Here is a 57,671-nt window from a genome sequence, read left to right as displayed (position 1 = left end):
GGAGAAAATAATGAAGAACCAACAGTTGAAGATGTTGCAAAATATTTAGATGTTGATGTTCAAGATGTCGTAGAAGCCATTGATTCTTCTTATTATCCAACATCGTTAAATGAACCAATATATGAAAAAGATGGTTCAACAATCAGTGTTGAAGATCGTTTAATTGATAAAAGTGATCATATGTGGTTTGAAAAAATTGCCTTGGAAATGGAAATGGAAAAACTTGATGAAAAAGAGAAGATGATAATTTATATGCGTTATCAGCTCGATTATAATCAGGAAGCTATTGCAAAAAGACTGGGCATATCACAAGTACAAGTATCACGTCTAGAGAAAAAAATTGTAACAAAGTTAAGAACACGCTTAAAAGATTGTGAATAATATGCTATAATAGCGTGGGGCGATGAAAATGGAAAAAGAAGATATCAAGAAATCCTTGTTTGAATATATGAAAGTCATTATTATAACAGTTGTTTTAACATTAGGGGTATTGCATTTTATACAAATCTCTAGAGTTGTTGGTTCATCAATGGAACCAACTTATCATAATGGAAATATTATTCTGGTAGATAAATACTTTTATAAGCGAGGAACACCTTCTTATAATGATATTGTTGTTGTGAAATATCATGTTAGTGCAGGTGAGGATCAAATTATTAAAAGAGTTGTCGGATTACCAGGTGATCATATTGAGATGAAAAACAACAAGCTTTATCGTAATGGTGAATTATTGAACGAAGATTATATTAATGAACCGATGGTAGGAAATGAAGATTTTTCATATGATATACCAAAGGGAAAGGTTTTTGTTATGGGGGATAACCGTAACAATAGTGTTGATTCAAGAATGATTGGATATATTGATTTTGATGATCAGGTTGTTGGTCGTGTGTTTTTTAAGGTCTTTTGATAAGACCTTTTTTCTTTTGGAGGATATAATGAAAAGATTAAGATATAAAAGAGTAGTGATTGTAAGTGTAGGATTTTGTTTGATAGTTATGATTTTGTTGTATATGTTTTTTCATAGAAATCATTTTTATGAATATGAGGGTAAGATTGATACGTATGTTGCAACTTATCGTCAAGATAATAAGATTTATACTTTTGATTTAAAAGGTTTTCAAAAAGATGAGAAGATGTATTTATCATTGAATGATATGTATAATATGGTATTGATTTTAGATAAGAATACAAAGGTTTATGTGGATGAACAAAAGCATACTTTGACTTATCAGATGAGTGAAGGAAATTATCTTTTTGATTATGGTCAAAATAAGATTGTATACAATAATGAATGTATTGAATTAAAAGATGAAAATGAATATATTTATATTTCTCATAAAAATTATTATATTAATGTGTCTTTTATAGAAAAAACAGTATTAAAAAATGATAAAAAGATAAAATTTAAAAATAAAAACGCTATCATTCAATAAATTTTGCAATTTTAGTAGTCAAGGTCAACTTTTTTTGATAGAATGTATGGTAAATTAAGGGGATATACAAAGTATATCTAAAGAAAGGGTGGAATTATGGCATATAAGTTTAATATAACAAGAGGTAATGCGATTTTAAATTTCTCTGAAGAATTCTGTCAAAGTCGTTGTCAATTAATTGAAAGTGAATCTTTTGCAAAAGTTTTAGAGAAATATATAAAAAATATTAAAAGAAAAGATACAACTATCTATGGATATCTTCATGGTATTCAAGAAGATGATGTTGATTTATTAGATAATTTAAGAGGTATTTTTAAATTATTATTAGTTATGTCGGTTGATGAAGTGTGTTCAATTCGTCCAGAAGCTAAGAAATATTTTAAAGATATTGATATGTTTATTGCATTAGTAGAAGATATTTACTTATTCTGGAGACGTCTACAAAGATATGCTGTTGTATTCAATGAAACAAAGAGAGCAGGATATCAAAATGTTCAATTTGCTGATGCACAAAGTGAATTTGAAGAATTGGTATTAGAAGTCTATCGTTCAATTGAATCTGCATTAGGTAAGAAGGATAAAGTCTTACGTCAAATTACAGCAGGGGTTAATGCTGGGTTAACAGTGACTCATATGAGACCATTCTTGCCATATGAATATCGTAATTTGGATGAAATTCCTTTTATTGAATCAGTAGTTATTCATCCACCATTTATTGCTTATTCAAAACGTAATAAAAGAGATGGTGTTTTCCCTGAAATGAAAAGAAATCCAATTGAAGATCGTAAATTTGATTCCGATTCTTGGTTCTGTTATCCAGCTAAAGTTGGTGATTTATTATGTTTTGTTTACTTTAATGTGAAGTTTATGGCACAAGGGGTTACTTTATGTAACTTATTTGATTTGGCTGATGAAACAGAATATAGAAATAGAAAACCTGATTTAATTTATGTCTTTGGTTATGAAGATGGTGAAATGAATCAAGCATTCTATCAAGATGAATCTAATGATATGATTGTGGCTTTATTATCTGCTAATGATAATTTTGATTATTTTGGATATATGAAGAAAATGATTTTAACTTTACACAATGTTCAAAAGATTAATCATCGTGAATTACCAATTCATGGAGCAATGGTTAAGATGACACTTCATAATGGTGAAACAAAGAATATTGTTGTTATGGGAGATAGTGGTGCTGGTAAGAGTGAAACAATTGAACAAATTAAAGTCATTGGAGCTGCATATATCACTGATTTAACAACTATTTATGATGATATGGGTGTTTTATCATTAAATGAAAAAGGTAAGGTTAAGACTTCTGGTACAGAAATTGGGGCATTTGTGCGTTTAGATGACTTAGATGCTGGTTATAGTTTTAAAGAATTAGATAGATCAGTCTTTATGAATCCTGATAAAGTCAATGCACGTATTGTTATTCCAATTACTGATTACAAAGATGTTGTTGCTAAACATGATGTTGATATGTTCTTATATGCAAATAACTATGAAGAAGATGGTGAAGCATTAAGTTTCTTTGATAGTCCTGAAGAAGCACTTCAAGTTTTTAGATCAGGGGCACGTATGGCTAAAGGAACAACAACTGAAATGGGTATTGTTGAAAGTTATTTTGCTAATCCATTTGGTCCTGTTCAAAGAAAAGAACAAACAGAACCGATCTTACAGGATTATTTCAAAAGAATGTTTAAACAAGGTGTTAAAGTTGGTCAATTACGTACAAGACTTGGTATTAAAGGTAATGAACATAAAGGACCAAAAGAAGCAGCTATTGCTATTTTAAAATATGTAACAGGTGAAGAAGAATTAAAAGAATTACCTGCAGAAGAATAATGAGTTAAGGCATAACTTCGGTTATGTCTTTTTTATTTGAAAAAAATTAAGACAATCGAGTTTACAGATATGCAAAGTTTTATTGGCAATTGTATTGACAAGTACACTTGGCGATGATATATTATAAGTGACAAGAAAACTTGTCAGAAAGAGAGTGAGGATATTTATGAAAAAAGAAGAAATTTTAGCAAGAAGTAAAAAAGAAAATATACATGGAGATGAGTGATATAAAGCAATTGAAAAAACTGCTAATCAAACTGCTTTTTTAGCAATAGAATCAGTTTACGCTGTTTTAATAGTCATTTTAGTTATTCAAAAATTGATAACTGGAAAAGCATTTGCTGATTATCAAGTTTTCTTACTGGCATTTTTAATTGGATATATAGGACGTTTTGCAACGAAATATAGCTATACTAAAGAAAAAGAATGGTTGTTTGGACTTGTATGTGGTATTATTGGTTCAATTGCATGTTTGATAAATATTGTGGGAAAAGGAATGGGATGGTTTTAATAATGAATGAAGGCCTGATACTGAAAAACAATTTAAAAGAAGCAAGATCAGAAAAAAAACTTTCACAGTCCGCATTAGCTGAGATGGTTGGTGTATCTCGAAACACAATCAGTTCTATTGAAACTGGACAATTTAATCCAACTGCAAAATTAGCATTGATTTTGTGTATTGCTTTAGATAAAAAATTTGAAGAATTATTTTATTTTGATGAATGATATATAACTATATAGTGGTGTATTGGAAAAAAATCAATTGAGTTGACTATAATTTTTTATTTGATGAATATGAAGAAGAATTTCATGTATAAGAATATTTTCATACAAAAAAATCATTGATTTATAGTGATAAGTGTGAATTTGTTGATTAGTTAATATATTAATTGAGGCATAACTTCGGTTATGTCTTTTTTTATTTATATTATTTTGTCACAAAATCAATTAATCATCGTCTAATTTATGAAGGGAGGAAATTTATGAAGAATTTAAAAGAATACATTGTTTTTATATTTCCAGTTATTTTAATATTTTTATCTGTTTTATGTTTGCCATTATTACCAGCGCAGATACCTATACAATTTCGTATGAATGGTGAAGTGACTTCCACTTTATCAAAGTATTTAGCTATCTGGATTTTACCATCTATTGAGTGTTTATTGATAATACGTTATAAAAAGAATAAAAAAATCTTCTTATATTTATTCTTATTATTTTTGAGTTGTATTCAAATTGCAGTTATTTTGTTATCGATCATTTAAAATAAAGGAGAGAGAAAATGAGTAGAAATACAAAGATAAAGGAATTGTCTCATACAAGATTGGCAAATCAATATGGTGGTTGGATTTATTGTGAATCTTGTGGTGAAAATATTGGATATTTATGTTATACAACGTATGATAATTTTATCTTCAATTATCAGTGTCAATGTGAAAGTTGTGGATATATTCATATTGCTTTTGGTGATGTTAGCTCAGAAAAGATTTCAAATGATAAATTAATAAAGATTAAAAATAGATTATGTTGTATACATGATCAGTCGCCACTGCTTACTATTTTAAAAGAAAAGCTTATTTCTTATCAGTATGAGATTGATTGTTTAAAATGTCAAAGAAAATATAAGGGGGAAAAATAAATGACAACATTTTTGTTTACATTGCTTATTGGTTTATTGGGAGGTCTTATTGATGTTTTACCTATGATTAAAATGAAAATGGATAAATACTCAAATTTTTCTGCATTTGTTCATTATTTGATTGCTCCATTTATAATCTTTTCTATAGAATGGGGATTACCTTGGTGGCTCAAAGGTGGATTGTTAAATTTATTATTAACTATTCCTGTCATTATTCTAGCTGTTAAGGATGATAAGAAGTCAATAATACCAATGACTATTATGTCAATTGTTTTAGGAACGCTTATGGGAGTTGTGGGATATTTGGTCATATAAAAAGATAACAGAAGTAATAATCAAGGTAGAACCTAAAAAATCTTCACTACTATTTAATAAAAATATTTTTTTATCATTTCTTTTCTAGAAGCTCATCATAACTTAACTCAAGACTTAGTTTTTTGAAGATTCTCACTGAGAAATTGTTTGTCTATACCAATATTATAATAGTGCTATCTCATTTATGCGCATAGAAAAAGACTTATCATATGACAAGCCTTTTTTGTTTCTAATAAATTCCTTGAGAAATCATTGCAGCTACGACTTTTTCAAATCCAGCAATATTTGCACCTTTAATTAAGTCATAACCTAAACCATATTTTTCAGCTGCAGCAACAGAAGCTTCATGAATACTAATCATAATTTGATGTAATTTTTCATCAACTTCTTCTTTTGTCCAGCTATAACGCATTGAGTTTTGTGCCATTTCTAAAGCAGATACTGCAACCCCACCAGCATTAGCAGCTTTAGCAGGTCCTAATGTTCCACCATTTTCTAAGAAATAGGCAATTGCTTCAGGTTTTGTTGGCATGTTAGCACCTTCAATAATATATTTCACACCATTGGCAACTAATTGTTTAGCTTCTTCTAAACCAATTTCATTTTGTGTTGCACATGGGAAAGCCATATCAACTTTTAATCCCCAAGGTTTTTCACCTGGATGGAATTCACAACCAAATTTTTCAGCATAATCTTTTAATTTAACATCATTAGAACTTCTAATTTTTACTAAGAAATCAATCTTTTCATCAGTAATAATTCCTTCAGGATCATAAATATATCCATCTCTACCAGAAATAGAAACAACCTTTGCTCCATATTCTCTAGCTTTTAAACAAACACCCCATGCAACATTTCCATAACCAGAACATGCAATAGTCTTTCCTTCATAACTATCATTAAAATGTTTTAAAACTTCTTTACCATAATATACAGCTCCAAAACCAGTTGCTTCAGGTCTAATTAAAGAACCACCATAAGGTAAAGGCTTACCAGTTAAAACACCATTTTCATAAGCCCCTCTAATACGTTTATATTGACCATACATATAACCAATTTCTCTAGCTCCTGTACCAATATCCCCAGCAGGTACATCTACATCTGGTCCAATATGACGATATAATTCAGTCATAAATGATTGACAAAAACGCATAATTTCATTATCTGATTTTCCTTGTGGATCAAAATCAGAACCACCTTTACCTCCACCAATAGGTAAAGTTGTTAATGAGTTTTTAAAGATTTGTTCAAATCCTAAGAATTTAATAATTCCTAAATTTACTGAAGGGTGTAATCTTAAACCACCTTTATAAGGCCCAATAGCACTTGAGAATTGTACACGATAACCTCTATTTACATGAACCTTACCTTGATCATCTTGCCAAGGTACTTTAAACATAATTGTTCTTTCAGGTTCTACTAATCTTTCTAATATTGCCATATCTTCATATTCAGGATGAGCAGCAATAACAGGTTCTAAGCTTTCTAAAACTTCTTCAACAGCTTGAATAAATTCTGGCTGATCAGCATTTTTTGTTTTTACTTCTGATAGTACTTTTTCCACATAATTCATATCAATATCCTCCTTTTTTTATTCTATTATACACGTTTTTATTGAAATGTGAATATTTTTTTATAATTTAATAAAAAATTATCACTTAATAAATTTGCAACCTCAAAATACTTTGTCAAACATTATTGAATATGGTAAACTTAAAAAAGGTGATAGAAATGAAAAAAAGATTTAAAGAATATCGTATGTTTATTGTATGTTTGATGATGTTTATAGCATTTATTGGAATTGGAGTCTATTCAGCAATGAATGGACATAAACCACAAATGATTGGTGCTTTTATGTTAGCATTAATTGCTTTGTTTTTATTATTAGGAAGATATAAGATGGTTTTATTTGATGATGTAATGATGATTTATGAATGGAAAGTTGCTGCTATGCTTCCAACAATAATTGAATACAAAGATATTCAATCAATTGAAAAGAAATCAAAACATCATCTTGTTATTCATCATACCCATGATAGTCATGTTTATGTTTTTGATAGTGATGAATTTTTAAAATATTATAATTCATTTAATAAGGCATAGATGACATGAATTTAGTATTGATGACATTACTAGATTATATTAATGATCCGCATATTTCGGTAGTTGATCGATGTATTGGTGAATATATAGTAAAAAATATAAATCAAGTCAGTCTTTATTCAATTAATCAATTAGCTAAATCAGCAAGTGTCTCTATTTCACAGGTAAGTCGATTTATTAAGCATATTGGTTTTCAGTCGTTTTCTGATTTCAAGGAATCATTAAATGTTCATGGACATAGTCAAAGACATTCATTGTTACAAAAAGACAATCAAATGGAAGTTTCAACTTATCAAAAATATGTTCAGGAAGAAATACAATACTTTTTTGAACATTTTTCTTTTGATATGTTAGATGAATTTATTCATGATTTACTTTCATTTCCTAAGATTGGAATGTTTGGCATTTTAAATAGTGAAAATATGGTTAAAAATTTGCATTATGATTTAGCAATGAAGGGAATTATGACATATTCATTCTCACATTTTATTGATCAACTTTCTTTTATTGAGAATGCTGATGATCAAACTCTTATTGTTATTTATTCAATATCAGGAGAATATGTGACTGATAATTGTTATTCTCGTTATTATCAAACTTTAACTGCTTTAAAAAAGAGTCGAGCTAAAATTTATGTAGTTACAAATAATAAGAAACTTTCTCATTTTTCATATCTTGATAGGATTATCCATATTCCTATCAAGAATCAACTTTATCATTATTCTTTGCAATGTTTTAATGATGTTGTTTTATTGGAATTACAAGAACATAGGCTTCCATAATATGGAAATATCAATATTTTATTAAAATATAATGCTAGAATAGTTAATGAAAGAGAGGAATGAGTATATGAAAATAAGAGATTACTGTTTGCCTTGTTTGGTTAATCAAGTTGTGAAAGTTGCTCATATGAGTCATGCACAAAATAAAGAAGAACTTTATCATCAAGTTTTTGATTATTTAAGTTCTTTAGATTTTGAATTAACCAATCCAGAAATTATTGGACAAACATTTCAGATGCTAAAGAAACATATTCATAATAACGATCCTTATAAAGAAATCAGACGTTATTATAATGATTTGTTTTTACAACAACAAGATTATTTCCGTGACTTAATAGAAAAAGCAGATGATTTTTTTGAAATGGCTATTCGTTATGCAATTATTGGAAATATCATTGATTTTAGTCCTATGCATAATCATGATATCAATGATGTTATGAAATATTTTAAAAATATTGAAAACCAAAGACTGACTTTAAATGATATTGAAAAATTAAAAGATGATTTAAAGAATGCCAAAACATTATTATATTTAGGAGATAATTGTGGAGAAATTTGTTTGGATTATTTATTGATTGAAAAAATAAAACAGATGTATCCTGATTTAATGATATATTTTGCGACTAGGGGAGAAGCTGTTGTTAATGATTCGATATTAGAAGATGCTTATTATGTACATATGGATCGTTATGCAACGATTATTGATAATGGAGATTATTCTTTGGGGACTATTTTACATCGTGTGAGTCCCAAGTTTTTAGATATTTATCATCAAGCGGATGTGATTATTGCTAAAGGACAAGCTAATTATGAGAGTTTAAGTGAGGAAGTAAAAAATATTTATTTCTTATTGATGGTAAAGTGTCATGTGATTGCTGATGATATTGGAGTTGATGAGAAATCACTGGTTTGTTTTCATCGTGAAGAATAATAAGAACTTTTTTAAAAAGTTCTTTTATTATATTTGAAAATATGTTAAAATGGTAAAAAATGAGGTGGTATTTATGAAAAATACAATTTTAAAATCAAAATTACATCACCATCATTGGTACAAGTAGGGTTATATCGAGTGATTGATACAGCCCATTTTGCATATACATAAATGGGTGTATCTAATGACTTAAAGATATTGACGAGTCATTGGGACTCGTCTTTTTTTATAGGAGGGGAAATATGGAAGAATTTAAATATTTGATACCAGAAGAAAGTATTGATGCGATTATGGATAATGTCGCAACTTTAAGAACAATTGAAAATGATTTGAGACAGGTTTTTGTTAAAAATGGGTATTTAGAGGTTTTGATGCCATCATTTGAATATGTTGATTTATACAATGATATGGATATAGGCATTGAAGAAGAAAAGATGTTCCAATATATTAATTATGAAGGCAAGAGAGTGGCTTTACGTACAGACTTTACTGTTCCACTTGCTCGTTTATATAGTAGTAAAAAAGAACAAGGTGAAAAAAGATATTGTTATTTTGGAAAAGTTTATCGTAAAGAAAAACGTCATAAAGGAAGAAGTAGTGAATTTTTTCAGGCTGGTGTTGAGTTATTAGGGAAAGCTGGTTATGAAGGCGATATTGAGTGTTTACAAGTGATTCAAGAGACTTTATCTTCTTTACAGTTAAAAGATATCAAGATTGAAATGAGTTCAGCCAAGTTTTATCATCGGCTTTTAAAGTTGGTTGATGATGAATCGTTTGTTGATATCTTAAAAAAGCGTGATCTTTCAGCAATCAAAAAATTGATTGAGAAAAAACAGATTCAAAGTCCACTGAAAGATTTATTGATTCAATTACCAAGATGTTTTGGAGATATTGATATCCTAAAAAAGATGATTGCTATTATTCAAGATGAAGAACTCAAAGCTGCACTTAAAGAATTAGAAAATCTATATAATCATCTCAATAACAAAGATGTCTTTAGTTTTGATTTAGCAATGACACCAAGTATGAAATATTATACTGGAATTATGATTAAAGGATATTCACCTTATAGTGCTGAAACAATTATCAATGGGGGAAGATATGATCGTTTAATGAATCATTTTCATAAGGATGTTCCAGCCATTGGATTTAGTTATGATTTAAGTCATATTTTAAATGCTTTAGAAAAGGAAGGTGAAAGTCATGATTAAAATTGCAATTACTAAAGGACGTATTGAAAAACAAGTTTGTCAGCTTTTACAAAGTCGTGGTTATGATATGGATCCCATTATTCATAAAGATCGTGAATTATTGATTGAAACAAATGATGGTTTATCAATGATTTTTGGCAAAGCCAATGATGTTTTGACTTTCTTAGAACATGGGATTGTAGATATTGGTTTTGTTGGACAGGATACTTTAGATGAAAGTGATTTTCATGATTATTATGATATGTTGGATTTAAATATTGGAAAGTGTTATTTTGCTGTGGCAGCCTATCCAGAATATAAAACTAAAGAGTTCCATCGTCGTAAACGCATTGCTTCAAAATATACAAAAGTCGCAAAAGAATATTTTAATTCTAAACAAGAAGATGTGGAAATTATTAAACTTGAAGGTTCAGTGGAATTAGGACCAGTAGTTGGATTGAGTGATGCGATTGTTGATATTGTTGAGACAGGTTCAACACTGAAAGCCAATGGGTTGGAAGTGATTGAAAAGATTAGTGATATTTCAACCAAAATGATTGTGAATAAAGTGAGTTTAAAATTTAAAAAAGATGAAATTTTTAAAATGATAGATCGATTAAATGGGGAGGAATAAAAGATGTTAAAGACATTAGATTTTAAAGGAAATTATGAAGATATTGCTGCAAAATTTTCATCACGTAAAGCTGATATTTCAAAACAAGTCAGTGAAGCTGTTGATAGTATTATTGATGATGTGAAAAAAAATGGGGATAAGGCCTTGATGAAATATTGTCGTAAATTTGATGGGTTCATGATTGAAGATCCAAAGGAATTGATTGTGACAAAGAAAGAAATTTTAGAAGGAGTATCTGAAGTTGGTAAAGATTTTATGCGTATCTTAGAGCGTACAAAACAACAAATTACAGATTTTCATAAACATCAGGTTGATAAATCATGGTCAGTTTATAAAGAAAACGGAGTTATGATGGGACAAATTGTTAGAGGTTTAGAAAATATTGCTTTATATGTACCTGGAGGAACGGCAACTTATCCTTCTACAGTCATGATGAATGCCATTCCTGCTAAACTTGCAGGGGTTAAAAATTTGGTGATTATCACACCAGTCAAAGAAGATGGAAAAGTGAATCCAACAATTTTAGCGGCGGCTTATGTTTGTGGAATTGAAACAATTTATAAAGTTGGTGGAGCACAAGGGGTTGCTGCTGTGGCAGTTGGAACAAATACGATTCCAAAAGTTGATAAAATTGTAGGACCAGGAAATATTTATGTTGCGACAGCAAAAAAGAATTGTTATGGCATGGTAGATATTGATATGGTGGCAGGTCCTAGTGAAATTTTGATTGTTGCTGATGAAAAGGCCAATCCAAAATATATTGCTGCTGATTTAATGAGTCAAGCTGAACATGATAAGTTAGCTAGTGCCATTTTAGTTACAACATGTCCTGCATTGGTGGATGAGGTGAATCAAGAGTTACAAAGACAAATGGCTTATTTATCAAGAACAGAAATTATTGAAGAATCCCTTGCCAATTATGGGGGAGCGATTTTGGTAGACAGTATTGAAGAAGCTTTTGAAGTTTCTAATTATCTAGCACCAGAACATTTAGAAGTCTTGGTTGAAAATCCACTCAATACTTTACCGCTTATTCATAATGCTGGCTCTATCTTTTTAGGTGAATATACTCCAGAACCATTAGGTGATTATATGTCAGGAACAAACCATGTTTTACCAACTGGAGGAACAGCTAAATTCTATAGTGCTTTAGGAGTTTATGATTTTGTTAAATATTCGTCATATAGTTATTATCCAAAACAAGTTTTATCAACATTTAAAGATGATGTTGTGAAGTTTGCAAAATTAGAAGGTCTTGATGCACATGCCAATAGTGTAGCAGTCAGATTTGAGGAGGAGTAAGATGCGTACAAGTTCAATCAATCGAGAAACCAAAGAAACAAAGATTGTTATGGAGTTAAATCTTGATGGTCGTGGTCAAGCTGAGATTGATACAGGGGTTGGTTTTATGGACCACATGTTTGAATTACTAGCTTTTCATAGTGTATTTGATATAAAAGTGAAATGTGTTGGTGATTTAAAAGTTGATAGTCATCATACTATTGAAGATTTAGGAATTGTTTTTGGAGATTGTCTATTACAAGCTTTAGGTGATAAAAAAGGAATTATGCGCTATGGACAAATGACTATTCCAATGGATGAAGCTTTAGTCACTACAACTCTTGATTTAAGTGGTCGACCTTATCTTGTTTATCATGCAACACTTCCTATGATGATGCTTGGTAACTATGAGACAGAAATGACTAAGGAATTTTTTAAAGCTGTGAGTGATCATGCTTTGATGACACTTCATATCAATGAATCCTATGGTGAAAATACTCATCATATTATTGAAGCAATGTTTAAAAGCTTTGCTAGAGCATTAAAGCAAGCAGTCATGATTGATGAAAAAAATAAAGATCTGATTGTTTCATCCAAAGGTCTTTTATAAAGGAGGGATGAGTATGGTTGTTATTATTGATTATAATATAGGAAATCTGAAAAGTGTTCAAAATGCTTTTGAGCGTATTGGGGTAAAGACTATAGTAAGTCGTGATCATGATGTCATCTCTCAAGCCGATGGGATTGTATTACCAGGAGTTGGGACTTTCCCAGTTGCTATGGAAAATCTTAAAAAGTATGATTTGATTGATATTTTAAAAGAAAGAAAGGCAGCTGGTGTTCCTATTTTAGGGATTTGTTTAGGAATGCAGATTCTTTTTGAACAAGGTCAAGAAGTGAAATTGACGAAAGGATTAGGTTTTTTAAAGGGTGAAGTGAAGTTAATGCAGGTCAATGCGAAAATTCCTCATATGGGATGGAATGAACTGTGTTTTGCCAAAAAACATCCTTTACTTAAAAATATAAAAGAAAAAGATTATGTTTATTTTGTTCATTCATATATGGCTTATCCTTGTGAGAAAGAACTTGTGGCTTATTGTGAGTATGGTGATTCAAAAATCACTGCTATTGTAGCTAAAGATAATGTGATGGGATGTCAGTTCCATCCTGAAAAAAGTGGTGAAGTCGGAAAACAAATTCTACTTGCCTTTAAGGAGATGATTCAATGATTTTAATACCAGCTATAGATTTAAAAGATGGACAAGCGGTCCGTTTGTATAAAGGAGATTATTTACAAAAGACAATTTATTCTTCTTCACCTGAAGATATTGCTTTAAACTTTGAAAAAATGGGTGCTGATTATCTCCATGTTGTTGATTTAGATGGCGCAAAGGAAGGTACAACAACTAATCTTGAAACGATTCAAAAAATCAGAAATGTTTTATCCATACCTATGGAACTTGGTGGAGGAATCCGTGATATGCAAACCGTTGATCTTTATTTAGATCAAATTGGAATTGATCGTGTGATTTTAGGAACCGCAGCCATTGAAAATCCCGAATTTTTAAAAACTGCTATTCAAAAATATGGATCAGAACGAATTGTTGTAGGTGTTGATGTCAAAGATGGTTATGTTGCAACTTCAGGATGGCTTGTTCAAACCAAGACACATTATTTAGATTTTTTAAAGGAACTTGAAAATATCGGAGTTCAATATATTGTTTGTACAGATATATCTAAAGATGGAACATTGAGTGGACCATCCTATGATTTGTATCAAGATATTTTTGAACATAGTTCAATCAAGTTTGTTGTTTCTGGTGGAATTAAAGATGCTGACGATATTTATCGTGTGAATGCATTAGGTTATTATGGATGTATTGTTGGTAAGGCTTATTATGAAGGAAAAATTGATTTGAAAGAGGTGATATCATGCTTGCAAAAAGAATCATCCCATGTTTAGATATTAAAGATGGTAAAGTTGTTAAGGGTGTGAATTTTGTTGGTTTACAGGATGTTGGTGATCCAATTGAAATTGCCAAACGTTATGATCAACAATGTGCTGATGAAGTGGTCTTTTTGGATATTACTGCAACTTATGAAAAGCGTGATATTATTAAGGATTTGATTCAAAGAGGGGCAAGTGAATTATCTATTCCTTTGACAGTTGGGGGAGGTATCCGTACAATTGATGATTTTCGTATGATTTTATCAAGTGGTGCTGATAAAGTTTCTGTCAATTCAGCAGCGATTAAGAATCCTCAATTGATTAAAGAAGCTTCTGATGAATTTGGAGTTCAATGTGTGGTTGTCGCTGTGGACGCTAAAAAAAGAGCTGATAAGAGTGGCTATGATGTGTATATTGCTGGTGGGAGAGAGAACACTGGTTTAGATCTTATTGAATGGGTTAAACAATGTGAAGCTTTAGGAGCCGGTGAAATTTTATTGACTTCAATGGATCGTGATGGAACACGCGATGGCTTTGATATTGAAATGTTAAAAGCTGTAATTGATGCTGTGTCTATCCCTGTTATCGCAAGTGGGGGATGTGGCGACAAAGAAGATATTGTTGAAGTTTTTGAAAAGACCAATTGTGATGGGGCTTTAGCGGCTTCATTGTTCCATTATGGTGAAGCAACAATTGATCAAGTCAAAGAAGAATGTGTAAAACATAATATACCAGTAAGGAGAAATATATGAGACCGGATTTTGAAAAAGGAAATGGATTAGTTCCTGCGATTGTTCAGGACTATCAAACAAAACAAGTATTAATGTTAGCTTATGTTAATGAAGAAGCTTATGAAAGAATGCTTAAAACAAAAGAAACTTATTATTATTCACGCTCACGTGGTGAATTATGGCATAAAGGAGAAACATCAGGACATTTTCAATATATTAAAGGTATGTATTTAGATTGTGATGAGGATACATTATTGATTTATGTTGAACAAATTGGAGCTGCTTGTCATACAGGATGTTATTCTTGTTTCTTTAATGAAGTGTTGCCTTATCATTTTTCACAAAATATTTTTCATGATTTATATGATGTGATTGCTGATCGTCATGTTCATCCTATTGAAAAATCATATACCAATTATTTATTAGATCAAGGGGTTGATAAGATTTGTAAAAAAGTTGGTGAGGAAGCAAGTGAAACCATTATTGCTGCTAAAAATAATGATAAAGAAGAATTAATCGGAGAAATTAGTGATTTGTTTTACCATACGTTTGTATTGATGTTTCAACAAGGTATTCAAGTTGAGGATATTGAAAAGAAATTATCTGAACGTCATCAAATCGCTGGTAATAAAAAAGATTTTCATCAAAGAGGCGAATATTAATGAAAAATATAGTTATAAAATATACGCTGTTATTGATGGGATTATTAATCATATCGGTATTTATTCATTATGGAACAATTTTTCCGCTTATAGAAATGATTTGTAAGAGTGCTATTTGTTGTAATTTCTTCAATGCTATGACATTAATGATTGGGGAACCTGTTATATGTATTATCATTATTGTTTTTTTGATTAATCATAAGGAAAAACAATATTATGATTCAATTTCATAAGGTTTATTATAAAAGCGAATTATTTTGTTCAATCGAACGAATAATTCTTTTTTTATTGTTTATACTACAAATGTTAAAGGAGGATTTATCAGATGAAATTTGAAGAAAGTCAAACAAAAGAAAATTTAATGCGTGCTTTTGCAGGTGAATCCCAAGCGAGAAATCGTTATACATTTGCTGCTGGTGAAGCCATTAAACAAGGGCATCATATGATAGGTGATGTGTTTTTATTTACAGCTAGTCAAGAAAAAGAACATGCTGAAATCTTTTATAATCATTTAGAGGCTATGGCTGGTGAAACAATTTTTATTGATGGTGGATATCCTATTGATATTTCTAAAGATGTGAAAACTTTATTAGATTATGCAAAGCATAATGAATATGAAGAATATGAAGATGTTTATCAAAAATTTGCTGAAGTCGCTTCGCAGGAAGGATTCTTAAAAGTTGCTCAAGATTTTCAAAACATTGCGGAAATTGAAAAAACACATGGTGATCGTTTTGGACAACTAGCAACTTGGATGGAAAACAATGAACTTTATCATTCTTCTTCATCGGTTCAATGGACATGTTTAAATTGTGGGTTTATTTTTGAAGGAACTCAAGTTCCAGAAAAATGTCCAGTATGTCAACATGATCAAGGATATTTTATTCGTTTAGAATATGCACCTTTTATGAAATAAATGCTTTTATAGCATTTTTTTCTTTTGGTTTTAATGTTAAAATAGAACCAAGAGGTGAAAATCATGAATATATTTGCATTATTAAAAGTGACAAAAGATTTAACCAATAGTGAAAAAGCTATCGTAGAATTTATTTTAAAACATCCTCAACAGTTCTTAGAGATGAATACAAAACAAATCAGTCAAGAATGTTATGTTTCAACATCTAGTATCTATAGATTATGTGAGAAATTAAATTTATCAGGTTTATCTGAATTAAAAGTCAGGATATCTGGTTCAATAGAAAGCTATTTAAAAGAAAATGAAAATATTGATTTTAATTTTCCAATTCAACAAAATCAAACTCATTTTGAAATGATGAATAATTTAAAAGCTGATTATAAACAAACAATTGATTCAACATTTGAACTATTTCAATTAGATCAATTAAAACATGCTGTAAATGCTATGAAAAAAGCTAAATTTATAGATATTTATACATCTGCAGGGAATGTTCCTTTTGCCTTAAACTTTCAATTTCAAATGCAAGAAATCGGGGTTATTGTCAATGTGCCAATTGATGAGTATCGTCAACGTTTAAGTGCTTCATCAAGTGATAAGACTCATTTTGCTATTATTATTTCCTTTGGCGGGAGAGGTATCTTATCACCTATTTTACCTGCTATATTAAATCAAAATAAAACACCAATTTTATTAATATCTTCAACTGAATATCATCCTATTAATACGCATATTGACTATCAATTATTTATGAGTTCACATGAAGATCATTATCATAAAATATCATCTTATTCAACAAGACTTTCTTTACTTTATATATTAGATGTTTTATATACTTGTTATTTTGAATTAGATTATGATTATTTCTTACAAAAGAAATTAGAATACTATCAAGTCATCAGAGAAAATAGTGAAAAATGATAAAAAATTATTTTTTTACTGATTTATAAATAAAAAAAACGTAATATTTTTTCAATTTATAATGATTGAATTGAGTGAGTATATTCTTTTGTTATATGATAGGAACATAGGAGGGAAAGAAAATGGATATTAAAGCAATTATGTGTGATGTGGATGGGACATTACTAACAAGTGAACAAGTTGTTTCACCATTTACAATTGAAATGATTAAAGCAGCAAGAGAAAAAGGAATTTTATTTGGTTTATCAACGGGTCGTGATGTGAATAGTGTTCAAACATTATTAAAAGAATGGGGTATTGAAGGTTTAGTTGATTCGATTGTTGGAACAGGTGGAGCTGAAATTTATGATTATGTTTTAAATGTTGAAAAATCAAGTTATCCATTAGATGGAGAATTAATTAAAGATATTATGAAACATTATGAAGGAATGGATTTAAACTTTGCAATTCCTTATGATGGTATCTTATTTGCTCCAAAAGATGATCGTCATATTCAAATGCTGGCAACTGCTGATAAAGTTCCTTATCAAGTTACTGATTTTGATGAATTCTTAAAAGAACCTAAACCAAAATTAATTATTGTTTGTGATGAGGATTATATGGATAAAGTCATTGAAAGAAGTCAAACATTCTCAAATGATAAATTCAAATCATCTTCATTAAAAACGGCAAGTGTTTTATATGAATATATGGATCCAAGAGTGACAAAAACACATGGTTTAGAAGAAGTTATGAAAATGCATGGTTTGACAATGGAACAATTATGTACATTTGGAGATGCAGATAATGATTATGATATGACACTTAATGCTGGTGTTGGTGTTGCTATGGCAAATGGTAGTGATAAAACAAAGAGTGTTGCTGATTATATCACGGATGATAATAATCATGATGGAATTGGTAAATTTATTCAAGAACATATTTTATAAGGGATACGATGGTATTCCTTTTTTTGTAAAAAAAAGGAGTAAAAACTCCTTAAAATAAATCTGTTGATAAATAACGATCACCACCATCAGGAAGAATCACAACAATATTTTTATCTTTGTTTTCATCCATCATGGCTAATGTTTTGCCAACATATAAAGCCGCTCCAGAAGAAATACCAACTAAGATACCTTCACTTTTAGCTAGCTCTCTTGCTCCTTGATATGCCTGATGAGTTGTGACAACTTTGACTTCATCATAGATATCTTGATCAAGGATATCGGGAATAAAATTAGCGCCAATTCCTTGAATTTGATGAGGACCAGCTTTTCCTTGAGAAATAAGAGGAGAATCTGCTGGTTCAATCGCAATGACTTTCATCTGCGGATGTTTGGCTTTTAAATATTGCCCAATGCCACTAATAGTTCCGCCAGTACCAATTCCGGCTACCAGAATATCGATATGTCCATCCATCTGTTCATCGATTTCTGGACCAGTAGATAATAAATGAGCTTTAGGATTACTTGGATTGATAAATTGTCCAGGAATAAAACTATCAGGAATCTCTTGAGCTAATTGCTCAGCTTTTTCAATGGCTCCACTCATCCCTTGACTTCCAGGCGTTAAAACAAGCTCAGCACCAAAAGCCTTCATTAATTTCTTACGTTCTTCACTCATTGTTTCGGGCATTACAATCATCACATGAAAACCTAAAGAAGCCCCCATTGCACAAAGCCCAATGCCAGTATTTCCACTCGTTGGTTCAATAATTGTTGCGCCTGGTTTTAATTTTCCAGTTTCCAAAGCATCAAGTAGCATTTGTTTGGCAACACGATCTTTAATACTTCCAGCTGGATTATAATATTCTAATTTTGCAAAAAGATTTGCTTTTAATTGATTTTTTTCTTGAATACGATGTAGCTGCATCATAGGTGTATGACCAACTAATTCTTGAAACTGATGATATACATTCATGAAAACCCCTCCTTTAATTATTATGCTAATTATAAAAAGGCTTATGCAAAAAATCAAAGAATATGATAATATCTTTTCAGATGAAAAATAAAATGTTACAATAAGAAGAAATTGGAGGTAGATATCATGCGTAAAATAGATTATCATATGCATACTCACTTTTCAGCAGATAGTGAAGCATCACCTAGAGAACATATTTTAGCAGCCATAAACAAGGGTTTGGATGAGATTTGTTTTACTGATCATAAAGATTTTCATTATCCTTATTGTCCTTTTGATTTAGATGCTGATCGTTATTTTCATGAACTCAAACAATTACAAAAAGAATTTGCAAATCAAATCAAGATTAAGATTGGTTTAGAGATGGGGTTGGATGTTGAGTTCTATGATGAAATCAATGCTTTTGTTAATGCTCATGATTATGATTATGTTATTGGATCTATTCATGTCATTCATCAAAGTGAATTTTATGATCCAGCAGATTTTTTTAAAGGCAAAACAAAAGAAGAAGCTCATCAAGAATTTTTTGAAAATACCTTAGAATGTGTTCAAAAGTTTGATTGTTTTAATTGTTTAGGTCATCTGGATTATATTTGTCGTTATGGACCTTATGTTGATAAACAAGTCAATCATCAAAGATATCAAAGCATTATTGATGATATTTTTCAAACATTGATTCAAAAAGGAAAAGGAATAGAAGTGAATACTTCTGGGTATAAAGATAGAAAGACTTGTGGATTCCCGACTTTTGAACAAGTAGAAAGATATTATCAAATGGGTGGAAGAATCATAACTGTTGGCACGGATTCGCATACGAGTGATCGAGTTGGTGAACATGTGGAAGATGTTTTAAAAGAATATCAAAGAATTGGTTTTGATGATGTTTCGACTTTCACAAAAAGAGTTAGAGATTAGTGATATTATATGCTATAATGAAAGTACGTTCATAGGAGGGATAAAATGATCTGTTATAATAAAGAAGATATTGAAGATTTAAAGAATCATGAAGGTGAATATTATATGCCTAGTGCATTGTTTGATACAATGCAATATAAATTAGTTCGTTTAGAAGTGAAGTGGGCTTATGTGGCTTGTTTGAATGTTATGCTTAAGAGTCCATCTTTTGATAAAGATGGAAAAGCTTTTATCAAGGATGATCATCCACAAATGATAGAAGTCTTAAAAGATTTGGCTCATAAAAAGGTTGATCAAGAGAAAATGAGTGGTTATATTCAAGAGTTAGAAGAACAAGGTTTACTTGAAAGAAATGGCCGCGATGTTTATTTAAAGAAAATATGTAATGTTTTTTAGAATAGAGTTCTCTCTATTCTTTTTGAAAGGAGTTTTTTATGTTTCAATTCATTGTCAAAAAATTTATACCTCAATATCAAGAAACATCCTTACCCATTGTTAGAGAAAAATATGGAATCCTTTGTAGTATTTTATCTATTATCTGTAATGGTTTTATGGTTGTTTTTAAATTATTGTTTGGTTTTTTAACACAATCCGTGGCTATTCAAGCCGATGGTTTGAATAACTTATCTGATATGGGAAGTAACCTTGCTACGTTATTTGGCTTTAAAATGGCTGGAAAACATCCTGATGCTGATCATCCTTATGGTCATGGAAGATATGAATATATTACAGGATTAGTCATTGCTTTTTTAATATTATTAGTCGCTTTTTCATCTTTAAAAGAATCAGTTATGAAAATTATTGAACCACAAAAAGTTTATTTTCAAATTGCCGCTGTGATTGTTTTGGTTGTTTCTATCTTAGTTAAGTTTTGGATGTCCTCATTTAATAAGACGGCTGGGGAATTGATTCAATCAACATCACTCAAAGCAGCAGCTCAAGATAGTTTAAATGATGTTATGACAACCCTTGCAACACTTTTATCATTATGTTTTAGTTTAGTCACTGATTTACCGTTAGATGGAATCATTGGGGCTATTGTATCTTTATTTGTTTTAAAATCAGGAATTGATATTTTTAAAGATACTGTTGATCCTTTGTTGGGACAAGCACCAGATAAAGAATTGGTTGATGAGATTTATGAATATGTTATGTCTTTTGATAAAGTTATTGGGATTCATGATTTTATGATGCATGATTATGGACCGGGTAGAAAATATATGACGTTTCATGCTGAAGTGAATTGTTGTGATAATATTATGGATATTCATGATCAAATTGATTTGATTGAAAGAGAGCTATTAGAAAAGTTTAATATTTTAACAACTATTCATATGGATCCTATTGATATGAATGATGAATTAACCAATCAGTTAAGAGAAAAAGTCAAAGAGATTGTTGATGACATTAATCATCAATATAGTATTCATGATTTTAGAATTGTGAGTGGACCTACACATACAAACTTGATTTTTGATGTTTTATTACCTACTGGTGATCAAATTGCTCATACGGATTTAAAACAAGCTATTGAAAAGAAAGTTAAAGAATTAAGTCCAACATATTTTTGTGTTATTCAAATTGATCATTCTTTTATATAATGACAAAATTTTAAAAAATGTTTGACAATCTTTGATAGACACGTTAATATAATATCAACAACAGTGAAGGAAAGAGTAGTCTGTTTCAACTTTATAGAGAGTTCTTGGGTGGTGGAAAAGAACAAGGGAGAATAGGTGAAGATGGTTCTGGAGTTTCATTAGTGAATATTTAGCTAATGGCGGTTGTACCCGTTATTGTACTAGAGTATGATGGTACTCGAAAAGGTTGTTATAGTGATATAACAATGAATTAAGGTGGTAACACGGGTCATATAACTCGTCCTTAGATGGACGAGTTTTTTTATTTATATAAGGAGGTAAGCTATGATTGAATTAAAGCATATTAATAAAGTCTTTCATACCCAAAAGGGTGATATTGAAGCCTGTCGTGATGTGAATTTGACAATTCAAGATGGAGAAATCTTTGGTGTGATTGGTTATAGTGGAGCTGGGAAATCAACCCTTGTTAGAATTATTAATCAATTGGAAACTCAAACAAGTGGTGAAGTGATTATTGATGGTGTTGATATTTCTCGTTTAAGTGCACAGGATTTACGTCAAAAACGTACAAAGATTGGAATGATCTTTCAACATTTTAATTTGTTGTGGTCAAGAACAGTTCAAAAGAATATTGAACTCCCTTTAGAAATAGCTGGTGTCAACAAAGAAGAAAGAATCAAAAAAGCGAAACAGCTGATTGAACTTGTTGGTTTACAAGGACGTGAAAATGCTTATCCAAGTGAATTATCAGGTGGACAAAAACAACGTGTTGGAATTGCTAGAGCTTTAGCTAATGATCCAACAATCCTGCTTTGTGATGAAGCAACCAGTGCCTTAGATCCTGATACAACAGAACAAATCTTAGATTTATTAAAGAAAATCAATCAACAATTAAACATTACCATTGTGATGATAACTCATCAAATGGAAGTTGTTCAAAAGATTTGTCATCGTATTGCGGTTATGAGTGAAGGAACAGTTGTTGAGGAAGGACATGTGAAAGATATCTTTGAACATCCTCAACATATGATTACTAAACGTTTTGTAAGAGATATTTCTAGTAAAGTAGATGATGATAAATTAAATGCTGATTTAAAATTGATATATCCTGATGGTATCTTATTACGTTTAACTTTTGATGAAGATATTTCAAGACAGCCAATTGTTTCTCGGGTTATTAAAGAAACAGATTTATCGATTAGTATTGTTTCAGGGAATTTAACGAATACAATTGATAGTTCGTTTGGTGTATTGATTGTGAATGTTCTTGGTGGAGATAAAGCAGCATATGATGAAATTATTCAAAAATTTAAAGATTATCAAGTGATTGTGGAGGTGATATAAGATGAGTCAGTTGTTAAGTCAAATTGATTGGGATGCAATGTTATTGGCTATTCAAGAAACAATTTTTATGACTTTTATCTCTTTATTGATTGCAGTTATCTTGGGATTTTTATTAGGAATTATTCTTTATATCACTAAGGAAGATGGATTAAAACCTAATAAAATCATTCATCGTATCTTAGATTTTATTGTCAATCTATTAAGAGCAGTACCATTTATTATTCTAATCTTTATTCTCTTGCCAGTGACAGTCTTCCTGGTGGGAACAATGTTAGGGGCAAAAGCAGCTTTACCAGCTTTAATTATATCAAGTGCACCTTTCTATGCTCGAATGTGTATGATTGCATTAAGTGAGGTAGATAAGGGAACAATTGAAGCAAGTAAAGCCATGGGAGTAAGCAATTTACAAATTATTACTAAAGTCTTACTTCCTGAAGCGAAGCCAGCTTTGATTTCAAGTATTACAGTGATGGGTATATCTTTAGTTGGTTATACCGCAATGGCGGGATGTATCGGTGCTGGTGGACTTGGAAATCTAGCATATATGTATGGATATGCTAGACAAAATATGGTTGTGATGTATACAGCTACATTCTTTGTCTTGGTTATTGTTTTTGTGATTCAAGGCATTGGAGATTTTATTGTGAAAAAAGTAGATAAACGTTAAGGGGGAAATGAAAATGAAGAAATTTTTAAAAATTGCATTCGCATTATTATTGGTTGTAGGAATTGCTGGTTGTGGTAGTAATAAAAAAGCTGCAACTGATCAAAAGAAATTAGTTGTTTCAGCAACATTAGATCCACATTCTAAAATCTTAGAAGAAGCAAAACCAATCTTAAAAGATAAATATGGGATTGATTTAGAAATTAAAGTTTTAGATGATTATTATATTTTTAATAAAGCATTAAATAGTGGAGATGTTGATGCTAACTATTTCCAACATCGTCCTTTCTTTGATGGTGAAGTTGAAGAACATAAATACGACATTGTTGAAGCTGCTGGTATCCACTTAGAACCATTTGGTTTTTATTCAAAAACAATTAAAGATAAAAAAGATATTCCTAATGGAGCAAAAGTTATTATTTCTAATTCTGTTGCTGATCATGGAAGAATCTTAGGAATCTTAGAAGATGCTGGATTAATTCAATTAAGTGATAAAGTTGATCGTTTAAAAGCAACAGTGAAAGATATTACTTCTAATCCAAAGAATTTAAAATTCACTGAAATTAAACCAGAATTATTATCAACAACATTCCAAAATGGTGAAGGTGATTTAGTTGCGATTAATGGAAACTATGCTTTACAAGCTAAATTAAATCCATTAAAAGATGCCGTTATTATTGAATCAGTAGATGTTGATAATCCTTATGTCAATATTGTTGCTGTACAAAAAGGTCATGAAAATGATGAAAAGATTAAAGCTTTAATTGAAGTATTAAAATCTGATGAAATCAAAGAATTTATTGAAAAAACATATAAAGGTTCAGTCATTGTTGTAGAATAAGATGAGTTTTCTCATCTTTTTCTTTATTTTGTTTAAGTCAATAAGCGATTAAGGTATAATAATAGAAAAGTAGGTGATGAATGTGAAAATATGTTTTAATCATTTGTTATTGGCTTTTTCTTATGCTTTAGATTGTGTTGAGCAAGATTGTTGTTATGTTTCGCATTTTCATGGTAAGAGGATTGCATATTTTAGTATGAAAATGGGTGAGTATTTTCAATTGAATCAAGAAGCAATGAATCATTTAATAGCGTGTGCCATTTTACATGATAATGGGATGAGTGAATATTATAAATATGGTGAACATCTTGATGTGGATGAGTTTTTAAAGGCTCATTGTATTGCAGGAGAAAGAAATATGAGCTATTTACCTTTTTATCATCATATTGAAGATGTTGTTTTATATCATCATGAAAGAGTTGATGGAAAAGGTCCTTTTCATAAAGTTGAAAAAGATATTCCCCTCTATTCACAAATTATTCATCTTGCTGATTGGGTTGATATTCATTATTCATTTAAAAAAATGGATCCTATAGGTTATCAAAAAATGCTCAATGATATCAAAGAATTAGAAGGCATTCATTTCAGTCAGGAAGTCATTCAAGCTTTCATTTCTACCATTACCTTTGAAGTCATTGAACAAGATCTTTATGCTTTAAACTATGAATTAAAAAATAATGAGTATCTGACTTATCGTGAAATACCTCATTCTCAAGTTCTTTCAATCTGTCAATTATTTGCCCATATTATTGATAGCAAATCACCACATACCAAATCCCATTCCATTGGGGTAGCGACTTTAGCATCTCAAATGGCAATATATTATCATAATGATCAAGATAAAGTTTTACAACTTTTTATTGCTGGAGTTTTACATGATGTTGGAAAATTGGTTATTGATCGCGATATCTTAGAAAAGCCAGCTCAATTAACTGATCGTGAATATACGTATATGCAAACACATGCGTATTATACTTATCGTATTTTAACTGATATGGATTTAGGTGATATTGTTCATTGGGCAAGTTTTCATCATGAGAAATTAGATGGTAGTGGCTATCCGTTTGGTAAAGTTGGAGATGAACTAGATTTTAATGACCGTTTATTGGCTTGTTGTGATATTTATCAAGCTTTAACAGAAGATCGTCCTTATAAAAAAGCTTTGTCACATCAAGAAAGTATAAAAATCATGCGTGAAATGGCTCATCAAAATAAAATTGATAGTCAGATTGTAGAAGATATTAATCGTATTTTTTAGGAGATATCATAAGATATCTCTTTTTGTGAATAAAAAATAGCACATAAAGTGCTATTTTTAAATTAAATGATATCTTTCTAATAATTCTTCAACAATCGTTCCTTCAAATTGTTTTAAAGCTTTTTTACCAGCTACTCTATATAAGAATGGAAGATGAATTTCGTCTAACTTTTTACCATCCATCATTTTAGATGTTGCATCTAATAAATCTCTTACATCATAACAAGATCCCCAAACTTCAGGCACACCACGATCAATATCTAATAGTGTATAAACAGCTTCCATACCAGTTCTCACTGAATATTCTGTTGTAAAGATGGTATCACGAACGGTTTCAGCAAATTGTCCAATAAAGGCAAAGTTGACACTTCCTTCAGGAACAACCAAAGGACGATCACCTTTTCTTCTAGGCATAAAGAAAGCTGTAATATAAGGCATCATACATGGAATGGTGCTTGCAGAATGTGTGGCTAAATCTAAGATTTGATCTTCAGGAACACCCATATGATAAAGCCATTCTTCACAAATCTCGATACCTGTACATTCTTTCATAGGCTTTTTAATAAAGTTACCAGGAACATCAGTATACAAACCATAAATCCATCCAACCAATTGATGATCAGGCTGAGCTTTAAAATGAGGTTGACGATTAAAAGTATAACTCATTAACCAATTAGAATCCTTAACAGTCACAATTCCTCCAGTAACAACCTTTCCAGAGAATGGATCACGTTTACAGATTTTTTCAAGATATGGTGGAATCTTATCATCTAAAGTTGTCACTGTTGCTGACTCCCAATTAGTGGAAGCAATATCCCCACAGAACTTATCAGGATGACCAAAATCAGGATGTTGAGCAGCAATATTTTTCCATAATTGCCAACAACCACCTTCACCTTCTTTGGTATTCATGATAGGGGCATGTGTATTATCACCTAAAGAAGAATTTTCTGTACAGCTACCATTGGTAATAAAGAGTAAATCATTGGTTGTTAAATCAATAATTTCTTCTTCACCATTGTGTAAACAAATAATATGTTTTGCAATTTTTTGTTCATCATGGAATTCAAATTCTACATTTGTGACTTGTGTATTGTAATGAAATTTTACATGATGTTCTTTTAAATATTTTATCATTGGTAGGATTAATGATTCATATTGATTATATTTTGTAAATTTTAAAGCACTAAAATCAGGTAATCCACCAATATGATGAATAAATCTTTGAATATACAATTTCATTTCCAAAGCACTATGCCATGTTTCAAAAGCAAACATTGTACGCCAATATAACCAGAAGTTAGATTCAAAAAATTCAGGATCTAAAACATCAGTAATTGTTTTATCATACAATTGTTCATCAGGGGTCATAAATAATTCCATAATACTCATGGCTGCCTTATCAGACAAAGCAAACTTCCCATCAGTATGCGCATCTTCACCACGATTAATAGTTGCACGCATTAATGAATAATTAGGATCTTTTTTATTTAACCAATAATATTCATCTAAGACAGAAATCCCTTCAGTTTCAATAGAGGGAATAGAACGGAATAAATCCCAAAGACATTCAAAATGATTTTCCATTTCACGTCCACCACGAATAATAAATCCCTTTTCTTGATTATAAATACCATCACAAGCTCCACCAGGTAAATCCATTTCTTCTAAAATATGAATATGTTCACCTTTCATTTGTCCATCACGAACTAAAAAACATGCAGCAGATAATGAAGCCAAACCAGAACCAACTAAATAAGCAGACTTTTGATCAACACCTTCAGGTTTTAATGGCTTTGCAAAAGCCTCATAATTTCCATTACTATAATACATTATACATTCCTCCTTGTTTATCTGACTTTATTATAGTCATGAAAGGGAAGTGATTCTATGGACAACAAAATAGGAGTGGTTAAAGTTTAACCACTCCTATCATATTGGTAAAAGATTGGACATTTCTATAGGTTTGTCTAGTATTTTCCTTCAAAACGTAAAAGAGCTTTATGAAAATCTCCTTCAATTAATGTACTTAAATTAAAGATAAGACTTTCATAATCATGATTCATTCCTTGATCAATCCAATCAATAGCCATTCCTACAAAAGCATACTTATAAAAATCAGCAATAAACTTCTTATATTTCTCATCAACATGCATTCCTTTAGCTTGTTCCTCTACCACATTAATTAATAAATTATAAGTTACTTGATATAAATGTTCAATTAAATATTCTTTACTAATTGAATGATAAGTATTTAAAATAAAAGATTTATTTGCTAGTGCATATTCAAATAAGGCTCTTACTCCTTGTTGCCAAGTCTCATAAGTATCATTTCCTTTTAAAAACTTCTCTGTTTCATTTTTATAAATCCAATCAATTAAATCATAAATATCTTGAAAATGATAATAAAAAGTATGACGATTAATTTCACAATCATCCGTAATATCACCAACAGTTATCTTTGATAATGTTTTGGTTTCTAATAATTTCTTTAATGATGAAGCCATGGCTTTCTTTGTAATTTGTGACATCTTTACACCCTCTTTTATTTAGTATAACAAAATTCTAAAGACTTGAAAATATTCATCAGGTTTTGAATTCTATTTCAAAAGAGTTTATAATATGATTAAGTGGAGGGTGAAAAGATGAAAGTATTATTAATTAATGGAAGTACCCATCAACATGGTTGTACTTATACAGCATTAGAAGAAGTATCAAGAGCTTTAAAAGAAGAAGGGATTGAGACTGAAATTCATTGGATTGGAAATCAATCTTATAGTGATTGTATTGCATGTGGTAAATGTCGTGAAACTGGTGAATGTGTTTTTAAAGATGGAGTTAATATTTTAGTCAATAAAGCCAAGGATTGTGATGGTTTTATCTTTGGAACACCTGTTTATTATGCACATCCAAGTGGTCGGATTTTAGATGTTTTAAATCGTGCATTTTATTCTGGATCAAAGTATTTTGCGCATAAACCTGGTGCTGCTATTGCGAGTGCAAGACGTGCTGGAACAATTGCTTCAATTGATGTTTTAAATAAATATTTTACAATTAATCAAATGCCAATTGTTTCTTCAACATATTGGAATGAAATTCATGGTAATACGCCTCAAGAAGCTTTACAAGATGAGGAAGGTATGCAAACAATGTATAACCTAGGTAAAAATATGGCTTGGTTATTAAAATGTATTGAGGCTGGAAAAGAAAAAGGAATACAAGTTCCGGTAAATGAAAAGAAACATACTAATTTTATAAGATAATGAAATAATGCAAATTGACAAGGAGATGAAATCATGGAAGAAGGATTAAGTATAGCTGAAGTGAGTCAAAAATTTGATATCAGTTCAACGACTTTACGTTATTATGAAAGAATTGGATTGATGGATCCTGTGAAAAAGAATGCAAGTGGTCATCGTTATTATACAGAACATGATTTTAGACGTATCAATTTTATTAAATGTATGCGGACTTCTGGGATGACAGTTGAACAAATCAAAACATATGTTGATTTATTTCATGAAGGAGAACATACCATTCCTCAAAGAAAAGAATTGTTGATTAATCAGTTAGCAAATTTAAAGCAACAAGTTGAAGAATTACAAACAGTTATCCAATATCTTGAAAATAAAATAGATAATTATGAAGATACTCTTGTCAAACGTGAATTAGAACAAAGACATAAAGAAGAAAAATAAAAATTTCTTCTTTTTTTCTATTGACTTATAGTTCACTATAAGTATTAAGATAAAGCTGTCAAGGAGGAGAGAAAATGAAAACATGGTTAATTACAGGATGTTCTAGTGGAATTGGAAAAGGAATAGCAAAAGTAGCTTTAAAGAAAGGTTATCAAGTTGTTGTCACAGCAAGAAATACTGAAAAGTTAAAAGATTTATATGAAGCATACCCAAAAACTTGTTTACCTGTTTCTTTAGAAATGACAGATAAACAAAGTATTCAAAATGTTGTAAAAGTGACAAATGAGAAGTTTGGACCAATTGATGTCTTAATCAATAATGCTGGACATGGATATCGAGCAGCAGTTGAAGAAGGTGAAGAAGCTGATATTGAAGAATTGTATGATACCAATGTCTTTGGACCAGTTACTTTAATTAAAGAAGTTTTACCTCAAATGAGACAACAACAAAGTGGAACAATTGTGAATGTTTCATCGATTGCTGCAGTGCGTTCAGCCTTAGGAAGTGGTTATTATGCTTCTAGTAAAGCAGCTTTAGAACTCATAACTGATGCATTAATCAAAGAAGTGAAACCTTTAGGGATAAGAGCTATGATTGTTGAACCAGGTTCTTTTAGAACAAAGTTCTATGATGAAGCGTTAAAAGGAACAGCCATTAAAGTTGATGATTATGTCAAAGCAGGTGTCAAAAGAAGGGAAGAAACCGTGAATGCCAGACAACAACCAGGTGATCCTGATAAAGCTGGAGAAGTGATTGTAAAAGTGATTGAACAAGATGAATTACCTCATACCTTATTATTAGGTAGTGATGCTGTGAAGATTGTTTCTCAAGAATTAGAAAGAAAGTTAAAAGAAATTCAAGACTATCAAAATATCAGTGAACAAACAGATTTTTAGAACCTTTTTATAGGTTCTTTTTATGATATAATGAATATATAAAGAAAGAGGTGATTGCATGTTGCTTAAGCAAATGAAATACTTTATAACAATTGTAGATTGCCATAGTTTTACAGAAGCTGCTGAACTTTGTTATATATCTCAATCAGCAATCTCACAACAGATGAAAGCTTTGGAAAATGAACTTGGTGTAGAACTTTTTAAAAGAAATAATCGTCAATTTACATTGACTTTAGCAGGAGAATATTTTTATCGACATGGTAAGGAATTAATAGAAGAAATTGAAAACTTGAAAAAAGAAACAATTAGGCGAGGAGAAGATCAAGAACTCTCTTTAAAGATAGGTTATTTAAGATGTTATGGAGCACAAGAATTACATCATGCGATTGCACAATTTTCTAAGACCTATCCAGAAGTCGCTATTTCTATTACCAATGGAACACATGAGGAATTATATGAATTATTAAAATCTCATGATGTTGATTTGGTGATTAGTGATCAAAGACGTGCTTTTAATAATGACTATTTTAATTATGAATTATTGTATAGTGATTGTTTTATTGAAATATCGAATTTAAATCCTTTAAGTCAAAAAGATAAATTAACAAAAGAAGATTTAAAAAGAATTTCTTGTATTTTGGTTTCTACCAAACAACAAGAATCAACTGAAAAAGATTTTTATCAAAATACATTAGGTTTTTCAAATCAATTCTTATTTGCTCAAACTTTAGAAGAAGCAAGATTGATGGTTGTAAGCAACCGTGGCTTTTTACCGATTGAAGCTGTAGGAACATTACCACCTCCTGCTCCTGGTATCTCTCGTATTCCTTTATATCATCATGATAAACAATTGCAACGAAATTATTGTGCTTTTTGGGAGAAAGCAAAAACAAGTTATTATATTGAAGAATTTGCTGAATTGTTAAGACAATTATTAAAAGAAATATAATGAAAATGATTGTTATCCAATAGCAAGAAAATGAATGTTAAAACTGTATAGATAAAATTTTTAGTCAACTTCTATAAAGTTGCATTAATGAGGCTTAGTCAATAAGAATGTATATCTTGTGAGCTCTAAGACGAAGAAGCATTGTTCTTTTCTTATATTTATATTGAAAAGAAATTTCAAACAATACGATGGCAAAAGAGAATAAAGTCTATAATATAACAAGAGATGAGGTGATTGAGGATGTATTATCTTGATACAAATTATCCTTTTGAACAATTTAAAATGGATATTGCAGTTGAGCCATATGTGGATAAAAGTATGCTGATTAATAAATTGAATCCTTTAATAAAAACAAGAAACCGATATGTATGTATTACCCGTCCAAGAAGATTTGGAAAAACAATGAATGCCAATATGCTAGGAGCATATTATACCCAAGATTATGATGCATACGAATATTTTAAAGACTTGAAAATTGCTCAAGTAGAATCTTTTAAAGAACATATCAATAAATATCATGTGATTTATATTGATTTCAGCAGACTTCCTGATCCATGTCATAGTTTTGAAGAATATATAAGTTGGATAAAAAACGCTTAAAAAGCGATTTAGAGAATGCTTATGGAATAATAAGCATTGAGAATAATCCTATTCAAGATGCATTCCTTGAAACAAATCATAAATTTATCTTTATTATGGATGAATGGGATAGTATTTTTTATAAAAATTTTATTAAAGATAAAGATAAAAATGCTTACTTAGAATTTTTAAAAGGATTATTAAAAGATCAGCCTTATGTAGAATTAGCATATATGACAGGAGTACTTCCAATTGCAAAGTATTCCAGTGGTTCTGAATTGAATATGTTTAGAGAATATAATTTTATAAATGATAGGACTTATGAAGATTACTTTGGCTTTGATGAAAAGGAAGTTAAAGAATTATCAAAGCATTTTTCAAAACTCTCTTTTGAAGTCTTAAAAAAATGGTATGATGGATATTATAAATCAGATGGCAGTAGCCTTTTTAATCCACGTTCTGTATCGTTTGCTTTAATGGATGGAATATGTCTTAATTATTGGACAGAAACGGGTCCGATGAATGAAATTGATGAATATATTGAACATAATACCAATGCCGTAAGAGAAGATATCGTCAAGATGGTAGCGGGTATTCCAGTGGAAGTAGAATTAGAGGGATATAGCGTATCTTCATTACAATTAGACAGTCGTGATGAAATTCTATCTGCAATGGTTGTGTTTGGTTTTTTATCTTATCATGATGGCTTCTTAAGAATACCAAATTATGAATTAATGGAGAAATTCCAAAATGTACTAAAAAGAAAGAGTATGGGAACTGTTGCAGAGATTGTTAATAATTCAAAAAATGTATTGGATGCAACGATTGCATTAGATGCACAAAAGGTTGCACAGTATATTGAAGAAGTAGATAATCGTGAAATACCATTCTTACAATACAACGATGAAAACAGTTTATCTTGTGTCATAACATTATGTTATCTCCATGCTAGAAATTATTATGATATAACAAGAGAAGATAAATCTGGAAAAGGATATGTAGATTATCTCTTTATACCAAAGAAAAAAGGATATCCAGCAATTGTTTTAGAACTGAAGTTTGATAAATCTGCACAAGAAGCAATCAATCAGATTAAAAAGAAAAATTATGTAGATCGTGTAAAAGATTATGAAGAAATTTTGTATGTAGGGATTAATTATTCTACTAATACTAAAGATAATAAACATCATCATTGTATTATTGAAAAATACAAATAAAGAGAATCAGTATAATGACTTTTCAATTTATGATTGAGTAATAAGCATATGTTTATTACTCTTTTTTGTATAAGTTTTACTTATGAGAATGATAAGAAATTGAAATTGTTCTTATAAAAAGAAAATCTTACAATAAAGGTGTCAAAAAGGAGATGATGAAATGAAAACTTTAATTGTTTATTTTTCTCATAATCATGAAAATTATGTGAATGGTCAAATTCAAAATTTGAAGGTTGGCAATACGAAAGTTGTTGCCTTAAAGATGCAAAAAATGCTAGGAGCAGATATTTTTGAAATCAAACCACTTCATGATTATCCTTATCAATATCATGAATGCACTGAATTGGCAAAAAAAGAACTACATGAAAATGTGAGACCAAAAATTAAGAATATTGTTTCTCATATTGAACAATATGATTATATCTATTTAGGGTATCCTTCTTGGTGGGGAACAATGCCCATGTGTGTATGGACATTCTTAGAAAATTATAATTTTTCATGTAAACATATTTATCCTTTCTGTACTCATGAAGGCAGTGGGATGGGAAGAAGTGAAAAAGATATTCAAAAAATATGTCCAGATAGTTATGTTCATACTGGTTTGGCGATTGTTGGAAGTCAAGTTTTAGATAGTGATAACAAGATAGAAGAATGGTTAAAGGGGGAATAAAAATGTCAATAAGTCAAAAAGCTCAAGAATATCATGAAAAAATGTTTCCGAATTACAAGTCACAATTATTAAAAACAGATCCTGAATTTATTGAATTGTTTGATAATTTTGCCTTTGATGAAGTTGTGAATTATGATGATTTAGATGATCATACAAGATTTATAGCTATTCTTGCAACATTGCTAGGATGTCAAGGAATTGATGAATTTAAAACAATGTTAATAGGAGCCTATCATTTTGGTGTCACGCCTATTGAAATGAAGGAGATTGTTTATCAAGCAGTTGCTTATTTAGGAATAGGTAGAGTTCTTCCTTTTTTACACGCTGTTAATGATTTTTGTAAAGCTCATGATATTGTTTTGCCTTTAAAAGGACAATCAACAACGACAATTCAAAATCGATTAGAAAAAGGACGACTTGCTCAAGTAGATATCTTTGGAGAAAGTATGCATGATTTTTATAAATCTGGTAATGAAGATTCAAAACATATCAATTATTGGTTAACTGATAATTGTTTTGGTGATTATTATACAAGAAAAGGTCTTGATTATAAACAAAGAGAATTAATAACATTTTGTTTCTTGTTAGCCCAAGGTGGTTGTGAACCACAATTAACTTCACATGCTGCGGCTAATGTGAGATTAGGAAATAGTAAAGCGTTTTTAATCAAAGTCATATCACAATGCATTCCTTTTATTGGTTATCCAAGAAGTTTAAATGCTTTGCATTGTGTTGAAACATTGAAGGAGGATAAATAATATGCAAAAAAGACGATTAGGAAAAACAAATATGTATGTCAATCCAGTAGGGTTAGGATGTATGGGATTTTCTCATGCTTATGGTATAGCTGAAGATAGAGACACGGCGATTCAAACAATGAAAGAAGCACATGCATTGGGATATGATTTCTATGATACAGCCGAGTGTTATACTGGTGAAAATGCCGATGGTAGTATTTCTTATAATGAAGAATTGGTGGGTGCTGCGATTCAAGATTTCAGAGATGAAGTCATTGTTGCAACAAAATTTGGTGTTGAACACAAGGGAGATCATTTAGAACTGGATAGCTCACCAGCAGCGATTAGAAAATCATTAGAAGGCAGTTTAAAAAGATTAAATGTCGATTCTATTGATTTGTATTATCAACATCGTATTGATCCTAAAGTTGAACCAGAAGTTGTGGCGGGAGTTATGAAAGAGTTAATTACAGAAGGAAAGATAAAAGCGTGGGGAATTAGTGAAGTGAATGAAGATTATTTAAGACGTGCACATGCTATTTGTCCTGTAACTGCTATTCAAAATAGATATTCAATGATTGCAAGATGGCATGAAAACTTATTTGATGTCTGTGAGGAGTTAGGAATCACTTATGTTGCTTTTTCACCTATGGCAAATGGATTGTTAACAGGTCAATTTAGCAATCAAACGAAGTTTCCAGAAGGTGATTTTAGAAATAAAATGCCTCAATATCAAGAGGAAGGTTTTCAAAAAGCCCAAGCATTATTAGAAATCTTAAAAGATTTAGCCAATAAGAAAAATGCGACAATGGCACAAATCTCATTAGCATGGATGATATGTAAAAAAGACTTTATCATACCTATTCCTGGAAGTCGTAAACTTTCACGTTTGGAAGAAAACTTTCAAGCCGGAAATGTAACATTGACAAAAGAAGAAATTCAAAGTATTGATGATAAATTAGAAACTATGGAATTTGATGTTTTTGGTGGACATTAAGGAGGCTATAAAATGAAAAAGGATGTCATGATAGTAACCGGTGCTGGTCAAATCAGTATGGCGATTGCCAGAAGAATGGGTTATGGAAAAAAGATTATCATGGGTGATAAGAAGATTAAAAATGCGAAAAGTATTGCTAAAATCATGAATGATGCAGGATATGATGTTGAACCTATTGAAATGGATTTATCTTCAAGAGAATCTATTTTAAATATGATTCAAATTGCTAAAAGTTATGGTGATATTTCAATGCTTATTAATGGTGCTGGTGTTTCGCCAAGTCAGGCACCAATTGAAATGATTTTAAAAGTGGATTTATATGGTACAGCTGTTTTGTTAGAAGAAGTTGGAAAAGTGATTAAAGAAGGCGGTGTTGGAGTTACCATTTCAAGTCAATCAGGTCACCGTATGAAACAATTAACAGCATTGGAAGATGAACAACTTGCCATCACTCCAACTGAAGAATTATTATCACTTGATTTGTTACAAGTTGATAATATTCAAGATACTTTACATGCTTATCAGTTAGCTAAACGTTGCAATGAAAAACGTGTGATGTCAGAAGCTGTAAAATGGGGTCAACGTGGAGCAAGAGTTAATTCTATTTCACCAGGGATTGTTGTAACACCTCTAGCAATCGATGAATTTAATGGACCAAGAGGAGACTTTTATAAAAACATGTTTGAAAAATGTCCAGCAGGTAGACCAGCAACAGCAGATGAAGTTGCTAATGTCGCTGAATTATTGATGAGTGAAAAAGGTGCTTTTATAACAGGCACAGATATTTTGATTGATGGTGGAGCAACGGCTTCTTATTTCTATGGACCATTAAAGCCAGAATAGGAGAGGTCATATGCGTCAAAAAGTTGTGATTATTTCTTCGAGTCCTAGAAGAAATGGAAATAGTGAAATATTATGTAATCAATTTTTAAAAGGAGCTAAAGAAGCAGGATGTGAAGTAGAAAAAATCAATTTAAATGATTATACAATTCAACCTTGTCTAGCTTGTGAATATTGTCGTAGACATCAAAATATATGTTGTCAAAAAGATGATGCTAATAAGATTATTCAAAAAATGATAGATGCCGATATATGGGTTTTATCTTCACCTGTTTATTTTTATAGTATCAGTGCACAAATGAAATTATTGATTGATCGTTTCTTTGCAAGAGAATATGAAATGAGAGAAAGTCAAAAACGTAAAAAGGTTTATTACATTATAACAAGTGGAGCATCGGATTTAAGTGAACATACAGCGACTATTGAATCATTAAGAGGTTTTATACAAGTTTTAAGAACTGTTGATGAAGCAGGTATAATGAATGGAGCTGGAGCCTTTTTAAAGGGTGATGTTTTAAAGCATCCGGCTTATCAATCTGCTTATGAGATGGGTAAACAGATGAAAGAAATGGAGGAAGATTTATGAATGATTTTCAATTTCAAAACACTACAAAAGTCTATTTTGGAAAAAATCAATTATCACATTTACATAAAGAAGTTTTAAAATATGGTAACAAAGTTTTAATTGCTCATGGTGGTAATTTTATTAAAAATTCATCACTTTATCAAAACGTCATTGATGAACTTGAATCAAACCATATCCAAGTCTTTGAATTAGGAGCAGTTGAACCTAATCCTAGGCATACAACTGTGAATAAAGGTGTTAAGATCTGTAAAGAAAATGATATTCAAACTGTTTTAGCCATTGGTGGAGGTTCAACGATTGATTGTTGTAAAGCGATTGCTGCAACAGCATTGTCAGATAGTGATAATATTTGGGATTTGATTGAAGGAAAAGTATCTTGGAAAGATGCTTTGGCAGTTATTGCAATGCCAACAATTGCTTCAACAGGAAGTGAAATGGATAAATCATGTGTCATTGCTAATGTAGAACTGGGAGTAAAAAGTGGAATCAATGGAAAAGCTATCCGACCTAAAGCAGCCTTTCTAGATCCTACAAATACCTTTAGTGTTCCTCCTCATCAAACTGCATGTGGTGGTTTTGATATTATGGCTCATTTGTTTGATATGAATTACTTTGTTAATGCTGATAAATATCCATTACAATTCAATGTTGTGGAAACTCTTTTAAAAACAGTTCGTCAAAAATTACCGATAGCTATAAAAGAACCAGAAAATTACGAAGCACGTGCAACCATGCTTTGGGCAGCCAGTTGGGCATTGAATAGCTTTTGTACATCAGGTTTTAAAACACAAGCATCTTTACATGCTTTAGAACAATTTTCTTCGACATTAGATTTAACTCATGGATTAGGACTTGCTATTTTAACTCCAAAATGGATGAAATATTTATTGGATAGAGATCAAAGTGTTGCGAATGATTTTGCAAGATTTGGAGTCAATGTCATGGGTGTGGAAGATGGAAATGATAAGGTGGAAGTGGCATATCAAGCTATTGATGCTTTACAAAATTTTATTAAAGATGAGTTGGGATTACCTGTTCATTTATCTGAATTAGGAATTAAAAATCTTCCAATTGAAGAAATGGTTGAAAAAGCAACCAAAGGTGAAAAGTCATTACCAAGAGCATATCGTCAATTAACGAAGGAAGATTGTGCACACATTTATTGTATGTGTTTATAATTCTATAAGCATATTGATTTAAAAAATAAAAACTCTACGTTATAATAATAAAGAAAGTGAGGACTAGATATGAAAAAGATGATAAGAATAGCTTTCTTTTATGTTATATTAGCATTGATAGGTGGAGTCTTTTATCGTGAGTTTACAAAGTTTAATGGTTTTACAGGAGTAACAGTACTTGCTGATGTTCATGTGCATTTAATGGTACTTGGTGTCTTTATGTTTATGATTTTAGCCTTGTTTGTAAAAAACTTGCCATTATTAAAAGAAAAACGTTTTTCACAGTTTATGATAATTTATAATATTGGTTTATTATTAACTGTTATTATGATGGTTATAAGAGGAATGACGCAAGTTTTGACTATGACACTAACAAGTGGTATGAGTGCAGCGATTTCTGGAATGGCTGGAATTGGACATATTTTCTTAGGAATTGGTTTAATTTTATTAATGATAACTTTATTGAAAGTAACTCAAGAAGATGCATAAAATTCTACTCTTTGTGAGTAGTTTTTTTATGTTATAATAAAGAAAATAAGAAATGAGGTATAAAAAGTGAGAGATTTAGATAATGTTTGTTTAGAAGTAGAACACAACTGGGAAAAGGATTATTTAAGTGTGTCACCAGAGATAGTTCAAACATCAACATTTCAATTTAAAAATTTTGATCATTATGTAGAGGTGAATGCTCATGGACAACATGCGTATACATATACAAGAGGAGATAATCCAACTTTAGAAATCTTAGAAAAGAAAATTGCAAGATTAGAAAAAGGTGAATGTGCAAGAAGTTATGCTTCTGGAATGGGGGCTATTTCAGCAACAATCTTAAGTTTAATCAATAAAGATGAACATGTGATTATTGTTAATACTGTTTATGGTTCATCAGTAAAATTGATTCAAAGTTTAAAACGTTTTGGGGTTGAAAGTAGTAAAATAGATGTTTGTGAAACAAGTGAAATTTTTGATTATATTCAAGATAATACGAAGATGATTTATTTTGAAAGTCCATCATCACAAAAATTTGAATTATTAGATTTAAAAATGATTGCTGACGTAGCAAAAGAAAAAGGAATTTATACAGTCATTGATAATACTTGGTCAACCCCATTATTTCAAAATCCTTTAGAATATGGAATAGATGTTGTGATTCATTCATGTTCTAAGTATATTGGTGGACATAGTGATATTGTTGGTGGCATTGTTGTAACCAATCAGAAACTTATGAAGAAGATTGATGACTTTGGACAAATTCTTGTTGGGGCAACAATGGCTCCTATGAATGCATGGCTTGCTATTCGAGGTTTAAGAACATTGCCTGTGCGTATGAAATCACAACAAGAAACTACCAAACAAGTGATTACTTATTTACAAAATCATCCATGTATTCAACATGTTTATCATCCTTTAGTGGCTTCATCTTCACAACGAGCATTAGCTAAAACTTATTTAAAAGGTTATAGTAGTTTACTTGGATTTGAATTAAAGGATGCTAATCCCCAAATTATTAAAACTTTTATTGATTCTTTAAATCATTTTACTCTAGCCTATAGTTGGGGTGGCTTTGAAAGTCTTGCGATGCCAGTTTTTAAAGGGAATAATGAAGAAGAATTAAAACAAAGAGGCTTGAATATTGGACATATAAGAATGTATTTAGGTTTAGAAGAACCAGAATTACTAGTAGAAGATATAAAACAAGCATTAGAGAAAGCATATTCAAATCATTAAGATCAGTTTAACTGGTCTTTTTTTTGAATCCATTTCATTTCATTGCAAGTATTTCTTTGAACTTGTATAATGAAATAAAGAAGGAATATCTGATAATATGCGAATAGATAATAATTATGAAAATCAGCTTGAAGATTATAAGATATGACTTGATATTGCTTTAAAGGCTGCTAATGTATGTGTTTTTGAAGTAGATATCGTCAATCAATTATATACAGTCTTTGAAAATTCTGAAGATATTTTTGGTGTCCCAGGAGAAAAAATCTTAAATGATGTAAGGAAGTATAGTCAATTCACTCCTGAAGATTATCAAAAAGCAGTATCACTCTATTTTTCAAGGCAAAAGTACATCCTATGAAGCTAGAATGAGAGCAGGAAATTCAGAGTATAAATGGTGTAAATTAGATGTTACACCAATTATACATCAAGGTATTCCTATAAAGATGATAGGGGTCATTACTGATATTGATCAATTAAAAAGAAAGAATATTGCCTTACAATCAGCTATTATGTATGATGGATTTACTGGCTTGTATAATAAACAATCCGCTGCACATTTTATTAAAAAAAGATTGAAGGAATATCCACAACAAAAGCATGCTTTGATTGTTTTAGATATTGATAATTTTAAACATGTTAATGATACTTATGGTCATATAATGGGTGATGAAATGATATTAAAATTATCTGAAAAACTTAAAATAACATTTCATCAAGATGATATTGTAGGGAGATTTGGTGGTGATGAATTTATTCTTTTTGTACAAAATATTGAGAATGAACAATATTTAATAGAACGAATCAATGATTTACTATTTTGTCATAATGACAAAATGACTTGTTCTAATAGTCTTGGAATTGCTCTCTATTTGCAAGATGGTAAATCATTTGAAGAACTATTAGCTCATGCTGATGAAGCATTGTATCAAGCTAAACAGACAAAACAATGTTATTGTTTTTATCATACAATAAATGTAAATCAAGAATGAAAAGAGTTAGTAATAGACCTTTTCATTTTTTTATATTGTGCTATAATAAATATTGACCACATGGTCAATGAAAGGAAGATAATATGAAAAGAGAAGAAATGACAAAGGTTATGCGGATGAAAATCATTGAAAGTGCTTTGCAGGAATTTAATGATAAGAGTTATGAGAAAGCTTCAATGAATCATATTTGTCAGATCGGAAATATTTCTAAGGGTATTATTTATCATTATTTTAAAGATAAAGATGAATTGTATTTAGAATGTGTTAGGATATGTTTTGAAAAAATGATGGAACATTATGCGACAAGAGATGAATATAATATGGAAATATATATGCAGTATAGAATTTCTTTTTTTAAAGAATATCCACATTTGCGGGGAATCTTTTTTAATACGCTTTTAAGAACACCACAACATTTGAAAAGAGAAGTAGCTATTATAAAAAAGGATTTTAATGAATTAAATCTTAAGGTCTTTAAAAATGCTTTAAATCATGTTCAGTTAAGAGAGAACATCACTTATCAAACAGCATTAGAATATTATAATATTATGCAAAATTCATTTAATGATTATTTTTGTCAAAAGATTGAAGAAGGTATAGACTTTGATGAAATTATTCATCAACATGAAGAATTATTATTAAAGTGGTTTGATATGATGTTTTATGGTATTGTAAGAAAGGAAGTCTAATCATGTTGATTATAAGGTTTTTAATTGCTTTTGCATTAGCAATTGTTTTAGGTAAATTGGTTTCAAAAATAAAATTACCAGCTATTTTAGGTTGGCTATTAGCTGGAATGATCTTAGGTCCTCATGCTTTAGGATTAATCAATCAATCTTTATTAAATTCAGTTGTTTATGAAAGAATTGGACATATTTTGGAATGTGCTGTTGGGTTGATGATTGGAACGGAGTTGGTATGGAAAAAGATCAAGAGTGCTGGTAAACAAATTATGATTACAACACTTACCCAATCATTAGGAACATTTTTATTTGTTTCTCTTGTTTTTGTCCTCACTTTTTATTTTATGAATATTCCACTTTATTTAGCTTTTTTATTTGGAGGTATTGCTTTAGCAACAGCCCCAGCTCCAGCTTTATCCATTGTAAGAGAATTTAAGACAGATGGTCCAGTTACCAAAACTTTAATTCCTATGGCTGCTTTAGATGATATGGTTGGAGTGATTGTTTTCTTTACGACGATGACAATTGTGAGTAGTCATATATCTTCTCAAGATATACCGATTTATATGAGTGTATTGGTTGTTATTTTACCACTTATTATTGGTGCTATTGTTGGGATAATAAGTGGATTGATTATGAATAGAGTGAAATCATCTCAAACAAGATTTATTGTTTTATTGATTTCTATTTTGTTTGCATCTTTTATTGGAATGATCATTAATTATCATATGTTACCTAGTCCACTTTTAAACTTTATGTTAATTGGAATGGCATTTTCAACAGCCTTTTCTAATATCATAACAAGTACCGCTTTAGATGAACTTATGAAACAATTCAATCCTATTCTTGGTTTTTCAATCGTTGTTGTGATTTTAAATTTAGGAGCACCACTTGATTATCATTTGATCTTTCAAGCAGGATTGTTTACTGCAATTTATATTATTGCAAGAGCTTTAGGAAAGTATTTTGGTGCTTATTTTGGAGCCTCAATAACCCATTGTCCACAAACAGTTAAAAAATATTTAGGTTTGACATTATTACCTCACTCTGGTGTTTCCTTAGTTTTTACAGGAATTGCAGCTTCTAGTTTAGCAGGGCCTGCCCCAGAGTGTGCCAAAATTATTCAAGGGACAATTGCAGCTGCAGCGGTTATTAATGAATTGATTGCTGTGATTATTGCTAAAAAAGGATTTGAGTGGGCTGGAGAAATGCCTCATTCAAAATAAATGATTGTTTTACTTATAAGAATACAAAGTTTTTTACATGATGTCTTTATTTCAATTCATTGGCATACTGTGAAAAAAAGTGATTTATTGATGAAAATATAAAAAGTTTAGAAAACGTTGATATATGCTTTCTAAACTTTTTTGTTCTATTCTTCAATTAATCCAAAGTGTATAAACGCTTTGTATAAACCGTCTTTATCGACATCATCAGTCACATAATCAGCCATGGCTTTGATTTCATCTCCACCACTACCCATAGCAACTCCAATTTCACAATATTCCAACATTGGAATATCAACTTTAGCATCACCAAAAGCCAATGTATCTTCTTTTTTCGCACCAAGATATTTCAATAATTCATCAATCGCATGAGCTTTGGTAATATCTTTTACACCTAAATCACCAAACAATGCAATTTCACCTTTTCCTCCCCATGTTCCAGGTTTTAAATCAGGAAATTCTTCAATAGAATCAAGATGATCTTGATAACTATTTAAAATAAAGCTCACCTTATTCACATCATCACGATATAATTCTCCACCAAAAATCATTTCTGGGAAAATAGTTCTCACAGTCGCGTGATCAGCATCATCTTTCCCTTTTCTTTGAGCATAAAGTTTAATCACTGGATTACCTTTTTCTTCAAAGTTTTCACTTGCAAATAATCCATTATTACTTTCTAGATAAAATTCTAAATGTCTTGCTTTTAACCAATCAACAATATGTTGACATTGTTCTTTGATAATTAACTGATGCATCACAACATGATCATGATCTTCTACATAACTTCCATTTCCACCAATCATACCATCTAATCCAATATCCCAGATGTAATCATAAACTTCTGCTTTACTTCTTCCTGTACAAATATAGACTCTATGACCATTTTCTCTGGCTTTTTTAATAGCTAAATCAGCCGAAGCAGGTAACTTGTTTTCATAGTCTAACAATGTTCCATCAACATCAATAAATATAATTTTTCCCATAATATACTCCTTTGTCTATAAGTTCTAGCTTAATTATAAAAGTCATGATAAAAAAGTGCAATTCATTGTTGATATAAAAAAATAATTTCTCAATATAAATGAGAAATTATCGATTAATTAGGAAAATTTTATCTTAATAATGGTAAGCTCCCAGTTAGCTTATTGACTAATTTTTTAGCGCCACACATAGCAATCCCAAAATAAGTTATATCTTGATGTTTTGTGTTTTTCATGAGTTCAATAAAGTCAGGATAATCATTACAGCTTTGAGCAACATCTGAAAAGTCTACAACCACTAATTCTTGATATTTATCTTCATAAAGCATTTCTCTGATTTCTTTAATCTTTTCTTTTGAAGCTTTAAGAATAGGAACAGGAAATTGAATGATACCTAGATGTAAAAAATTATCTTGATCAACAACATTTTCCCCAACTGTTGAAGCTATATATTTTCCTAATGTAATTCCCATAATGGCAGATGTATTACATAAAATACCTTGAGGTAAATCTTCATCTAAAACCATTACACATTTATAATTTGCATAATTCATTATCCAGATTCTCCTTTGTTCTTTTTTCTGATAACCATAATCCTATCAATGTTAAAATAATACCAATAATTGTCATCTGATTCATAGCTTCATCTAAAATCAAAAATGAAGTCACAGCTGTAATCACTGGAACAATATAAATATAAACACTGGTTTTAACTGGACCAAGAATCTTTACTGCTAAATTCCAAGTTACAAAACATAGGGCAGAGGCACCTAATCCTAAAAATAATAAATTAGATATGATTAAAGGATGGATAAGGGTTGATATTTTAGGATGAAAATCCATAATCAATAGAAATGGTAACATAAAAATCAATCCATAAAAAAACATATGACGTGTTGATTGAATGGTATTATATTGGAAACTTGCTATTTTTTGAGTTAATGTGGAATAAATAGCCCATATTATTGCAGCGATAATTGCCAGAAAATCACCAGTAAGATTAAAACTTAAACTTTCATCACCTTTAAAGCTAATCATACAAACTCCTATAATCGCAATTATAAAACCAATAAAAAAACGAATGTTAAGCTTTTTCTCATCCGAAAAGAAGTAAGCAAGAATAGCTGTAAAAAAAGGTGCAATAGAAATAATGACACCAACATGACTGGCTAGTGTATAAGTTAAAGCAATATTTTCAAAAAGATAATAGAGTGTAATACCACAAAGTCCAGCAGCTAGAAAGTAATATTCATGTTGTTTTTGTTTTAATGATATACGTTGTGGATAGACAAGCCATAGAGTCACATAACCAATTAAAAAACGGATGAATAAGATTTCAATTGGGGTCAATGAAGTTAACAATATTTTTGTAGAAATAAAGGTCGTTCCCCATATAAAGATTGTCATAAATGCTGATAAATGACCATACATCCATTTATTCATCTTCATCACCTTCTTTAAATATATTTTGATATTGTTTAGGTGTAATCCCAATAAATTCTTTAAAGAAATTTGTAAAATGACTTTGATCACTAAAACCAGTTAAATGAGCAACTTCAACAGGAGGTATACCAGATTCTAATAATTTCTTAGATTGATCAATTCTAATGGTTTGTAAATAACGATATGGTGAAATTCCTACTTGTTTAGTAAAAGTTCTTAATAAATAAGATTGACTAAAATGAGTCATTGAACATAGATCATCTAAATTAATATTTTCTTGATAATGTTCATTCATATAATCACAAAGATATTGAATTTCAATGCGTGGTTGTGGTAATGCAACGTCTTGAAAAGGAGCACTATAATCTTTTAAGATTTGTTCTAGTAAAAAGAAAAAGGTTTCTTCTTTTTTGAGTTTATCTGCTTGATGAACAATCGCATGATATAATTCATCTATAGATGTAGAGATATCACATTGATAGACAACATTTTGTTTGAAATATGGTAGATAATCTTGTCCTGTGATTTGATATACCATTTTTTGCATGATATCTTTATTGATATTAACAGCACGATAATCGAGTAATTCATCATTAATAGGTGCACAAAAATGATTATCATGAGGATTAAAAAGAATCATATCTTTACTAGCAAGATCATATTCTTGACCTTTGCATTGAAGATGACGCCTTCCACCCTTTATAAAACCAATAACATAATATTCATGAAAATGATTAGGAAATTTTTGGACAATTCCACTTAACTGATAAGCTTCTATTTTTAAGTCATGATCATAATAGATATGACGTTGTTCTTGCTTTGATAACATAATAAACCTCCCTATATGTTGTTTATTCTAACATGATTGATGTTTAATTTCTTGTATGATATGATACAAAACATCATAATAAAAAACACCTAGAGGTGTTTTAAATACAAAATAATATCATTTAATGAATCATAGACATGTTCAACTTTTTTTACATATTCATCACTAGGATGTTTCATGTCAGGAATACAAATCACTGGAATATGAGCATCATAAGCAGCTTGAATACCAGCTTCACTATCTTCTAAGACAAGTGCTTCTTGATGAGAAACATGAAGCTTTTCACAAGCTTTTATAAAGATATCAGGAAAAGGTTTTCCGCGTTTAACTTCATCTCCACATACAATATCATCAATATATTGTAAGACATTATGTTGATTTAAAATTCTTTCAGCACGATCTTTATGGCTTGATGTTGCGACAATTGTTTGATAATGATTCTCTTTAAGATATTCTAATAATTCAATTAATCCCTTTTTTAATTCAACACCATTATTATTAATATATTGATTTTCTAATTGATGAAAGATTTCAATCTTTTCTTGATTATCATAATCAAGATGATATTTATCTTTAATAAATTCAATTGAAGCCTTTAAAGGCTTACCAGGATAATCCTTAACATAGTCTGCTTTATGAAAATCAAAACCATAACTTTCAATAATTTCTTTATAACATTGATATGAAATTACTTCTGTATCTACCATTAATCCATCCATATCAAAAATAATTGCTTTTATCATTTCTCTCCACTCTCCTTTTACAATCATACATGAAAAAGCTTTAATGATAAAGAAAAATAGTGAATTTTGTATGTTATTTATGATATGATAAGGAACTGAAAAGAGGAATGATGATAGAATGAAATATTGTGATGAATGTGGAAATCAATTGATATTTAAAGAAAATGGACAAGATGGTATGGTTCCATATTGTCCACATTGTGAAACATTTAAGTTTCCAATGTTTAATAGTGCTATATCAGCAATTGTATTTAATCCAACAAAAGATAAAATATTATTGATTCAACAATATGGACATATTGATAATATATTAATTGCTGGATATATTAATAAAGGTGAAAATGCTAAAGAGGCATTGATAAGAGAAATTCAAGAAGAAGTTGGATTAAATGTTGGATTTTATCAATATAATGATAATGAATATTTTAAAAAGACCAATACATTAATTCATAATTATGTAGTTATTGCAGAAAGTGAAGATTTTGTTTTAAATGAGGAAGTTGATCAAGCTAAGTGGTATCCTGTTGAAGAAGTGCTACAAGTTATAAAACCTCATTCATTAGCGAAATCATTTGTTGAAAGATATTTTATCAAGAATCAAATTAAAGTTGTTTAGGCAACTTTTTTTATTTCTTTTAAAAAACACATAATTTCACTTATTTTGTCAAATTATTATTGAACACAACATTCAACAAGAGTAAAATAAAACTGTAAAAAATATCATAAAATAATCATAACAAATAATATATATAATATTTTCTTTATAAAGACAAGTTTGAATGTGTGAGGTGAGGGTGTATGTTAGTCAATAATAAGACATTAAAAAAGCTGATTTTAGTTTTGGTAGCGGTTTCTATGATAATTGGATTAACCCACTTTGCTAGTCTTATTGCTCGTGCTGAAAATGATGATCATTTAGAAACTGAAATTGTTAATACTGATGAAAGTCAAGATGTTGATTATTCTTATCTTTATGAAGATGGAAAAATAAAGATTTATAATTTAAAACAATTACAAGCAATTGGGAGTCATCAACCTGTGAAGTTAACTGATAATAATGAAGAAAGTTTTTCAAAAGGAGATGTCTTATTAGTTGAGAATACAGTTATTACATATAGTTTAGATGCTCAATATTTATTAATGAATGATATTGTATTGGATAATGAGAATATATGGAGTTTACCAGATAACTTTACTGGTTCTTTTACATCATTAGAAACTCAAAATAATAAAACACTCTATGATCAACAAATAGATACAATCTATATTTATAATAATTATCAATTAAAGATTCTCTTATCAGATAATGCCTCAAAAGAACCAGTTATGACACAAGACTATCATGCGAGTGAATTTGGTATGGGTCAAATGATATATCCACAAGATAGTCAAGATTACCTAACATATAATCATTCTCATCACTATGTCTTATCACAATTCTTTACAAGTGATATGCCTGAACTTATTTCTCAACAAATGAAAGCAACACAAGCTGAAACAAAAGAAACGTCTGATGGTCGTCAATTTGCTGGTCAAGTTATTTGGACAGATCCAACGAATCAAAAAGAATATATTTTAATTGGTAATAAAGAACAGTTAGCAGCGATTGGAAGTAATCAAATCGTGAGAACAGCTATTTATTCATTAGTTGGAAAAATGCAATATGGAGGGGATGCTGATTTATTAAAATCACAAAATGGTTCTGATGATTATAATTTTCCATCATCATCGGCTGTTTTTATTGGAAATGGAGTAGATCAACAGACTGGAGAAAAAAGTACTAAAATTGTGGGTGGTAATAGTGGTCATAAATATAGTCGTTCAGAAAACTATATTATTTTTAGAGATATTGATTTAAACAATGAAACATGGACACCTTTAATGTTCTCAGGGACAATGGAAGGTCGTTTGAATATGGTATCTGATGCAAATGTAACAATATCTCATATTAATGTTAAACAATCTGAAGATTTAGATATGAAAAAGAATTTAGGAATTGGATTTTTTGGAACAATTTCTAGTGAAAGAGATGATAGTTATGTTAAATCTAAAGGACAAGTTTCTGTATCTCATTTAACGTTAGAAAATGTTTCCGTTGATAATCAGAGTGATAAAGTTCAAGATAGTACGTCATTAGTTGAAGGAATTATAAAGGGATTAAGTTTAGCTGTAACTACACTTCTAGAAACTTTACTTAAAATATTACAATTAGATTCTTTAACAGAACTTCTAACTGGATTAGCAAATTTAGGAGCTGATGATATCACTAATTTTGCAACGGGTGGTTTTGTTGGAAGAATTTATGGAGATGTTCTAATAAAAGAATGTTTGGTTGAAGATTTATCAATTTCTAATGTTAAAGACATAACAGGTGGTTTTGTTGGAAGTATAGAAGGTATGACAGAATATGAGTTAGTTAGTCGATTAGGGGAGGCAATAGTAAAATTATTAGAAACTTTATTAGATGCAATTCCATTCCTAGGTTTAGGGGACTTGGTTAGAATATTAGTCGATGGTGGTTTGTTGGATATAAAACAACTGATTCCAATAAGTTATCGTAATCCAGTTATTGATAACTGTAGTGTTAGCCTTAATACTCGTATAAATAGTACAAAAAAGTATGTTGGTGGATTTGTAGGGAGACAAGTAGGAAGTTTTATTACAAATTCAACAATAACAGGAAATTCAACAACAATAAGTGGTGAAAAATTTGTTGGTGGATTTTCTGGATTAACTGTTAATGCAGAAATAGAAGGAGCATTAAATGATTTAGGCATTAATTTAATAGATGCTATTACAAATCAATCTATTATTGCTGGATGTAGTGTTGAGGGTGTAACAAGTATAACAGCATCATCAACATATGCAGGAGGATTTACTGGAGTATTAGCTGATAGTTATGCCATTGATTGTAGTGTTAATGGCATGAATAGTGTGAGTTCAACTGAGGATTATTCTGGAGGGTTTAGCGGACGAGCGACCTTAGGATGGGCAGTTTCTTTAGGAGAAGATTATGGTGAAAAGAAGTATACATTATTAAGTGTTATTAAGGAGTCATTAGGAAAACTTTTAAGTGGTGATGCAAATAAGGAAACAGTATTGTTATCACTAGTTGGTATTAGTCCTTCCGTAGTCGCAGGATGTTCTGTCAATGGAAATAGTCTAGAAGTAAGTGGTAAAAATTATGTTGGTGGTTTAATCGGTCAAGGGGATGGAGTACAAATATATACATCTGCTCAAGAACAAATAAATAGTTTACGTCCAATCAATAAAAAGAAAGTAAACTATAATGGAAAAAATCAACCAACAGTTATTCAAAATTTAAAATCAGTTAAAGCGACTGAAAAATATGCAGGTGGAATTGCTGGATATGTTGCAACTGCAAGTGCTGGAGGTATTTTAGATACAACTTTAGGAATTGGAAATTATCTACCATTTAAGATAGATAATGTCAATATAAGTGGAGTTTCTGCTGGTTATACAATTGAGGCTAGTCATGAATATGCTGGTGGAGCAATAGGTATGGCTATTGGTGGAAAAATGAATAATGTAACTTTAACCAATATTCAATATGTAAATGCTTTGAATCATGTTGGTGGATTTATTGGTAGTGGTGGAACCGGAAGTTTAGTAAGTGCTGGTGGTCTTAATTTATTAGGATTGGATCTTGTAAAGGTAGATAATTTGCTTAATTTAGCACAAGCTGTCGTTTTAGATATTGATAGTGCACAAGTGATTGGGATAAGTTCTGGTATGAGTATAAAAGCGACTGGTTCTAATCAAAATGGAGAAGTCACATTATATGATGCTGCAGGATTTATTGGAGAAAGTACGAGTGCAAATATTAATGGAGCAAGTGTAGAAAATGTTAAAGAGATAAAAGCAGATATTAATAATGGGATAGCTGGTGGTTTTGTTGGTTCTTCAAATACTGGAGGATTAGCTAGTATTAGTGAAGATAAGACTTCAGTACCAGGAATAGTTGATATTAGTAATCTTATTTCAGCAGCAGGGTATTTGATTCCTAAATATACAAACTGTAAAGTTGAGTATGTTTCTAATGAAAATAATCCACAAGTTATGGCTTCTATTGCTGGTGGATTTATCGGAAATATGCAAAGTGGAACAATAGAAAATTCTGATGAGAATTATCTTGCAGTTAAAAATATAGAGTATGTTCAAGGAACGTATTATGCAGGTGGATTTGCAGGAAAGGCTTATTCTGGAGGAATTGTAAATAGTGGTGGATTGAGTCTTTTAGGAGCATTAAAATTGAATGTTTCTGCGGCTAATATTGTTAGTGTTTTAGAGGTTTATATTCCTATCATTAAGAATGCGAATATAGATTCAACAAAAGGACTTATTGTCATGTCTAATAATCAATTAACAACTGATAGTCATTCTGGTAGTGCTGGTGGTTATATTGGTTATGGTAGTGGAGTACAAGTAGGTCATTGTGAAGTTAATGGACTTAGAAATACAAAAGTGACACCACCAGAACAATTAGAAAATATAGATGCACCATCATATTTTAATGATCAAAGTTCTTATGCAATTAAAGCGCCTAAATATGCAGGTGGATTTATTGGTTATATGGATGTAGGAAGTGCTGCTTCAGTAGGAAATGGATTAAGCATACTTGGTGAGTCTATACAGTTAGCTGATGCAGTGAGTGTTTTATCAGCAGTTGTCACAACAATAGAATTTTCTCATGTCAAAGGAAAAACTGGAGGATTTAGTGTTTTAGCTAGTTCTACTGAAAATTCTGAATTTGCTGGTCATGCTGGTGGATATGCTGGTATGATAAAGGGCGGACATATACAAAATTCGAATGTTGAAAACTTTAATTATATTATTGCTCAAGAAACAGCTGGAGGTTATGTTGGTGATTTGGAACCAGGTAGTTTAGCTTCGGTTTTGGATGGTGCTGACACATCGCTATTAACTAAAATATTAGATGTGAATGGATTATTGAGTGTTGGTCAAACTTTTATTCCAACAATTCGTAATAGTACAACATCATGTATTCCTTGTGGTGGAGCTGTAAGAGCCAATGCTCCTTCTTCATTATCTATAGAAAAAGGAATGGCTGGTGGCTTTGTTGGTCGTAATAGTGGTGGACAAATTTGGGGTAATAATAATAGCTCTTGGAAAAATCAACTATCATATAATGGACCACAATCTCCTTGTTCTGTGATTCGTTTGCGTTCAGTCTATGGTTATGAATATGCTGGAGGTTTTACTGGATTGATGGAATGTGCTTCTACTGCTCAATTAGGTGATGTTAGTATTTTAAATGGTCTGATAAAACTTGATAACGTTTTAGGATTATTAAATGATATGTATCCAACAGAAGAAAATACATCAATATGTGGACCATTAAAAAATATAAATCAAGAGACTTGGAATGCATGGGTAGAAAATGTAGGTCATGATAAATCATATGGGGCATGGATTAAAACAGTTAATAATGATAAAGACCTTCAAAACATGATTGATCAATTCTCATATGGATATAAAGTTGTTGCCGGTAGAGATAAATTTACTGATGGTTTATCTGTTCAAAGTGGATGTGCTGGTGGATATAATGGAATGATGAAGGGTGGTATAGTGACTAATGCAACGGCAAATGATGTTATGTATGTTTCATCATTACGTAGTGCAGGAGGTTTTTCAGGAGAAATGATAACTGGAGGAACAGCTGAAGTTGGTAATGTATCTTTATTAGATTTACAATTAGTTCATGTAGGAAATCTTTTAAATCCAATTGAAGTTTTTGTTCCAGTTGTTAAGAGTTCATCAACTCATGGGTTCCGTTCTGGTATGACCGTTGTTTCCTTTGGTAATGATATTACAAAACATCAAGGAAATGCTGGAGGTTATGTAGGAAATGTAGTCGGTGGACAAATATGGGGTGAAGATACAAAATGTCAAGTCACTCATCTTAAACTTGTAAGAGGGGCTAATCACTGTGGTGGTTTTGCTGGAAAACTAGATCCTGGTTCAATAGCTGATGTTGAAACAGGCAATCAAAATGGTTTAATTGGTCGCTTATTAGATAATCTTATTTCTAATGTTGGTTCTTTAGCAGATGTCTTACAGGCAACAGTAACTACAGTAAAAAATGCAAGTGTAGATGGTGTTAGTAGTGGTTTCTCTGTTGTTGGAGGAAATTCATTACAAAATGCTCTCTATGCAGGAGGGTTTGTAGGAAAAGCAACAGGAACAGTGTTAGGTAAAAAAGGTGAAGAAGTTAGTGGATTAAGTGTTAATCATTTGAGAATGGTTAATGGTGGAGAATATGCAGGAGGATTTGTTGGATTAGCAGACGTAGGAAGTGTTGCTTCTATATCGGATGATAGTGATATAAGTATATTACATCTTATTAATACAGGAAACATAAGTGTGCTTGATGCTTTTAGACCTTATATGTATTATTGTCAAGTTAGTGGTATTAGTGATGGTTTTGTCGTAACAGCAAATCTTCAAAAATCATTTGGTCAACAAAGTTCACAGGTTTATAGTGGTTGTGCTGGTGGCTTTGCTGGGGCTGTATTAAATGGAACAGTGGAAAATTCAACAGTTCAACAATTGAATACAATACAAGCACTTAATTATGCAGGAGGTTTTGCTGGTCATTTAGGTAAAAGTGGAACAGTGGATCTGGACTCTACAGGTGTAAGTGGTGGTATTTTAGGATTAACTGCAGGAGTTATTGATGTTTGTGGAACAATTGTTAAAGAAAGCAGTGTTACTGGTATTACTGATGGTTTTGTGATCAAAAGTGAAGGAGGAAAGCAACCTATTTCTGGTGGTTTTGCTGGATTGGCTGATTTAGGTAGAATTAGTACAAGCAAAGTTAATAATGCTAAGAAGATATATAGTGATGAAATAGCTGGAGGCTTTGCTGGAAAAACAACAATGGCTTATTTGGTTGATACTGAGGCTCATTCTGTTATCGTGGACGCTTTGTTAATGGTTGTAAATGGATTATTAAAGTTTCTTTATGCAGATAAATTACAGGATTTAGAGCTAGTAGATGTAGGTCTTGGAGGTGCTTTAAAAGTACAATTATTGGCTGATGGTAAGACTTTATCAGTTACATTATTAGGCTTGGAAATATCTGTTGCTTTAAGTAGGAAAGGTGCTTCTGATAATCCTTCTGAAACTGATGTAGCAATCGTCACGATTGGTGATTCAACTGTTAGATTGCCTTGTACAGAAAATGGATTGACTGGGGATGCTAATACAAATCTTCAAATAGAATTAATTAAAGCAAATCGTACAAAGATCACAGATAGTTCAATTACAGGAGTATCTATTGGTTATGATGTTTTTGGTGGAAAAGCAACCGATAAAACAGATGGAACTGGAGATAATGGAATAGCTGGTGGTTTTATTGGTTATAACAATGAAGGATATCTTATTAATAATCAAATGTATTTAGCGGATACAATTCGTGGAACTGAAAATAAGATAGGTGAATTTATTGGTCAATTTTCATTAGAGAGTCACTATCAAAAGGAAGTACATGTTGTTGGTCAAGATAATGAATATCGTATTTATAGAGCTATTCAGTCTGTTTTTAAAGAAATTAAAAAAGGTAATCAGATTATTGGTACATTAATAGATAGTGAAACAACAGATAAAATAAATGTCTATAAAGTAAATCATTATCAATCAGTTAAAGATCATCAAGATTATGATGGGGCAGTATTAAGTGATGAAAATCAATCTGAACCACTAAATGTTTACATATCACCTGCAAAAGCTGTTTTAATGGATGATATAAAAACAAGTGATAATGAAATAACAACAACTCCAAATACACCTGATAGTGTCGATCCTTGCTCAGAAAAAGTATTCTTAACTATTCAAAAAGTATGGAAAGATTTTTCTAATTTATTTGGTTCAAGACCAGATAATATTCATATAAAAATAACTAGACATTATAAAAAAGATACATCTGATATACAAGATGAAAAATTTAACAGTGATTCTCAAAATACAATAGAATTGTCAAAATTAAATCAAGAACAAAATGTTTGGGAAACTGTTGTTTCTAATTTAGATGCATATTATGTTGAAAAAGATAATGATGGAAATATTATAGCTTCATATCCTTATATCTATGAAATAGAAGAAGTCAAAGAAGATAAATTAAATAATTATACAACAACATATGAATGGGATGAGTATCATTATAGTGCTGTTGTAACAAATAAAAATTATTCTATACTTCCTAATACTGGTGGAATGGGAATATGGATATATGTTTTTGCAGGTATGTCTATTGTTGCAGTTACTAAATTATCTGGACGTAAAAGGAAAAAGAAAACCGGGGTGACTTCAAAATGATGAACAATTATTTAAAAAGCACCCCACCTTAAATGACATAACAAGCAAATAAATAAATTGATGAGAGGAAAGGGAAAAATATGAAGAAAAGAAGAATAATAAAAAGTATTTTTGCTAGTATGCTAGCAATAATTATGGTTTTAAGTCTTACAAGTATTGTTTCTGCGGCAGATCCCAAAGCAACTTTAACAATTAACAATACTGTGGCTGGTAAAACAGTTGATTTATATCAAGTGTTTTCTGCAATAAAAAATGGTACATCTGTTTCATATACTTTAAATACTCAATATAAACCATTTTTTACTAGTGCCGCTAATAATAAATATGGTTGTTCTGGCAAAGAAGGACAAACTTTATCTGATGCAGCATATAATTATGTTGCAAATTTAAGTGATAATGGAAAAGTGGACTTTGCGAAAGAAATCCTTAAATGGAGTTTGGACTCTGCAAATAAAGTAGGAAAATATAATGATATTGAAATAGAAACTGCTGAACCTTCTACAAGCGTATCCGTTCAAGATTATGGTTTCTATTTGGTTTATTTAAAAGGTGCAAGTGATATAACGACTTCAATAACAGGTGTAACTGAGTATTCACCTGCTATATTAGTTAATGTTACTAAAACAAATGTAGGTATTAACATGAAAAGTTCTTATCCAACAGTTGATAAAACAATTGGTAATGAGAACCATGGAGAAGCTGCAATTGGTGATGAGATTACATATACTTTAACTTCCTATGTGCCTGATATGACAGGATATAGTAGTTATACATTTAAGTTTAAAGATACTCTATCAGAAGGATTAACGTTTAAAGAAATAAAATCTGTCATGGTTGATAGTAGTAATTTAAATGCGGATACTACTGGCACTGCAGGATATACTCAGAGTATTGATACTAACAATATATTAACAATAGAGATTAATAATTTTATCAACTATAAAAGTAATGTTGGTGATAAAATAGTTGTTACATATACAGCAACACTTAATGAAAATGCATTAGTAGGTACAAATGCTAATAACAATAGTGCAGTAATCGAGTATAGCAATGATCCATCAGATGTAACAAAGACTGATACTTCAACTCCTGATATTGTTCCAGTGTATTCATTTGACTTTATTATAAATAAGTATTATATGAATGAATCTAACCAAAAAACAGCTTTATCAGGTGCTAAATTCAAGCTTTATAAAGATCAAGAATGTACAGATGATAATGAAGTAAAATTAGTACAAGTAGATGCAGGTAATGCCGATAATGATGCTGTTTATCGAGTAGCAAAAATAGATGAAAATGGTGTAGATGTTATATCACCTGCGAATGGTAAAATTCATATTAAAGGATTAGATGCAAATGTTAAGTATTATTTAAAAGAAATAGAAGCACCTACGAATTATAATCTTTTGTTTGAACCAATTGAAATTACAATTGTTCCAACATATACGTATGATAAATTAGATTCTTATAAGGCTGAATATATCTATAATGATGCAACTAGTGAAAGTGATAATATAGAAAATCTAGCTCCAATTATTAATGTGGAAAATAAAACAGGAAAAGAATTACCTAATACAGGTGGTATGGGTACAGTTATCTTTACTGTTGGTGGGTTAGCTATTATTGGTATAATGGTTGGATTCTCAGTGATGAGTAAGAAGAAAAAGAAAATGTAGTTATTTGAAATGAGGGTTCTTCGCATCACATGATGCGAAGAATACTTCATGATAATGGAGAGAAGGGAATAAGAGTGAGGGATAGAGTTTTTAAGGTATTAAGAATTATTGGTTATCTTATTGGTTTCTCTGTGTTATTGTATCCAACGGTAAGTAATTTTGTGAATCAAAGACATGCGACGACAGTTATTGCAAATTATGATGATGAAATAGAACATATTTCTCATAATGATAAAAAGGATTTATTAGAAAAGGCAAGGATTTATAATCAATCATTGATTGGGGTTCAACATGTTAATGATCCGTTTGGTGGAATGAGTAATGAAAGTGAAGTTTATAAGAGCTTGTTAAATGTGAATGGTGATGGGATGATGGGATATATTCGTATACCGAGTATTAAAGTTGAGTTACCTATTTACCATGGAACAAGTGAACCTGTTTTACAGGTTGGTGTTGGACATTTAGAAAATACGTCTTTACCAGTGGGTGGAAGCTCTACACATGCAGTATTGACTGGACATCGAGGATTACCTTCAGCTAAGTTATTTACTGAATTAGATATGGTTAAAGTTGGAGATGTGTTTTATATTAAGATATTAGGAGAAACTTTGGCTTATGAAGTTGATCAGATATTAACTGTTTTACCAACTGAGATGCAAGCATTGAATATTGAAAAGGGTAAGGATTATGTGACTTTGGTGACATGTACACCGTATGCAGTGAATACTCATCGTATGTTAGTAAGAGGACATCGTATTCCTTATCAAGAAGCTAATCAAATTCAAAAAGATGAACATATTG

At 30.5% G+C, this 57,671-nt stretch carries 61 protein-coding genes and 1 other annotated feature (2 of these 62 only partly in view); of the genes, 52 read left to right on the top strand and 9 right to left on the bottom strand.

Going from position 1 to position 57,671, the window contains the following annotated elements; translation table 11 throughout:
• From EDD60_RS03325 to EDD60_RS03285, 9 genes are all read left to right on the top strand, one after another.
• Positions 1-381: the 3' portion of a SigB/SigF/SigG family RNA polymerase sigma factor gene (locus tag EDD60_RS03325; protein WP_066443601.1), read on the top strand. 345 nt of this gene lie to the left of the window's left edge; only the last 381 of its 726 coding nucleotides appear in the window; its start codon lies off the left edge, out of view; it ends in the stop codon at positions 379-381.
• 28 nt (positions 382-409) lie between these two features.
• Positions 410-910: a signal peptidase I gene (gene lepB, locus EDD60_RS03320; protein ID WP_066443612.1), complete on the top strand. Its 501-nt coding sequence runs from the start codon at positions 410-412 to the stop codon at positions 908-910.
• 28 nt (positions 911-938) lie between these two features.
• Positions 939-1,436 carry a hypothetical protein gene (locus tag EDD60_RS03315; protein WP_066443613.1) on the top strand — a complete coding sequence of 166 codons (498 nt, stop codon included), beginning with the start codon at positions 939-941 and terminating at the stop codon, positions 1,434-1,436.
• Positions 1,437-1,532: 96 nt separating this feature from the next.
• Positions 1,533-3,287, top strand: a complete 1,755-nt coding sequence (locus EDD60_RS03310; protein ID WP_066443615.1) for a phosphoenolpyruvate carboxykinase — start codon at positions 1,533-1,535, stop codon at positions 3,285-3,287.
• Between the two features lie 235 nt (positions 3,288-3,522).
• Positions 3,523-3,798, top strand: coding sequence for a DUF6442 family protein (locus tag EDD60_RS03305; protein ID WP_318026097.1), 276 nt, complete (start codon positions 3,523-3,525; stop codon positions 3,796-3,798).
• Between the two features lie 2 nt (positions 3,799-3,800).
• On the top strand, positions 3,801-4,013 hold the full coding sequence (locus EDD60_RS03300) for a helix-turn-helix transcriptional regulator (protein WP_066443623.1): 213 nt from the start codon (positions 3,801-3,803) through the stop codon (positions 4,011-4,013).
• 257 nt (positions 4,014-4,270) lie between these two features.
• Positions 4,271-4,552 (top strand): DUF1648 domain-containing protein, encoded by a 282-nt coding sequence (locus tag EDD60_RS03295; protein ID WP_066443626.1) that lies wholly within the window; start codon positions 4,271-4,273, stop codon positions 4,550-4,552.
• 17 nt (positions 4,553-4,569) lie between these two features.
• Positions 4,570-4,926, top strand: a complete 357-nt coding sequence (locus EDD60_RS03290) for a hypothetical protein (RefSeq protein WP_066443630.1) — start codon at positions 4,570-4,572, stop codon at positions 4,924-4,926.
• Entirely contained in the window at positions 4,927-5,241 is a 315-nt protein-coding gene (locus EDD60_RS03285; RefSeq protein WP_066443632.1) for a hypothetical protein, read from the top strand. It abuts the gene before it with no gap.
• A gap of 229 nt (positions 5,242-5,470) precedes the next feature.
• Here EDD60_RS03285 and gdhA read toward each other — a convergent pair whose 3' ends face one another.
• Entirely contained in the window at positions 5,471-6,814 is a 1,344-nt protein-coding gene (gene gdhA, locus EDD60_RS03280; RefSeq protein ID WP_066443638.1) for an NADP-specific glutamate dehydrogenase, read from the bottom strand.
• 158 nt (positions 6,815-6,972) lie between these two features.
• Between gdhA and EDD60_RS03275 the strand changes: the two genes are divergently transcribed.
• From EDD60_RS03275 to EDD60_RS03205, 15 genes are all read left to right on the top strand, one after another.
• Positions 6,973-7,344, top strand: a complete 372-nt coding sequence (locus EDD60_RS03275; RefSeq protein WP_066443640.1) for a hypothetical protein — start codon at positions 6,973-6,975, stop codon at positions 7,342-7,344.
• Positions 7,345-7,349: 5 nt separating this feature from the next.
• The gene (locus EDD60_RS03270; RefSeq protein ID WP_066443643.1) at positions 7,350-8,126 is read left to right on the top strand and encodes a MurR/RpiR family transcriptional regulator; all 777 of its coding nucleotides are present in this window, start codon (positions 7,350-7,352) and stop codon (positions 8,124-8,126) included.
• A gap of 67 nt (positions 8,127-8,193) precedes the next feature.
• The gene (locus tag EDD60_RS03265; RefSeq protein WP_066443646.1) at positions 8,194-9,057 is read left to right on the top strand and encodes a damage-control phosphatase ARMT1 family protein; all 864 of its coding nucleotides are present in this window, start codon (positions 8,194-8,196) and stop codon (positions 9,055-9,057) included.
• Between the two features lie 242 nt (positions 9,058-9,299).
• Entirely contained in the window at positions 9,300-10,268 is a 969-nt protein-coding gene (locus EDD60_RS03260; protein ID WP_066443649.1) for an ATP phosphoribosyltransferase regulatory subunit, read from the top strand.
• Entirely contained in the window at positions 10,261-10,881 is a 621-nt protein-coding gene (hisG, locus tag EDD60_RS03255) for an ATP phosphoribosyltransferase (RefSeq protein WP_066443652.1), read from the top strand. Before EDD60_RS03260 ends, hisG begins: the two co-directional genes overlap by 8 nt.
• A gap of 3 nt (positions 10,882-10,884) precedes the next feature.
• Complete coding sequence (gene hisD / locus EDD60_RS03250) at positions 10,885-12,183, top strand: histidinol dehydrogenase (RefSeq protein WP_066443654.1); 1,299 nt, start codon at positions 10,885-10,887, stop codon at positions 12,181-12,183.
• Position 12,184: 1 nt separating this feature from the next.
• Positions 12,185-12,772: an imidazoleglycerol-phosphate dehydratase HisB gene (hisB, locus tag EDD60_RS03245; RefSeq protein ID WP_066443656.1), complete on the top strand. Its 588-nt coding sequence runs from the start codon at positions 12,185-12,187 to the stop codon at positions 12,770-12,772.
• 13 nt (positions 12,773-12,785) lie between these two features.
• Positions 12,786-13,391: an imidazole glycerol phosphate synthase subunit HisH gene (hisH, locus tag EDD60_RS03240; RefSeq protein WP_066443659.1), complete on the top strand. Its 606-nt coding sequence runs from the start codon at positions 12,786-12,788 to the stop codon at positions 13,389-13,391.
• A complete protein-coding gene (hisA, locus tag EDD60_RS03235) occupies positions 13,388-14,125 on the top strand; it encodes a 1-(5-phosphoribosyl)-5-[(5-phosphoribosylamino)methylideneamino]imidazole-4-carboxamide isomerase (RefSeq protein WP_066443661.1) in 738 nt (245 codons plus the stop codon). The genes hisH and hisA overlap by 4 nt, the downstream gene beginning before the upstream one ends.
• Positions 14,095-14,862 (top strand): imidazole glycerol phosphate synthase subunit HisF, encoded by a 768-nt coding sequence (gene hisF / locus EDD60_RS03230; protein ID WP_066443662.1) that lies wholly within the window; start codon positions 14,095-14,097, stop codon positions 14,860-14,862. Before hisA ends, hisF begins: the two co-directional genes overlap by 31 nt.
• Entirely contained in the window at positions 14,859-15,503 is a 645-nt protein-coding gene (gene hisIE / locus EDD60_RS03225; protein WP_066443664.1) for a bifunctional phosphoribosyl-AMP cyclohydrolase/phosphoribosyl-ATP diphosphatase HisIE, read from the top strand. The genes hisF and hisIE overlap by 4 nt, the downstream gene beginning before the upstream one ends.
• The gene (locus EDD60_RS03220; protein WP_066443666.1) at positions 15,503-15,736 is read left to right on the top strand and encodes a hypothetical protein; all 234 of its coding nucleotides are present in this window, start codon (positions 15,503-15,505) and stop codon (positions 15,734-15,736) included. Before hisIE ends, EDD60_RS03220 begins: the two co-directional genes overlap by 1 nt.
• A 92-nt stretch (positions 15,737-15,828) precedes the next feature.
• On the top strand, positions 15,829-16,419 hold the full coding sequence (gene rbr, locus EDD60_RS03215) for a rubrerythrin (RefSeq protein WP_066443668.1): 591 nt from the start codon (positions 15,829-15,831) through the stop codon (positions 16,417-16,419).
• Positions 16,420-16,482: 63 nt separating this feature from the next.
• Positions 16,483-17,340, top strand: a complete 858-nt coding sequence (locus EDD60_RS03210; RefSeq protein WP_066443670.1) for a MurR/RpiR family transcriptional regulator — start codon at positions 16,483-16,485, stop codon at positions 17,338-17,340.
• 122 nt (positions 17,341-17,462) lie between these two features.
• Entirely contained in the window at positions 17,463-18,269 is an 807-nt protein-coding gene (locus EDD60_RS03205) for an HAD family hydrolase (protein WP_066443672.1), read from the top strand.
• A 49-nt stretch (positions 18,270-18,318) separates the two neighbouring features.
• Here EDD60_RS03205 and cysK read toward each other — a convergent pair whose 3' ends face one another.
• A complete protein-coding gene (gene cysK, locus EDD60_RS03200; RefSeq protein ID WP_066443674.1) occupies positions 18,319-19,242 on the bottom strand; it encodes a cysteine synthase A in 924 nt (307 codons plus the stop codon).
• 126 nt (positions 19,243-19,368) lie between these two features.
• On the opposite strand from cysK, the gene EDD60_RS03195 reads away from it, so the two are divergent.
• From EDD60_RS03195 to EDD60_RS03160, 7 genes are all read left to right on the top strand, one after another.
• Positions 19,369-20,157: a histidinol-phosphatase HisJ family protein gene (locus tag EDD60_RS03195; protein WP_132226209.1), complete on the top strand. Its 789-nt coding sequence runs from the start codon at positions 19,369-19,371 to the stop codon at positions 20,155-20,157.
• A gap of 45 nt (positions 20,158-20,202) precedes the next feature.
• Complete coding sequence (locus tag EDD60_RS03190; protein WP_066443678.1) at positions 20,203-20,553, top strand: hypothetical protein; 351 nt, start codon at positions 20,203-20,205, stop codon at positions 20,551-20,553.
• Between the two features lie 38 nt (positions 20,554-20,591).
• The gene (locus tag EDD60_RS03185; protein WP_066443681.1) at positions 20,592-21,758 is read left to right on the top strand and encodes a cation diffusion facilitator family transporter; all 1,167 of its coding nucleotides are present in this window, start codon (positions 20,592-20,594) and stop codon (positions 21,756-21,758) included.
• A 54-nt stretch (positions 21,759-21,812) separates the two neighbouring features.
• Positions 21,813-22,046: a binding site (T-box leader), on the top strand.
• Positions 22,047-22,082: 36 nt separating this feature from the next.
• Positions 22,083-23,102: a methionine ABC transporter ATP-binding protein gene (locus EDD60_RS03175; RefSeq protein WP_066443684.1), complete on the top strand. Its 1,020-nt coding sequence runs from the start codon at positions 22,083-22,085 to the stop codon at positions 23,100-23,102.
• 1 nt (position 23,103) lies between these two features.
• A complete protein-coding gene (locus EDD60_RS03170) occupies positions 23,104-23,769 on the top strand; it encodes a methionine ABC transporter permease (RefSeq protein ID WP_066443686.1) in 666 nt (221 codons plus the stop codon).
• A 13-nt stretch (positions 23,770-23,782) separates the two neighbouring features.
• Positions 23,783-24,607, top strand: coding sequence for a MetQ/NlpA family ABC transporter substrate-binding protein (locus EDD60_RS03165; RefSeq protein WP_066443689.1), 825 nt, complete (start codon positions 23,783-23,785; stop codon positions 24,605-24,607).
• A gap of 76 nt (positions 24,608-24,683) precedes the next feature.
• Complete coding sequence (locus tag EDD60_RS03160; protein WP_229105326.1) at positions 24,684-25,865, top strand: HD domain-containing phosphohydrolase; 1,182 nt, start codon at positions 24,684-24,686, stop codon at positions 25,863-25,865.
• Between the two features lie 57 nt (positions 25,866-25,922).
• Here the strand turns inward: EDD60_RS03160 and EDD60_RS03155 are convergent, their stop codons facing one another.
• Together EDD60_RS03155 and EDD60_RS03150 are read right to left on the bottom strand one after the other, a co-directional pair.
• Positions 25,923-27,698 carry an oleate hydratase gene (locus EDD60_RS03155; protein ID WP_066443691.1) on the bottom strand — a complete coding sequence of 592 codons (1,776 nt, stop codon included), beginning with the start codon at positions 27,696-27,698 and terminating at the stop codon, positions 25,923-25,925.
• A 137-nt stretch (positions 27,699-27,835) separates the two neighbouring features.
• A complete protein-coding gene (locus tag EDD60_RS03150) occupies positions 27,836-28,396 on the bottom strand; it encodes a TetR/AcrR family transcriptional regulator (protein ID WP_066443692.1) in 561 nt (186 codons plus the stop codon).
• Between the two features lie 114 nt (positions 28,397-28,510).
• On the opposite strand from EDD60_RS03150, the gene EDD60_RS03145 reads away from it, so the two are divergent.
• From EDD60_RS03145 to EDD60_RS03065, 17 genes are all read left to right on the top strand, one after another.
• Positions 28,511-29,128, top strand: coding sequence for a flavodoxin family protein (locus EDD60_RS03145; protein WP_066443695.1), 618 nt, complete (start codon positions 28,511-28,513; stop codon positions 29,126-29,128).
• Positions 29,129-29,161: 33 nt separating this feature from the next.
• Positions 29,162-29,563 carry a MerR family transcriptional regulator gene (locus EDD60_RS03140; RefSeq protein ID WP_066443698.1) on the top strand — a complete coding sequence of 134 codons (402 nt, stop codon included), beginning with the start codon at positions 29,162-29,164 and terminating at the stop codon, positions 29,561-29,563.
• Between the two features lie 74 nt (positions 29,564-29,637).
• Positions 29,638-30,459: an oxidoreductase gene (locus EDD60_RS03135; RefSeq protein ID WP_066443701.1), complete on the top strand. Its 822-nt coding sequence runs from the start codon at positions 29,638-29,640 to the stop codon at positions 30,457-30,459.
• A gap of 58 nt (positions 30,460-30,517) precedes the next feature.
• Entirely contained in the window at positions 30,518-31,408 is an 891-nt protein-coding gene (locus EDD60_RS03130; protein ID WP_066443703.1) for a LysR family transcriptional regulator, read from the top strand.
• Between the two features lie 240 nt (positions 31,409-31,648).
• A complete protein-coding gene (locus EDD60_RS16550; RefSeq protein WP_066443706.1) occupies positions 31,649-32,008 on the top strand; it encodes an AAA family ATPase in 360 nt (119 codons plus the stop codon).
• Positions 31,990-33,204: a PD-(D/E)XK nuclease domain-containing protein gene (locus tag EDD60_RS16545; RefSeq protein ID WP_066443709.1), complete on the top strand. Its 1,215-nt coding sequence runs from the start codon at positions 31,990-31,992 to the stop codon at positions 33,202-33,204. Before EDD60_RS16550 ends, EDD60_RS16545 begins: the two co-directional genes overlap by 19 nt.
• Before the next feature lie 160 nt (positions 33,205-33,364).
• The gene (locus EDD60_RS03115; protein ID WP_066443715.1) at positions 33,365-33,874 is read left to right on the top strand and encodes a flavodoxin; all 510 of its coding nucleotides are present in this window, start codon (positions 33,365-33,367) and stop codon (positions 33,872-33,874) included.
• Positions 33,875-33,876: 2 nt separating this feature from the next.
• The gene (locus EDD60_RS03110; RefSeq protein WP_066443717.1) at positions 33,877-34,632 is read left to right on the top strand and encodes a carboxymuconolactone decarboxylase family protein; all 756 of its coding nucleotides are present in this window, start codon (positions 33,877-33,879) and stop codon (positions 34,630-34,632) included.
• 1 nt (position 34,633) lies between these two features.
• Entirely contained in the window at positions 34,634-35,608 is a 975-nt protein-coding gene (locus EDD60_RS03105; RefSeq protein WP_066443725.1) for an aldo/keto reductase, read from the top strand.
• A gap of 12 nt (positions 35,609-35,620) precedes the next feature.
• Positions 35,621-36,451, top strand: a complete 831-nt coding sequence (locus tag EDD60_RS03100) for an SDR family oxidoreductase (RefSeq protein WP_066443726.1) — start codon at positions 35,621-35,623, stop codon at positions 36,449-36,451.
• 10 nt (positions 36,452-36,461) lie between these two features.
• Positions 36,462-37,034, top strand: coding sequence for a flavodoxin family protein (locus EDD60_RS03095; protein ID WP_066443728.1), 573 nt, complete (start codon positions 36,462-36,464; stop codon positions 37,032-37,034).
• Positions 37,031-38,212 (top strand): iron-containing alcohol dehydrogenase, encoded by a 1,182-nt coding sequence (locus tag EDD60_RS03090; RefSeq protein WP_066443730.1) that lies wholly within the window; start codon positions 37,031-37,033, stop codon positions 38,210-38,212. The genes EDD60_RS03095 and EDD60_RS03090 overlap by 4 nt, the downstream gene beginning before the upstream one ends.
• A gap of 69 nt (positions 38,213-38,281) precedes the next feature.
• Positions 38,282-38,701: a DUF2871 domain-containing protein gene (locus EDD60_RS03085; protein WP_132226208.1), complete on the top strand. Its 420-nt coding sequence runs from the start codon at positions 38,282-38,284 to the stop codon at positions 38,699-38,701.
• Positions 38,702-38,767: 66 nt separating this feature from the next.
• Positions 38,768-39,940 carry a trans-sulfuration enzyme family protein gene (locus EDD60_RS03080; protein ID WP_066443737.1) on the top strand — a complete coding sequence of 391 codons (1,173 nt, stop codon included), beginning with the start codon at positions 38,768-38,770 and terminating at the stop codon, positions 39,938-39,940.
• A gap of 365 nt (positions 39,941-40,305) precedes the next feature.
• Positions 40,306-40,929 (top strand): GGDEF domain-containing protein, encoded by a 624-nt coding sequence (locus EDD60_RS03075; protein WP_066443742.1) that lies wholly within the window; start codon positions 40,306-40,308, stop codon positions 40,927-40,929.
• 83 nt (positions 40,930-41,012) lie between these two features.
• On the top strand, positions 41,013-41,618 hold the full coding sequence (locus EDD60_RS03070) for a TetR/AcrR family transcriptional regulator (RefSeq protein ID WP_066443745.1): 606 nt from the start codon (positions 41,013-41,015) through the stop codon (positions 41,616-41,618).
• A gap of 2 nt (positions 41,619-41,620) precedes the next feature.
• Positions 41,621-42,838 (top strand): cation:proton antiporter, encoded by a 1,218-nt coding sequence (locus EDD60_RS03065; RefSeq protein ID WP_243646620.1) that lies wholly within the window; start codon positions 41,621-41,623, stop codon positions 42,836-42,838.
• A 146-nt stretch (positions 42,839-42,984) separates the two neighbouring features.
• Here EDD60_RS03065 and EDD60_RS03060 read toward each other — a convergent pair whose 3' ends face one another.
• The 5 genes from EDD60_RS03060 to EDD60_RS03040 form a co-directional block, all read right to left on the bottom strand.
• Positions 42,985-43,824 (bottom strand): Cof-type HAD-IIB family hydrolase, encoded by an 840-nt coding sequence (locus tag EDD60_RS03060; RefSeq protein WP_132226207.1) that lies wholly within the window; start codon positions 43,822-43,824, stop codon positions 42,985-42,987.
• A 128-nt stretch (positions 43,825-43,952) separates the two neighbouring features.
• A complete protein-coding gene (locus EDD60_RS03055) occupies positions 43,953-44,375 on the bottom strand; it encodes a DUF2000 domain-containing protein (protein WP_066443751.1) in 423 nt (140 codons plus the stop codon).
• Positions 44,356-45,264 carry a DMT family transporter gene (locus EDD60_RS03050; RefSeq protein WP_207905284.1) on the bottom strand — a complete coding sequence of 303 codons (909 nt, stop codon included), beginning with the start codon at positions 45,262-45,264 and terminating at the stop codon, positions 44,356-44,358. Before EDD60_RS03050 ends, EDD60_RS03055 begins: the two co-directional genes overlap by 20 nt.
• On the bottom strand, positions 45,257-46,093 hold the full coding sequence (locus EDD60_RS03045) for an AraC family transcriptional regulator (protein WP_066443756.1): 837 nt from the start codon (positions 46,091-46,093) through the stop codon (positions 45,257-45,259). The genes EDD60_RS03050 and EDD60_RS03045 overlap by 8 nt, the downstream gene beginning before the upstream one ends.
• A gap of 89 nt (positions 46,094-46,182) precedes the next feature.
• Positions 46,183-46,836, bottom strand: coding sequence for an HAD family hydrolase (locus tag EDD60_RS03040; protein ID WP_066443759.1), 654 nt, complete (start codon positions 46,834-46,836; stop codon positions 46,183-46,185).
• A gap of 118 nt (positions 46,837-46,954) precedes the next feature.
• On the opposite strand from EDD60_RS03040, the gene EDD60_RS03035 reads away from it, so the two are divergent.
• The 4 genes from EDD60_RS03035 to EDD60_RS03020 all read left to right on the top strand — a co-directional run.
• The gene (locus EDD60_RS03035; RefSeq protein WP_066443762.1) at positions 46,955-47,452 is read left to right on the top strand and encodes an NAD(+) diphosphatase; all 498 of its coding nucleotides are present in this window, start codon (positions 46,955-46,957) and stop codon (positions 47,450-47,452) included.
• 182 nt (positions 47,453-47,634) lie between these two features.
• A complete protein-coding gene (locus tag EDD60_RS03030; protein WP_132226206.1) occupies positions 47,635-55,194 on the top strand; it encodes a peptidase associated/transthyretin-like domain-containing protein in 7,560 nt (2,519 codons plus the stop codon).
• 80 nt (positions 55,195-55,274) lie between these two features.
• Entirely contained in the window at positions 55,275-56,870 is a 1,596-nt protein-coding gene (locus EDD60_RS03025) for a SpaH/EbpB family LPXTG-anchored major pilin (RefSeq protein ID WP_066446523.1), read from the top strand.
• A 74-nt stretch (positions 56,871-56,944) separates the two neighbouring features.
• On the top strand, positions 56,945-57,671 hold the 5' portion of the coding sequence (locus EDD60_RS03020; protein ID WP_243646619.1) for a class C sortase. It continues 92 nt past the right edge of the window; 727 of the gene's 819 nt are visible here — the first part of the coding sequence; its start codon is at positions 56,945-56,947; its stop codon lies beyond the right edge, outside the window.

This window comes from Longibaculum muris, assembly GCF_004343035.1.
GTDB lineage: Bacteria > Bacillota_I > Bacilli_A > Erysipelotrichales > Coprobacillaceae > Longibaculum > Longibaculum muris.
This window is presented reverse-complemented; position numbering and strand designations above follow the sequence as displayed.

Bases quoted from the DNA above. Each gene is read 5' to 3' on its own strand.
- EDD60_RS03150 (WP_066443692.1), bottom strand. From the start codon at position 28,396: ATGTCACAAATTACAAAGAAAGCCATGGCTTCATCATTAAAGAAATTA.
- EDD60_RS03220 (WP_066443666.1), top strand. From the start codon at position 15,503: ATGAAAAATATAGTTATAAAATATACGCTGTTATTGATGGGATTATTA.
- hisF (WP_066443662.1), top strand. From the start codon at position 14,095: ATGCTTGCAAAAAGAATCATCCCATGTTTAGATATTAAAGATGGTAAA.
- EDD60_RS03070 (WP_066443745.1), top strand. From the start codon at position 41,013: ATGAAAAGAGAAGAAATGACAAAGGTTATGCGGATGAAAATCATTGAA.
- EDD60_RS03110 (WP_066443717.1), top strand. From the start codon at position 33,877: ATGTCAATAAGTCAAAAAGCTCAAGAATATCATGAAAAAATGTTTCCG.
- EDD60_RS03075 (WP_066443742.1), top strand. From the start codon at position 40,306: ATGAGAGCAGGAAATTCAGAGTATAAATGGTGTAAATTAGATGTTACA.
- EDD60_RS03130 (WP_066443703.1), top strand. From the start codon at position 30,518: ATGTTGCTTAAGCAAATGAAATACTTTATAACAATTGTAGATTGCCAT.
- EDD60_RS03290 (WP_066443630.1), top strand. From the start codon at position 4,570: ATGAGTAGAAATACAAAGATAAAGGAATTGTCTCATACAAGATTGGCA.
- EDD60_RS03085 (WP_132226208.1), top strand. From the start codon at position 38,282: ATGAAAAAGATGATAAGAATAGCTTTCTTTTATGTTATATTAGCATTG.
- EDD60_RS03295 (WP_066443626.1), top strand. From the start codon at position 4,271: ATGAAGAATTTAAAAGAATACATTGTTTTTATATTTCCAGTTATTTTA.
- EDD60_RS03035 (WP_066443762.1), top strand. From the start codon at position 46,955: ATGAAATATTGTGATGAATGTGGAAATCAATTGATATTTAAAGAAAAT.
- hisB (WP_066443656.1), top strand. From the start codon at position 12,185: ATGCGTACAAGTTCAATCAATCGAGAAACCAAAGAAACAAAGATTGTT.
- cysK (WP_066443674.1), bottom strand. From the start codon at position 19,242: ATGAATGTATATCATCAGTTTCAAGAATTAGTTGGTCATACACCTATG.
- EDD60_RS03310 (WP_066443615.1), top strand. From the start codon at position 1,533: ATGGCATATAAGTTTAATATAACAAGAGGTAATGCGATTTTAAATTTC.
- gdhA (WP_066443638.1), bottom strand. From the start codon at position 6,814: ATGAATTATGTGGAAAAAGTACTATCAGAAGTAAAAACAAAAAATGCT.
- EDD60_RS03160 (WP_229105326.1), top strand. From the start codon at position 24,684: ATGAATGTGAAAATATGTTTTAATCATTTGTTATTGGCTTTTTCTTAT.
- EDD60_RS03195 (WP_132226209.1), top strand. From the start codon at position 19,369: ATGCGTAAAATAGATTATCATATGCATACTCACTTTTCAGCAGATAGT.
- EDD60_RS03315 (WP_066443613.1), top strand. From the start codon at position 939: ATGAAAAGATTAAGATATAAAAGAGTAGTGATTGTAAGTGTAGGATTT.
- EDD60_RS03040 (WP_066443759.1), bottom strand. From the start codon at position 46,836: ATGATAAAAGCAATTATTTTTGATATGGATGGATTAATGGTAGATACA.
- EDD60_RS03105 (WP_066443725.1), top strand. From the start codon at position 34,634: ATGCAAAAAAGACGATTAGGAAAAACAAATATGTATGTCAATCCAGTA.
- EDD60_RS03140 (WP_066443698.1), top strand. From the start codon at position 29,162: ATGGAAGAAGGATTAAGTATAGCTGAAGTGAGTCAAAAATTTGATATC.
- EDD60_RS03045 (WP_066443756.1), bottom strand. From the start codon at position 46,093: ATGTTATCAAAGCAAGAACAACGTCATATCTATTATGATCATGACTTA.
- hisA (WP_066443661.1), top strand. From the start codon at position 13,388: ATGATTTTAATACCAGCTATAGATTTAAAAGATGGACAAGCGGTCCGT.
- EDD60_RS03210 (WP_066443670.1), top strand. From the start codon at position 16,483: ATGAATATATTTGCATTATTAAAAGTGACAAAAGATTTAACCAATAGT.
- hisD (WP_066443654.1), top strand. From the start codon at position 10,885: ATGTTAAAGACATTAGATTTTAAAGGAAATTATGAAGATATTGCTGCA.
- hisIE (WP_066443664.1), top strand. From the start codon at position 14,859: ATGAGACCGGATTTTGAAAAAGGAAATGGATTAGTTCCTGCGATTGTT.
- EDD60_RS03065 (WP_243646620.1), top strand. From the start codon at position 41,621: ATGTTGATTATAAGGTTTTTAATTGCTTTTGCATTAGCAATTGTTTTA.
- EDD60_RS03030 (WP_132226206.1), top strand. From the start codon at position 47,635: ATGTTAGTCAATAATAAGACATTAAAAAAGCTGATTTTAGTTTTGGTA.
- hisH (WP_066443659.1), top strand. From the start codon at position 12,786: ATGGTTGTTATTATTGATTATAATATAGGAAATCTGAAAAGTGTTCAA.
- EDD60_RS03260 (WP_066443649.1), top strand. From the start codon at position 9,300: ATGGAAGAATTTAAATATTTGATACCAGAAGAAAGTATTGATGCGATT.
- EDD60_RS03175 (WP_066443684.1), top strand. From the start codon at position 22,083: ATGATTGAATTAAAGCATATTAATAAAGTCTTTCATACCCAAAAGGGT.
- EDD60_RS03190 (WP_066443678.1), top strand. From the start codon at position 20,203: ATGATCTGTTATAATAAAGAAGATATTGAAGATTTAAAGAATCATGAA.
- EDD60_RS03285 (WP_066443632.1), top strand. From the start codon at position 4,927: ATGACAACATTTTTGTTTACATTGCTTATTGGTTTATTGGGAGGTCTT.
- EDD60_RS03170 (WP_066443686.1), top strand. From the start codon at position 23,104: ATGAGTCAGTTGTTAAGTCAAATTGATTGGGATGCAATGTTATTGGCT.
- EDD60_RS03050 (WP_207905284.1), bottom strand. From the start codon at position 45,264: ATGAATAAATGGATGTATGGTCATTTATCAGCATTTATGACAATCTTT.
- lepB (WP_066443612.1), top strand. From the start codon at position 410: ATGGAAAAAGAAGATATCAAGAAATCCTTGTTTGAATATATGAAAGTC.
- EDD60_RS03025 (WP_066446523.1), top strand. From the start codon at position 55,275: ATGAAGAAAAGAAGAATAATAAAAAGTATTTTTGCTAGTATGCTAGCA.
- EDD60_RS03265 (WP_066443646.1), top strand. From the start codon at position 8,194: ATGAAAATAAGAGATTACTGTTTGCCTTGTTTGGTTAATCAAGTTGTG.
- EDD60_RS03135 (WP_066443701.1), top strand. From the start codon at position 29,638: ATGAAAACATGGTTAATTACAGGATGTTCTAGTGGAATTGGAAAAGGA.
- EDD60_RS03205 (WP_066443672.1), top strand. From the start codon at position 17,463: ATGGATATTAAAGCAATTATGTGTGATGTGGATGGGACATTACTAACA.
- EDD60_RS03145 (WP_066443695.1), top strand. From the start codon at position 28,511: ATGAAAGTATTATTAATTAATGGAAGTACCCATCAACATGGTTGTACT.
- EDD60_RS16550 (WP_066443706.1), top strand. From the start codon at position 31,649: ATGTATTATCTTGATACAAATTATCCTTTTGAACAATTTAAAATGGAT.
- EDD60_RS03270 (WP_066443643.1), top strand. From the start codon at position 7,350: ATGAATTTAGTATTGATGACATTACTAGATTATATTAATGATCCGCAT.
- EDD60_RS03115 (WP_066443715.1), top strand. From the start codon at position 33,365: ATGAAAACTTTAATTGTTTATTTTTCTCATAATCATGAAAATTATGTG.
- EDD60_RS03060 (WP_132226207.1), bottom strand. From the start codon at position 43,824: ATGGGAAAAATTATATTTATTGATGTTGATGGAACATTGTTAGACTAT.
- EDD60_RS03095 (WP_066443728.1), top strand. From the start codon at position 36,462: ATGCGTCAAAAAGTTGTGATTATTTCTTCGAGTCCTAGAAGAAATGGA.
- EDD60_RS03100 (WP_066443726.1), top strand. From the start codon at position 35,621: ATGAAAAAGGATGTCATGATAGTAACCGGTGCTGGTCAAATCAGTATG.
- EDD60_RS03300 (WP_066443623.1), top strand. From the start codon at position 3,801: ATGAATGAAGGCCTGATACTGAAAAACAATTTAAAAGAAGCAAGATCA.
- EDD60_RS03155 (WP_066443691.1), bottom strand. From the start codon at position 27,698: ATGTATTATAGTAATGGAAATTATGAGGCTTTTGCAAAGCCATTAAAA.
- hisG (WP_066443652.1), top strand. From the start codon at position 10,261: ATGATTAAAATTGCAATTACTAAAGGACGTATTGAAAAACAAGTTTGT.
- EDD60_RS03165 (WP_066443689.1), top strand. From the start codon at position 23,783: ATGAAGAAATTTTTAAAAATTGCATTCGCATTATTATTGGTTGTAGGA.
- rbr (WP_066443668.1), top strand. From the start codon at position 15,829: ATGAAATTTGAAGAAAGTCAAACAAAAGAAAATTTAATGCGTGCTTTT.
- EDD60_RS03275 (WP_066443640.1), top strand. From the start codon at position 6,973: ATGAAAAAAAGATTTAAAGAATATCGTATGTTTATTGTATGTTTGATG.
- EDD60_RS03185 (WP_066443681.1), top strand. From the start codon at position 20,592: ATGTTTCAATTCATTGTCAAAAAATTTATACCTCAATATCAAGAAACA.
- EDD60_RS03055 (WP_066443751.1), bottom strand. From the start codon at position 44,375: ATGAATTATGCAAATTATAAATGTGTAATGGTTTTAGATGAAGATTTA.
- EDD60_RS03090 (WP_066443730.1), top strand. From the start codon at position 37,031: ATGAATGATTTTCAATTTCAAAACACTACAAAAGTCTATTTTGGAAAA.